The following is a 56072-nucleotide window of genomic DNA, read 5'->3' as shown; positions in this document are numbered from 1 at the left end:
CTTAAACAGGAAACCAGCGCTTATGTTTCGCGGCTTCACTTTCGATCCCCAGAACTATCGGCGATTCTACACCTGAAACGCACGAACGATTGTATCGAGCCGAAATCGTCGCCTCCCTGACCCCCATCGTGTTGGTAACGTGTGTAGGCAGCATTCTAAAGCCTAAGCGTTAGCGCGAAGATCGCAGAGGCCGCGCCTTACGGCTCCAAGCCTAAATGAAGCGCTTTAGACCTGCTAGGTCTTCACATAGACCCAGACGGCGCTGTGAAGGTAAGGAGAATGCACTTAGTATTTACCCATTAAGCCGGATTCCCTCCACCATCTTTCCATGACAACGACTAACGGTCAGACGAGTCTAATCATTCGCATTCGAGCGTCCGGCGACGTCTTTTCTAGCGGTGGTTGGCAGCGTAATCATCCTAATCATGACTAACGCTAAGAAGCGCTTACTACAGTGGAAATGATTGTTTCAGGCCACACCCCGTTTTGTGTCGCGCATCGAGCTCATTGTGATCGAATATTCTGAATCAGCGAAAGTGAAGACGTCGGAGGGTGCCTATAGTTGGGTTGTCGCTTGCCTTTCATTGTTGATGACATCCCTGAGCTTCGGCGCGGTGACTTCAGTTCCTATCTTAATGAAACCCATGTCGGACGAGCTCTTTTGGTCTCGCGGCAAGCTTTCACTGGTTCATACGGCAGCCTTAGTTGGCGCAGCTGTCGGAAGCTTGGTGATTGGATACGCATCCGACCGAATGAATTTCTTAAGGCTCGCCCTGTTGGCAGCAATCTCAATTGGTGCGGGATTGCTAATTGCCAGCCGCGCCGATGAATTCTGGCAAATCGCGCTTGCGTACGGAATTCTAGTTGGCGGAATTGGGCAAGGTACGTTTTTTAGCCCAATCACCGCTGCGGCCAGCCGGTGGTTTGACCATAACCGAACTTATGCGATCGCTATCGTTACCTGCGGCCAAGGTGTGGGCGGGATAGTAGTCCCGCTAATCTTGCGCGATATGGCGTTGCATAATGGCTGGCGTAGCGCATTGCTAAATTATGGGATTGCATCTACTGCAGTAATCGGGCTCGCGAGTCTCGTGTTTATCCGTGAGCCGCCGATAACTTCGGCGTCCATAGAACCAGAGACTGAACAGCAACCGAGCACAAATTGGTTTACTTATTATTTTGCGATGGCACATTTCGCTGTCTGTAGCATTGGTAGTTTTCTGTTCATTGGCCACTTCATGATCTTCTGCGAAGAGAGCGCAATTGATCCATTTACGTCGTCCGCGTTGATGAGTTCAACACTAGGCGCCACTATCGTGTCCCGATTGGCAGCGGGATATCTGTTAAAATCGATAGATTCCTCAAGAGTCATCCTCGCTAGCAATTTAATTATTGCAATTGGAATTATGGTTGTCGCGTTTTCGGAACAATCTGTATTCTTGATTTCCACAGGAGCGGCTATCTTTGGCATCGGCTTCGGGGCAGCCTTCCCGGCTTACGGAACCTCAGCGCGTGCTAACTTTCCAGCTCGACAGTTCGGATTTTGGTTGGCCACGATGTGGTGCTTATCGTTCATCTGCGCCGGATTTGGTAGTTGGGCGGGCGGATTATTCAGAGACGCACTCGGTAATTACAAAACCGGGTTTGCGTTTGCGAGCGGACTTATTCTTGCCGGAAGTTTGGTTGCGCAGCCGCTCCTGTATGCAACTCGCAAGCAGCAATTTAAAGGGTAAGCGGTGTCCCGCGGCCGCCTTCCGGATGATGTCGTGATCTGCGAGTCTGCGGTCTGGTTTTGACCGTTAGGCTTAGAATGGACACTGAACATATTGCTCTCACAGAGCCGGTCCGCCGGCTGGAAGTGTTCACCGGTGCCGGGCGCGGCGGACATGGCGTGAAGACAAGGCCGGGATTGTCGCTGAGATCGCGACCAGCGGAGACTCGGTCTGTGCCGTGGCTCGATGCCATGGATTATCACCGCAGCAGTTGTTTGGCTGGCGACGTCAATTGCGAGATTCCGAGGCTGAACGTTCTGAGGCTGACGGGCTGCAGTTCGTGCCGGCAGTTGTGAATGCGGGACCGTCTCCTGTTCCGCAACGGAGGGCGCCGCGGTGCAAGGCCGAGGCCCGTGCCGGAACGATCGAGGTCAAGATCCGCGGCGTGACGGTCCGGGTCGGCCGGACGCAAAGACTTTGTGCATTGAAAGCCGGCGCGTGATCGGCCCAGCGGCCGAGGTGACCTTCGGCCTTGAGGTGGCCGATCACCGGCTCGATTGCGGATCGGCGTCGAACATTTGGGGCTCCCACATCTCCATCGCGTACCGAGCGAGTTTGATAGCATTATAGCCGGCCGGTCGCATTGCCCATCGACAGCAACTTTCAGAAGGCGGCCGTCGGTAGGTCGAACGAGGCTGATCTATTTCCAGCGCAGAAATCGCGCTTCGACACGGTTCATAGCGGCTAGGATGCAACTTCCGATCAAAGCGAGAAGAAACAAAACTGCAAACACTCCGTTGGTCTGGAAACTCCCTGCAAATAGGCTCAATGCTTGTCCGAGGCCCGCCCTTGCAGCGAGAAGTTCGCCGGCGACGACTCCAAGGAGAGCATAAATCAGCCCAAGACGTAAGCTGGAGAAAAGCGTTGGCACCGCACCTGGAAGCGTGATCTGGGTAAAAATCTGAGTGGACGTTGCCCCTAGCATTCGCGACAGCGTTAAATGATCAGAATCAACGCTTCGCGCACCCGCGACCGTACCGCTCAAGACGATGAAGAACGTTAGACTCGCACCCAGCGCAATCTTTGACGATATTCCAAGTCCAAACCACAGGAGGAAGAGCGGCGCAAGCGCTACGCGCGGCAAAGCATTCAGCCCGGCAAATATCGGTTCCAAGAATTTTTCGAGCCCGGGATAGGCGACAAAGAGCGAGCCGACGCCGATCCCAAGAATGCTCCCGATCAAAAATGCGGAGACTGTCGCCCAAAGCGTCCAAAGAAGGTGGGGAACAAGAGTGTAATTAGTGAAAAGCCCATTATAGAGAAATAGCAGGATTCCAACCGGATCGCCGATTAAAATCGGGTTTATGAAACCGTAATTGGCCAAGGCCTGCCAGAGGGCACCAAGCGCAAACAGAAAGATTACTTGCCCGATCCAAAGGGGTGGGCGGATAAGTTGGCTCATATCGATCCTCCCAGAGCAATCTCAAGCTTGCTCCACAATTCTGCATAGAGTTCGTGGAAGCGATGGTCTTTTTGCAACGCACGAGCAGAACGGGGCCTGGGAAGATCGATCGCAACATCAGCAAGAATTTTGCCGGGACGTGCGCTCACAACAATAACACGGTCCGAAAGGGAAATTGCTTCACCGAGGTCATGCGTGACAAGCACGACCGTGCGCTGCTCCTTGTTCCAAAGCGATAAAAGTATCTCCCCGAGTTGAAGTTTGGTCTGCGCGTCCAGCGCGCCAAAGGGCTCGTCCATCAGCAAAATTGGGGCGTCTAGGCAAAACGTTCGCGCAAGAGCAACGCGTTGCCGCATTCCGTGCGACAACATTTTTGGGAAAGAGTCTTCGAACCCTTTAAGACCGACTTGCTCGAGCAATTTCTCCGCCTTTAGTCGACGGATCTCTTTCTCAACGCCCCTGATTTCGCAACCGAACTCTGCGTTTTGCTGCGCGGTTCTCCAAGGGAGTAACGAGTCCCTGGCGAGCATGTAAGCCACATCGCGACGCCCGGCATTCGGCGAGGTACCCGACACTCCAATGGAGCCGCTTGCTAGAGGTATTAGCCCTGCTATTAAGTTTAATAGCGTGGTCTTTCCGCATCCGCTCGGTCCGATAAGTGAGATAAACTGCCTCGGCTCGACCGCGAGTGATACATCGTCTAAAACGACCACCCCTCCGAACTTTTGGCTTACGTTATCTACCTGGATACGGCCGTTCATCTCCAATGCCGCGTTTCGCGGGGCTGACATGGATTGCTGCCGAAGCTGAGTGACATTAGCTTTATGGGGCATCGGCATAGACAATCGCATCCACGGTTACTGGCTTGTCAGTTACTTTGTACTTCAGAAGAAGATCTGAATATGCAGCCACTGATTTGCGATCGACACGCACACCCAGTGTTGGAATCTCGGCTTTAACAAGTTCTTCAAGAAGCGTTTCAGGATCAGGGAGATTACCGAGCGACATGTGCGATTTAGCAATCTTAAGAACTTTTGCAAAATTTTCGGGCTTTTGAGTCCAATCGATTGCGTCGGCCATGCCTTCGACAAATGCTTTAACTACGTGCGGATTCGCGGCGATGTAACTGTCCGTGGCAAGCAAGGGTAGAAACGCTCCGTTAAGAGCTTTAACATCCGCAGGTCCATCGCCATTAGCTAAGCTGACTGCCGTCACGCATGATTTCTGCGTTCTGCATAGCGTAGCGAAAGGCTCAAACATCATTGCTGCGTCGAGCTGCTTTGCTACAAGCATGGGATAAGAGGTGGCGGGTGAGCCCACCGCAACGTAAGTGACACTATCCGGGTCTACACCGGCTCCAGCGAAAAGGGCGCGCGTCATAATTTCAGTTGCTGCGCCCCGGGCCGTTACTCCGATTCTCTTACCCTTTAGGTCTTGCATTACAGCTGGATAGCCTGCCTTTAGGTTTGGGAGCGGGACTTCGTTGCCAACGTTCAACGTAAAGATGTTATTCGGCGCAAGCGCTCCGACGATCTTAATTTTGTTTCCGCGAGACACTGATTGAAGCGCCACATCGGTCGCCGAAAAATTGAGGTCTAAACTACCTCCAACAAGTGCCTGCAACGCTAGCGGCGCTGAAGGAATATCTGTGGGGTCGCATTTTAAGTTTCTCTCTCGGCAAAAGCCCTGGTCATTCATAACCCAAATCGGCAGATTAATGATCGAACCAGGAAAAGTGTTTATTCGAACCGTTTCCCCACGACCCATAGCTTTTTTATCTTGAGCATCGGCTGATTCGATCATCGCTACTAGTAGACCGCCGATCAACACACCAACAATAGCTATAGTCTTGGATTGCTTGATAAGCACTCTCGATCCTCCCGTTTGATGGTTCGCTTTTGATTCAATCGTACTCGTATGAGAATTCTTCTTCTATGAAAGCGAACACTTTCCCGTTTTCTACTTTAGACTCATACATATGAAGTGGCTTATCGGCGCTTTCGAGAACAGAGCCATCGTTCGCATTCCACTCCCAAAAGTGCTTACTGCAGGTAACGGTGTTTCCCTCGCAGAAACCATGCCGAAGTGGCTCTTCCATATGCGGACACAGCGGGGGAATGACTCTCACGAAGTCATCCGTCCGAAGGGCAACAACCGAAATTTTGCTATCCAAGGAAACTTCCTTGACCTCACCAATTTCAAGCTCATCGAGATCAATAACAAACTGCCAGGTCACTAGTTGCTCCTACATTGGAATGTGTGACCCAAACGGAAGTCGACGAGTATCAAGAGTAACTTTGCGAGCAGCCAGAGCAAATCGTGACTCCTCGGTGAGCACAAAGGTATCTTCATAGGTGCCAACGCAAAATAACGCTGATACGCCAGCTACATTGGTATGATAGACTGAGATTGCCGTCACCGCGCTGCATCCGTTATCAAACATTCCGCTGAGAAAGCTTCCTCCGACGATTCTACGAAACTTATCCGGATATCGTTCATGCATCGTCAGTTGATCAAAGAGCAACTTCAGACCTGCTCGATCCTTTTCCATCAAAACCACCTCACCCTGAATTTCTGGGCTAAAGGCGTAGATTCCATAAGTGAAAGTCGAATGAGTGAGAGCCAACCAATCTACGAACTTTTCTGCGTCCATCAGATAATTCGCGTGGGCGATAGTGCTCTGTATTTCTCCGACAACCTCGGGGCGAGAGAGTTTATTTCGGATATGTTCCGCTTCCAGTGGCGCATTTTTTTGCATTTAAGCACCTGTCGCGGCAGGCCGTGGATCGGCTGGATTTAAGCCAGTCAGAGCAGACCATTCCCGATAATATTCTCGAATTGGAAAATCATCTTGCGTCATGTTGTCTTCTTCCCTCGCCATGAGGGAAATCGGAGTCGCCTCGCCTTTCATCGTCTCTGTTTGGCGCTCGGCCGCAAACTGATCTTCCGGCAAGTTGCGTCCAAATGGACCCCAAAATTCTGCATGGTCGCGTAGCCGCGCTTTTCGCACGTCTGCCGGTTCGCCCTTAACGCCAAGGCCACGAAATTGCACGAGGGTTTCGCTGGGACTGATAGGCATTTGCGTATCAATTCGCATAACAGTAGCGCGGCAATTCAACATCACGTCGGGGAATATGTCGACCAAACGAAACTCGTTCGGCTGCAATCCAGGAAGCTCATAACCTCCGCGCGATTTCATCCCCTTCATTTTGCTGTAATCCACGACCAGAGGATCGAGTGTTGCGTGTCCGCCAGAGTATCCCCGCCATTTACGTTTGAAGTACGCTGGTTCGCGCATGCTCGTTTGGCGATTCAAGACATGTAGATACTCGTGATAGAGCTCCATGTTTGTTTCCTGCCAATGCTTCCAGTTGGACTTCACTACTTGCTCATGAAAATGAAAAACCTCCAGTTCCGCCTTCCCGAAGAGATCATCAAAGATTTCCAAGCATCCACCAAGCCACTCGACTAAGGGCTTCGCTTCTTGATCCAGGTTTACGAACACCAGCCCGTGTAGTGACTCGCACCGAACTTCCGGCAGCCCACATTTGCTCTTGTCGATCCCAGCAGAAGCAAATGCCTCTTCTCTCGGAATTGTCGTGCACTCACCGTAGGTGTTGTATGTCCAACGATGGAAAGGACACTCCAACTCGCGGGCGTTCCCGCGAGGAACATCAACAATTTTTGCCCCCCTATGAGAACACGAATTTACGAATGCCCGCAGCTTACCGTCAGGACTTCTGGCGACGAATAATGGAACACCGGCAACACTCAACGAGCGGTAGTCGTTCTTGTTCGGGACTTCCGATTCGCAGCAAGCAAACTTCCAAACTTTCTTAAAGATCTTCTCCTGCTCAATCTTAAAGATGGCCGGATCAGAGTAGATCTTATTGTCCACATAGTGATCAGAACGAAGGCTATGAGAAACTTGGATCGATGTTGATTGCATTGGTTACTCCGAATTCATTCCCTAGCGCGGCCGGAAGAATGGTCTAAACCGACGCCCGTTCTCTATGGACGATGGTGTCGACGAGGCCTTTCGTCTCCTTGGCGATTGCGAAGTCAAAATTAATCTTCGCAAATGGTCGGTTTAGTTCTTTACTTTTGAATTCTGCTGAGTCGCTCACACGTTCGATTTCTGGGATAAGTCCCTCGCGCGTGCCGAAAGCAAAGTCCTCGTGTAGGTATTTGTCATCGGCAATATTGATTTGCGTTGTCAACTGTCGGTAGCCGGGAGCAGTGATAAAGAAATGGATGTGCGCCGGCCGTTGCCCATGCCGTCCAAGCAAACACATAAGTTTGTCAGTGTTACCTCCTGGAGGAACGCCATACCCGCTTGGCATAATAGAACGGAAGCTATACTTACCGTCGGCTCCCGTCTTGATGCGCCGCCTCAGGTTGTATGGCGTTTGCTCAGGGCCAAAGTGCGAGTAGAAACCCATAGTATTACAGTGCCAGACATCGACGACAGCGCCGCCCACTGGTTTTCCTGAAACGTCCTTTACTTGACCCTCCATGAAAAGGACTTCTCCATCGTCTAACCCGTCGTCAAGCCGGGCATATCCGTCCGACATAGGTGCGCCGGCAATGTATAGCGGGCCCTCAATTGTTCTTGTCGTCGTGCCGATGACCCCTGCTCGGCGCTCAGCCTCATCTAGGCGAAGGTCTAAAAAGTGCTCCAAGGCGATGCCGGGAACGATCAAACCGAGCTCGTTGCTTTTGGCGGCTTCGCCGATGTATGCAACTGCTGCCCAAACTTCATCCATTTGAATATCTAGATCGTCGATCGCGCGAAACAGATCGGCTAGAAGGCGATTGACGATCTTCTTGACACGAAGATTTCCTCCGGAAGCGTTCAATCCTGATGCTTCGGAGGCCAGTTTGGTAATTACTTCATCCGATACGAACCTATCGCTCATTGTCTCTTCCCTTTACTTTTTTGGTAAGCGCTCAACCGCTAGCCCCGCGCTTCGATCGATGATGGATGCCGACACAAAGGTGTCACTTCTAAGTTCATGTAAGGAAACAGCGGCAGCGTTGAGAGAATTTCATGAAGTTCCTCGCCGTTCGTAACTTCAAAAACGCTAATATTGGCGTAGTTTCCAACAATCCGCCAAAGATGACGCCAAACGCCCGCAATCTGAAGTTCCTGAGCGCGGGCCTTTTCTAGCTTCTTAAGTGAATCAAACTCGCCACTGGCCAAATGCGCCGGAATCGTCACTGTCATTTTCACCTGAAACAGCATTTCAACCTCGCGCGGCTAGGGACGTTACCAGCACAACCACTCGTCTTGCTGCATCCCGTCGAAAAAATGATAGGCGATCTTCGTCGATCTCGACGCCCAACCCGGGACCCGTAGGAATTCCTAAGCTAAACTCGGAATAGTCTAGCGGCGTAGTGAGAATCTCTTCCGTCAAAAGAAGGGGGCCGAACAACTCTGTTCCCCAATCAAGCTTTCGAAAGGTGGAGAAGAGGTGCGCTGACGCAATAGAGCCAATCGCGCCCTCCAGCATGGTTCCACCGTACAATCCTATGCCGGCAGCCTCCGCGATTGCAGCGACCTTTGATGCAGCTACCAGCCCGCCTGATTGAGAAATTTTGACCGCAAACGCATTCGCAGCTTCTCGTTTGGCGAGGTCAAATGCGCTTTCTGGACCACACAAAGCTTCGTCAGCCATAATCGGTACAACGGATTGGCGAGACAGCCTAGCCAACCCATCGCGATTCCAACCGGCGATCGGCTGTTCAATGAGGTCGACGCCCGCATCTCGCAGGCTGATCAAGGCCGAAGCAGTTTCAGTTTCTGACCAAGCTTGGTTGATGTCTACGCGCACGCTTGCTGAACTTCCCAAAGCTCGTTTGATTTGCGCTACATGCTCAACATCTTCTTGGACGCTGCGACGGCCAATTTTAAGTTTGAAGGTGTTGTGCCTGCGGGAAGCGAGCATATTTTCCGCCTCTTTGATGTCCGCGTGCGTGTCACCGCTTGCGAGAGTCCAGGCAATCGGTAACCGCTCCCGGTATCGACCACCGAAAATATCGGAGAGAGAGCGATCTGATCGTCTTCCAATGCCATCCCAGAGCGCAGTTTCAACAGCGTTCTTCGCAAATCGATTATCGCGCACGTGCGCGTCGATCGCATTCATCGTTGCCAATACATTTTCCGGGTCGCAGGTCTTCAGGACAGGAGTTACGTACGTATCTATGGCCAGCTTTATCCCCTCTGGGCTTTCAGGGCCGTAGCTAAGACCGCCAATTGTCGCTGCTTCACCTATGCCGATCACGCCGTCAGATGTTCGGATTCGAACGATCAAGCTACTCTGAACGTTCATCGTCGTCATAGATAGCTTATGGGGGCGGATAGTCGGGATATCGACCAGAACGGTCTCAATCTCGTCAATTGATAGTTTGCTTGCCATGACTGACCAATCAAGTTATTTCGAGTTTTTTAGGGGGCAGCGCCCCTTTAGGATAGCTCCATTTTGGTCTACTTTCAGACCTTTCGGGTCTAGGAACGCAAAGATGGAACTTCGGCACCTTCGGTATTTCGTTACAGTCGCAGCTGAAGCTAATTTCACCCGCGCGGCGGAGAAGTTGCACATTGCCCAGTCGCCGCTAGGCCGTCAGATCAAGCAGATCGAGGAGGAGTTGGGCGTAAAGCTGTTGGAACGCCAACGGCCAATCAAGCTCACTGAGGCTGGTCGTTTCTTTTACGAACAATCCCGTCAGTTGCTGCAACGCGCTGATGAAATTGAATCGATGACGAAACGTATTGGCAAAGGCTGGAACGTCCACTTGAACATCGGGTTCGTGGGTTCAGTTCTGTACGACGCTTTACCTAAGCTTATTGGGCAGTTCAGAACAGCTGCCCCTGCTGTCGAGGTTTCGCTTTTCGAAATGACTACGCTCGAACAAGTGTCGGCCCTCAAAGATGGGCGAATTGATATTGGATTTGGACGGATCCGATTTGATGACCCTACAATCACTCGAGAGGTGCTACACGAAGAACGATTATCCGCGGCAATACCTCGAGGCCACCGGTTGAGTGATCCCTCAAAAGAACTGAAGCTGATTGATACAGCTCGCGAACCCTTGATTATCTATCCAAAGATGCCGAGGCCGAGTTACGCAGACCAAGTCCTTTCGTTTTATCGCGATCGAAGCGTTGAGCCGCCCGTCGCTTTCGAAGTGCGCGAGCTCCAAACAGCGTTAGGATTAGTTGCTGCCGGTGCAGGAATTTGTATCGTGCCGAACTCTGTAAGTCGCTTTGGTCGAGACGACGTAGTATATATTCCGCTTGCTGATACAGATATCGTTTCGCCTATCATCATGAGCTATCGGTCAAATGACCGATCAACGTCACTAGCAATGTTTAGACGGCTGACGAGTCAGATTCGCCGTGATGAGAGCTGAGGTAGAGTCCTAGGCCGCCAGTTCACTTATGCTTTTGACCGACGCCAGCTTGTCGGGCTCAATGGTTATACCTTTCAGCATTAGCTTCTTGATCATAGCTAATTCCTTTGGACGATTCACGGTGCAGACGTAGGTGATTTTTCCGTCCTTTAGGTAGATCCGCGAAAACTCAGAAGCTTGAATTGATCCGCGACTAACGGTTGAGTCGAACTCTCCAGGTAATCCTAGCATCTGTATGCTGAGATCATACTGGTCTGACCAAAACCATGGAATGTTCGCAGCTGTGTCGGCCATACCTAGTATGGTCTTAGCAACTTTCATCGCTTGGAGCTGCGCGTTTTCCCATGACTCGAGGCGCAATGGTCGACGGGCAAACGCGTTGAACTGACAGGCGACATCACCCACGGCAAAAATTGATGCGTCAGACGTTCTGCAGTATTCATCGATGACAATTCCGTTTTCTACAATCAATCCGCTTTGAAGAGCAATTTCTGCATTTGGAATTGCCCCTATCCCGACAACGACAGTAGAGACGGGTATCCGCCTTCCGGATGAAAGGGCTGCCACTTCCACTCGATCCTGGCCGTCAATCGTAGACACCGTGGTATCAAGTTCGATTTCCACACCTTTGCTCTGATGAACTGCACAGAGATAGTCGCTCAACTCGGAAGGCAACGCTCTGGAGCACAGCTTGCTGCCGGCCTCGACAACCGTCACTTGCAAACCCTTCGACCTTGCTGATGCAGCGACCTCTAGACCAATCCAGCCACCTCCAACGATCAGAACTCCGCCGCCACCATCGAGGGACCTTTTCAATTCGTTTGCGTCGTCTAGAGTTCTAAGAGTGTGAATTCCGGGTAGTTCGCCACCCTGTATACTGAAGGGCCTTGGGCGAGAGCCGGTTGCTAAGATCAAATAGTCATAATGCTCCTGGCTACCATTCGAAAGCTCTATCGTTTTTTCGTTTCGAGAGACGCTCAAAGCACAAAGATTCAGCTTGAGCTGAATTGTCTGCGATTCAAATTTTGATTTCGAGCCAACGTAAACAGGTACAACTCCTGCTCCTAACAGAGCAGCCTTAGAAAGCGGCGGTCTTTCGTACGGATAATGCTTTTCATCGCCAATCAGGACAATCTCACCTTCAAAGCCGTGCCGTCTCAGGTTCAACGCACAAAGTGCACCTGCCTGTCCTGCACCTACAATCACCACTTTGATCATATGAAAACCTCGGAGGTACCGACCCTGCTTCAGGACCGTACAAACTTTATCAGCATCAAACTAAAGCTTGCGATGAAAACCCAAGATGCAATGGCCAGGAGGAATGGTTTAGCGCCTCTTGCCTTGAGTTTCGAAAAGTCGGTCTCTAATCCCATCGCAGCCAGTGACGCAGTTAGCATAACCGCCGTTAATAGAACTATGACTGTGCGACTTTCCTCTGGAATATGTACTACGCTGTTTAATCCCACCATCGCGATAAAACCGACCACGAACCACGGCACACCGGGCGCACTGCTCGGACCGTTTATCGAGCTCCTCCGCGTCGACATCTTGACCAACCCGAAAAACATCACAAGCGGCGCCAAAAGAACCACACGGCTCAGTTTAGAAATCGTAGCTGCTTCCCCGGCCGTCTCCCCGTTTTGGAAGGCAGCTGCAACCACCTGAGCGATCTCGTGAATAGAAGAACCACACCATAACCCAAAGTCTTTCGGTCCGAGCCCGATGAGCGAAGATACAACGGGGTATAGTGCTATTGAGAAAGAACCCAATATTGTCACGCAGGCAACAGCATAGATCGCGTCTTCTTCCGGTGCGCGCGTGATGTTATTAGTGGCCAGAACAGCCGACGCGCCGCATATCGCAGTGCCTGCGGCAATTAATTCAGTCAGGCCGCGGTCAACTCCGATCTTTCGACCAAGCCACAACGTGAATGCTACAGAGCCGATTAAAGACACGGTTATAATGCCGAACGCGGACAGGCCGAGATCGAAAATCTGAGGAAAAGTCAGCTGCAGGCCCAGCATAGCGATGCCCAGTCTTAAGACGTGCCTCATGCAAAACTTTACTCCGGGCTTCGCGATTGTCGGAGTTCCCACGGTGTTGTTCGCGATGACACCTATCGTGATAGCGAATGCCATCGGACTTACGATAGTTAGTTGTGGCACCGCCTTGCGAAAAACGAACGCTATCAACGCGATCGTAAAGCAAAGAAAAGCACCAATCAGAACTTGGAAGTATTTTCCGAGAAATGACTGCGACGTTTTTATAGGCTGGGCTCTCATGTAACGATCTGGCTCTTTGCCTCGTTTCGCAAAAATCCACCTGAAAGATTGAGCCGGGAAGCATGTCGCGTCCGCTGGCTTTGCGTTTGTGCCGCGACAATTTTCCGCAGGACGTTTTGAAAAATCCGCGGGATACAACTCGATCCTCGATCAGAAAGGTCTTCTTGAAATTGGTTTCCGAGCATGTGCTTCCCATCGCTTCGTACTTGGGCTTGTAGTGCTTGTTCGCACCGCTAAACAGCTCGGTTTGGGTCTGATTTGAGACCTGCGAAGTCTAAGAAGCCGATGACCGCTATTGAAATCTCACCCGTCGTCTCTTAACGCCCGGACAGCAACATTCGATCTTTCGAGGCCTGCCAGAAGTCCGCCTCGGCGCCGTTGAGGTGCTACTCAGGAACAAGAAACAGCGCTAGGCGAGTGTCTTCGCCCGCGGCATGTACATCGTGATGAATGATTGGACGGAGGTCACAAGCCGGCTTCGGTCGTCGCCGTCTTTGCGGCTGCCGGGAGCATACAGCAAAATCGTCTGCGTAACTCTTCTGCCTGCCTTATGTTGCGCAAGTAGTGTATCGACTAGCAGAAGTGATGCTGGCTATCCGTGATCGCATTTGGAAACCCTTGCGCTGACGATTGCTACAAGAGCCGCAGGCATCGGGCGCGATTGCTAACCGTTTGCACTACCGTGTTGGCGTCGATCGCGGATGCGGAATGTACTTATAGAGCGTAGCATCGGACACGCCGAGCTGTACGGCTATTTCCGCGATCGTCAATGAACCATCTTTTATAAGGGCTTTCGCTGCGCCGATGCTTTGATCCGATAACGCGCGAGGACGGCCACCGCGCCGGCCACGAGCCTTAGCCGCCGCAAGTCCAGCCAGAGTTCGTTCACGAATGATACTGCGTTCAAACTCCGTGAGCGCTCCAAAGATATGAAATACGAGCTTCCCCGTTGGCGTCGTGGTATCTATCGCCTCCGTCAACGATGTGAAACCACAGCCGGCTTCGTTGAGTTGCTCGATGGTTCCGATCAACTTGGTGATCGAACGCGCTAACCTATCCAATTTCCAAACAACAAGCGTATCGCCTGGACGAATGTAGTTGAGCGCAGCCGCTAATTCCACTCGCGCGGCATCTGCACCCGACGCGGTTTCAAGGAATATGCGTGAGCATCCAGCCAATGTCAGTGCGTTAATTTGTAGGTCGGGCGTTTGATCTGCTGTCGAAACGCGGGCGTATCCAATGAGGCTCATAGTGGGCTCCATAAAACCCTCTGAGCCTAACATGAAATAGGAATAATTTCCAGATAGGGTTTTCGGAGCAATTTCACCGGGGAAATTTAACGCTTATCACCAACTGCACCTTTCTCTGACAACCGAACGTATTTCTGAGTTGGCGCGATGGCCTATTCTTCACTTCCGCGAAGCAAAACCGAGGCCCGGATTCGGCTAAGCCCTTACCTCATCACCATGGCGCACGAGTCGCTTGCGTCGCAACTCATCTGGAACTGCCTTACTGCAAAGGGCATCACGTATGCGGAAGAGCGCAAGGTCCGCGACATCATCATGAACCTCACGAGCAAATTCGATCCGTGGCAACGCGAATTCAATCACCGTCCCTATATCGAGCAAGAGCTCGATCCTCCCAGGCGCGATTTCGGAGATGATCCAATACCGAAGCCGGGACCAAAGATATGGTTAGGGCCCTGCTGCGCGCGGAAGGCTATCCAGATATTCCAGTGGTTCGCTCGGCTTGTGTGCTGTGACGTCCGAAATGCACGCGTCGCACGGTAACAGCCTAGAATTTTTGCGGCATAAGATCGTGATTGCGAAACGCGTCAAACAAATCCGCGATTTCGGGGTAGGCGTCCCCGAGTAGCGGCATGTCGGCAGAAAAATTCGGCTGGTTATATCCGGTAAATGCGGTTTCCAACCCGATGTAGAATTCGTCTAGCGGCAAGTGATTGGATGGCATATTCGTAAAGATAACGAAACCGGTCGCATCACGAGGCACGTTGCCCGGCTGCTCCTCCACCGCCCGCTTGGATGCGACAGCATCACCCTGCCACCACACCCCCTCCCCCTGCCAGTCGTGAGGCGGCGGGGGCAAATTCATGTCAATAAAGATGAGGCGTTCGGCATCAGCGGGCTTCGCAAGAGCCTCTCGTAATTGACGGCTGACATTGCCTTTCATGGTTTCAACGGGCGGCCTCTCCCCGGATTTTCCAAGGACGCCGGGCCAGCTCTTTGTCTTCATCTCGACGGCATAGCGCTTGCCCGTCCGGCGGTGAGTGGCAAGCCCGTCGGAATGGCCTGAGCTTAGATCCTCTTCATCAGAAAACGCGAAGCTAAAGCCGGCCCGTACAAGGCAGGCGGCGATCATCAGCTCATAGCGCGCGCCATGAAATTGATCGGCGACCCGCAGGGATTTGAGAAGCCTCTCGCGCGGCTCCGAATTATCGGCGATGACAAAGAGGTCATGAGCTACGGTAAAGAAGCTGAGCACAGGAACCGTCGACATGAGACCGCGTTCAGGCCCAAGGTGATGCCGCGATTTCGCCTGCGCACGCATTGCCTGCCACCAGATATGAAGTGGATGGCTGATGTTCCGACGGAACGGCTCGCCCAGTTCCCGCAGCAGATCACTTTCAAGAAAATTCATGAAATTGTCGCCGCCACCCCAGTGAATCACCTTCCCGCCCCGAACGATGAAACGATCTTGGTCATTGCCTGCGACAAGGGGCGGCCGGTGAAAACCGTGATTGGAATAGTGGTTTACGCGATCTATCTGCCGACGATTAAACGCATCCCGCACGCGCTCTGGCGTGGTGTGCCAGTTTTCGATCGGAGCATCCGGCGTATTCACGGACCACGCGCCATGGCAATGCTTGTAGCGCTTCCCGCTTCCGCAAAAACATCTTTCGTTGCGCCTTGGCATGTATGAAATTTCTGCCGATGCGGTTGCTTCGCATGGATATGAGTCGCCAGAAACGAGCATAGCCCGTAGCCGCAGGGGCGGTAAATGTTGCGCTTGTTGCCCGGCAATAACACCGACTCATGATATGGTTCGATCCGCGATACCATTCATTTGAGCATCGAATGCCCGATATTCCAACCTTGCCGCTTCCATCCGTTTTGCCTCATTCCGATGCGATCAAATCATCGAAGCAAACGAAAACCGACTATGAATCCGACTGTTGGGAATTCCAGTACGAGATTCACAGGTACCTGGGGCGGATAACCGATGACGCTCTGCGGGCGCGCTATGACAATATCGTCCGCAACATGCATGCAATCATAAGCGACGACCGGAATGTCATTCCGATCCATAGCTTTTTGAGCTCATGGTATTGGTACCGCAAGGAGCATCAAACACGGTATGAGTTTGCGCTCCGAAACGTGCCACTCCATCGGCCGCTCCCCATAGTCGCGCAGCGCGATTCAAGCGCAGCGCCGGCCCGGCCACGCGGCCCAAATGCCGGAGATGTCCTATTTCGATATGGCGAGCGGAAATGGTTGCAGAACCTCATGGATTTCGGGCGGTTGCGCATGAAATCCGCGCAAGAATATGCTTTGATGGAGAAGGATCCAGCGCGGCAGGACGACGAGCGAGTCAAGCATTCCTATTCACCTGGGGAGTATATCAGCTTGACCATGCCGGACGGCCTGCAGGTGCGTCCGATCGGTGACCTCAAATACAGCACTTCCGGAACCGATTATTTCCTCTACTGCGTCTCGATGGATTGGGACTCGGTTCTCTTTGACCAATTTTCCGGGACTGACTGCTGCGTCGTCATCAAAGAGCCGGATGAATTCGCCCGGCGTCTTGAGCACGCCGCCAAGAACTTGCTCCCGGGCTGGTATTTTCATCATTGCCCCATCGAGTATTTCGATACATATGAGCGCAGGTCCAAGGAGCGTATCGACAACGCCATGTCGAAGGATTTTCGCTTCGCTTACCAAAAGGAATATCGTTTCCTCTTTGCAGGTTTCGGTCGGCCCGCGACCGGCTTCATCGACCTCGAGCTTGGACCGTTGCACGACATTGCCGAGTTGCATATGCGGCCTGAACCGCCTCGCGTCGAATAAGATGACGGTTCGTCGAACCACCCCGTGACGGCCGATAAGAATTCAAGAGCGCGGTGAAGGCAAGCTTCTGGAAAAGATACATCCGGGGCGTTAAAGCTCTGGGGCCGGACCGGACGCGTTACCCTCGCTATCCGTGGCCGCTTGAGAGAACTTAAATTTGAGCAACGTCATCTCCCGATGCTCGATGAAGCCCTTTTCCTGCGCATAGTAGGCTTGATAGAACTTGAAATCGGTTCGGTTTGCAGCGCGGCACTTGTCTTCAATGATCTTGCAGATCGCGATCTTCTTGTCGATCGGCGTCTTAATGCCGAAGATAATTCCTTCCAGGTTGTTAAAGTCATAGTGCGTGACGCGGCTTTTAGGCTCCACAAAGTCGTGAAGCATTCCGGTCAGGATCAGGCGCTGCTCTTTCTCGTAGTGCCAGGCTTCGAGTTTTCGCGTTACACCGTGATTGAACGTATCCCAGTAGCGCTTCCGCCACGCGTCTTCATTGTTGAAAATATCGTCGGCGCAGGCACTGCGCTGTCCGGTCCGGTCCGTGTACCATGCGCGCGATAAATCGGGGATCGGCAATCGGCCGAGTGAACGAAAAAAGTCGACCGGAAGATGCTTGTTTTCGTAAACAACCTCCTGAAACGTGTGCGGTACGAAATCAACGACCGGGCCGCCACTGCTGTAACCGGCGACGCGCTTCAGCCGCAGCGATGGGGACTTCTCTCCATCACTGACCTTGAAAACAAGGCAAGCCGCAGTGTGATTATCGCCATAACTTCCCCATACGGAGGAATCGCGGCATTCCTTCATGAAGCAGGCGGTATACCAATCGGGATAAGCCAGCGTTTCAAGCTTTGTGACGTACTCGTTCGGAAATTCGAACAGAACAAACGCGCGATTTGCTTCAATTGGCTTGTCGGCATTGTTATATCGGTGAAGAAGCTTGATCTCCTCGATCATATGGCGGTGTGCCATAAAGAGTGCAGCAGCTGCGCGTTCGGGGTCGGTAATCTCCGCACTGAGGCGTCCTACATGGTCAAGCATCTGCTTCGCCTGATCCATGGTCCGTTTCAGATAGGCTTCCGTGTCTGGATCCGGATTTGTTTGTTTGGCAAGCCCGTGGTCCCGGTAATTTTGCTGGATGATCGACAAGGCCAGGGTGTGCACCGGCTGAAGATAGGCGGCGAGTTCCTCGCGGCGGACTGAGTAGGTTCGCGCTGCAAGCGACTGAACCAGAACCTTGATGGAGTCATTTCCGAGGAATGCTGCAACGAGCTTATCAATTCTGTCTTTGTATTGCGGAGTAAACGCCATCGCATCGACGTTGAAAATCGGAATGTTCTTCCACGAGAGCGGCTCGTCTTCGCCGCCCAACGATACAAGCGAATAGCCCCATTCAAGGCAAAGCAGGTAGTGCCGAAGCAGATTCTGCCATACGATCGCGTCACCCTGCCAAAAGATGTCCCGAAACCCCTCCATGGGATCGTTCAGGCTGTCGGGACTGGCGAAGAAGACTTCCTGATTGAGCAACTCGCCTTTATCAAGCAGACGCCACAGCGGCCGGAAACGGTAGAGACGGGTTGTCATACTAACCTCAGGACCTTTGCATTTCACAGATTTGCCGAGATCATCCGGAGCGTTGTCGAACTTTCTCAACACAACACCCTCAGCAACACATCCTATCTGTATAGCGAGAGTCGCCAATGACGACCACATATCGCTTTTATTCCTCACCGTCATAAGGTGCATGCGACTACTTGATATCGACGTGATCGGATATATCAGCCCGGGATGTCCGCTTTGGTTCGGGACCGATTCTGTTCGGAGCAAAGTCTTCGGTATGTAATTGAGCTAATCGGCATTATACTTGGTCGTCCTCAGCAACCATATGTTGGAGGACCAAATGACTTCCCTGAAATCGCTGAACTTCACGACGCTCCCCAAGACGGAAACGGATCCGAAGTTGGAGCGACGCGCTCGCACGATTGTGAGACTGGAAGAACAGAAGGTACTACTGGCCAATCCGAACTTCGTGCGCAAAGTACGCTCGTTCAAGCAGGTCGACGGCGTTCGCAAATCCGTCGAAAGCGATCAGCGCGTGAACCCATGGTGGCGCAAGCACATCGACGGCTCGTATCTCTTCACGATCAAGTCGGGATCGAAGTCCCTGGAGTTCGAAAAAGGAAAAGCGGCCATTGCAGTGCCGTCTCTCGATAAACTTCCCACTGTGATCGATACACTGATCGCTGCTACTCGTACCGGTGAACTCGATACGCAATTAGCTCAGGCGTCAAGAACACCACCGACCCGTAAGAAAACAAGCTGATTGATTAAGATTGGGGGGCGAGCAACCAGTTCGCCCCCGAACTTACTCTCGCGGACGACAAGATGCTTTTTCGCAACTTTTATGAATGCCCGTGCGGCTCGAAATGGGCCGATGAATGGTCCGCAACCTGCGACGATCGATGCCCGAATTGCGATACCAGTTGCTCACCGGTGAGCAGTGAAGACATCGCGGAGATCCACGAACCTGCGGCCCGAACACATGCTACAAAAAATTAGAAGCCGCCAGCCCGGCAAGACCGCTCTATCGCTCGATGCTGCCGAAACGCGAAGCGCGCATATGGGCTAACCGCCACTTTGACTACGTTCCGCACGCGAAGGACATCTTCCCGCGGAAGCTCACGCCCTCGCATGATGAAGTCAAGCTGCCAGTCCGATTGTCGCGGGACGCTACGGGCGCAAAGGCCAAGCCATTTTTAACCCCACAGAACCAGCTACATTTGAGAAAATAGCCTAGTCTTTTCAAGACCCCTTACTTTATCCCCAACCAGTTACGACCATCGCGTTGCCAGCCCTTCCTTGGCCGTAAGCGATCCAAATCAATTCATGGAAAAAGGGGGATATGCGGGCGTTGGTACGCTGGCGCGTGAGTCTGCCGTGATATTATTCCGTTCTGGCGCAAAGGAGTCGTTCCTGAGCGTCTTTTTTACGGAATTGACGATGAAGCTATTTTTGAAGTCTTTGCTTCTGGGATTTCGGCGACGCTGGTGGACGGGTATCACCCGCGCATTCGCCATGGCGGGCGCCATCTGGCTGGTCACCGAAATCACCATGAAGTCTTTTACATCCGTTGACCAGTTCATCACGGCTCACGGTACGGAATACGCTGTCGGCGTCGTGACCGCGTGCGTCGTGACCTTTTTCTATCACATATACGAGACTCGCTCTGTTTCGTTCCGGGTGCCGACGACTGATAGCTGGATCAACATCTATTACGACGATTTGCTAGGCACCGATACCGATTGGTTGATCGGAGTCGGCGAGTTTTTTGATAGCGACCTAGGCCACGTCGTTTCAAGCCAATCGCTGCATGGCAAGCTGATCGAAAAGGTTTGGAATAGCGATACGGGCCGCTTTCGTAAAGACGTAGACGATGCTCTGAAAGGGAACCCTTCCGAAGTCACGGAACGCTCAATCAAGCCAAACAAGAAATACGCAATCGGCACGACAGCCGTTCTTCCCCGGGCAGCGCGCAAGATCTTCTTGGTCGCAATGGCAAAGACCGACTTGCAAAGCTCCAAGGCGTCTTCGACTGTACCGATGCTATGGGATGCACTTCTCGGCGCACTTCATTCTATTCATAACTTTGGGAACGGTGGGACCATTTCTTTGCCCCTTATCGGGAATGGCCGTTCAAGCGTAAACATTGAGCCGCAGCATTTGCTTCGGCTCATCGTACTCTCGCTTATCGATTTCGGTCGCAAGACGGGTTTGCCTAAACAGGTCAACATCGTACTGCCCGAAGATTGCTTTGAGAGACTAGATATACGGGAAATCAAGCGGGACTGGAGTCACAAGTAAATGGCCTACAGAAACGGCACATACATCGCCTTTCATGCTGAAGGCAAAACAGACCCAACAGCATCCGACATCAAGTATTATCGAATGATCAAGGCCTGGCACGCACATGACAAAACCGACTTTCGGTTCGTAAACAGCCACGAAAAGACTTCTGCTGTTCGCGACAGCAGCCTGAAGTCTACCCTGAGAAGAAGCTTGATGGAGCGTCTCAATCACTCGCGCAACATGCTGCTGATCATCGGGAACACTACGCGTTTTGATACTGACTGGGTGCCCTTCGAAATTGCATATGCGGTAGATAGCTGCAAGATCCCGATCATTGCCGTCTATACACAGTATGATTGGATCTTAGCTCCCAGTGCGTTGAGCAACTTGTGGCCACCCACTTTTGCATCGAGGATTGCTAACAACAGTGTACGTTCAATTCACATCCCGTTTAAGCAAGCGGCCATTGACGACGCGATGAAGCAATTCGATCACAGCACCCCGCCCACGGGAGCGCTCAATTACTATACCAAAGAAGCCCACAACACCTTTGGCATCTACTGGTGATTACTTCGCTGTCGGACAGGTCGTCATCCGCATGAGTCGCAAGTGACGTAATATTCGCTGTTCTCGCGAAGAGACTCGAACCCTCGACTCCAAGATTAGAAGTCAGAGTGCTTCTGTTCGCCAACCCATCATCGCGGCTTCGATTGCTTCAAGCTCGGTTTCCAGTAGTAGCCACGCAGACGATCGCGGCAACTCAACACTACGCTCCACTCGTCGTTGCTCGCGCAAACGACCAACAAGCTTTTCAAGCCGACACACGAAAAATCTCTCGCCTTCATTGCAAGTCTTCGATGCCCGATCGGCTTTCCGAAGTTCGAAGATTTCACGGATCGAGGGTCGAACGAGAAAAGTACCAGTGTCTAGCTTGATCGAATCCAGGCCTGCATCCGGCCACCCGACCCTTCCACCAAACATCCTCCCATCCTGATCTCGATACTTCGGTCCGGGTCGACACCAAGGCGGCAGCTTCGCGTAGGCCAAAGCCCATTTCTGATCGAGCTTCGCAATTTCTGATTGAAGGTATTCGCGACGTTGAATCAGGCGAAGTCGTTCGTGATCATCTATCGCAAGGACAGCGTTTACTGGCAGTGCGGCTGGCGCAACCAGCGAAGCCGCAATGAAACTTCTGCGCGTCGGGTTAGATGGCATCTACGTCTCCTGATCAGACGCCAATCCCTATCCGTATTTTTTCGGCAGAATGTCAACGTAAGATTGCGAGCCTTCCGCTGAACAGATTTACCGACAAGATCGAGCCGCCTTTCCAGAGCCTACCGGCTAAATAAAGCCCTTTTAAAGGATGCGATTTCGCCGGGTAAATTGGGCGCCAAAATTTTCAGTATGTGATCACCCAAAATCATCATACGTAACGCGCGAGACCGTGCACCGAATTATTTTTGCAATGCGGGTCGAGTCACAGCGACGCGCTTATATATACGATTGAACCACCGTCATATCGACGCTTCAAACTCATCATGTTTCGCACTCTGGACGATGATTGTGCTCGCCAGATGCGCTGAGAAGCGCCACCGACCTTCACAACGCCAGCGATGCTGACGTTTGATGGCTGGTGACTGCTTATACGATGTAACGGTTCAAAGCGTTCGCACGAGCTTATCGTGATGCGCTTCTTATCATGACCCAAAACAACCAATAACAAAGAGGTCATAACCTTGAGCAACTTCATCAATTCAGATGCTATCGCCTACGTCATCAAGTCGATCTATCGTGATCATGTCGGTTCGAACGAAGCAGTCTTGAATCAAGCTATCGTCGATAACGTGTTCGCGGTCACGATGAAGTTTGATTCTGCACACTTTGACTTTAACGAGTCAAAAAGAGATCCTGCGAACTACCTGACCAAGTATCGCGATTGGTTCACGCGATTGGTTGTTGAAGCATGCGGCAACAACATGGGCCGTAAGCGCTATCAGCAGCCATTGAGTGTTTCGTACATCGACTTTCCAGGCTCAAAGGGAACGATGTCGGCGAAGGAAGCGGCAAACTTTCTGAACTTCGGTCTGCTTCACGTTCACGCGGTTGTCGCTTTACGTCCAGAGGGGCAGGCTTTCAGAAGGCCCCTGCTCGTCGCCGGTTCAGCACATCAGCTTCGTCGTTTCGGGGAGGTCAAAGTCGAGCCGTATGATCCAGAAAAAGGCTCGCTGGAGAAGATGATTCAGTACTGCAGCAAGGGTGCAGAACTTATCGGACCACGACATCGAAGTGATTGCTACGAACTGCTGCCGCGATGAATGGGCAGTGTCCATAGTTGACTGAGACTGACCATCGATGTCCACCGCGATCCACAAAAATCATTGGGGCAGATACCGGGGCAAGAAATATGATGTAGGATTTTCAGTAGTTAAATCAGGATGTTACCGGATGAGTTGGCGGAGAGGGAGGGATTCGAACCCCCGATAGGCTTGCACCTATGCCGCATTTCGAGTGCGGTGCATTCGACCACTCTGCCACCTCTCCAGGTACCAAAACGGCGGCTTCCGCCGGGTCGCGGGGCGAGTTCTATGCGAGGATGCCGGTCCAGACAAGGCGCTGTCTGCTTTTTCAAGCGTGAGAATGGGAGACGGCCATACCGAAAGTCCGGTTTCCGGTCATCCTGCTCACGCCATCCGGATTTCGACGCGCCGCCACGATGGCCGTGTCAGCCTGCTCCAAATCCGGGCCGAGCGAGCCTCACCCTTTCTTCTTGTCCTTCGGATTTCGCATGGTGAAGCGCGCGTTGCCGAGGCCCGTGCCGATAGTGAGGATTCCCCATCGCTTGTAGTCCTGCATGAAAGGAATTTCGCTCAGGCCCTGCACCACGCCGTCGTTATGCATCAGAATTGCGGTGTCGTGATCGCCGATACTGGGGATGGCCTCGATCAGGCTGGCTGGCAGGTTGAACTTGCTGCTCTCCCAATTGCCCGGCAGGTTTTGCGCGCCCTTCTCGATGGACCCGCCCGCATTGATCGCACCGGGACACGAGACGCCGATAAAGGGCGCCAGTTTCAGGCCCTCATTCTCGGCCTCTTTCAGCAATTCCTTCAGCATTCCGGCCAACTTTTTCACCGCTCCCTCACGGGTCGGCTCATCATCGGCGTGACGCCAGAGTTCGGACTTCCAGACCGACGCCTTCGACAGATCCGGCGTTTTCTTCTGGCGGGTTTCGACCACGCCGCACCGGATGTTGGTACCGCCGATATCAACCGCAAGAAGGCTATCGTGGCCCTCGAAAATCCATGACGGAGCAAGGTGCGCGCAGCCGATCAACGCCGCTTCATCTGGATGAAAGCGGATCGGGATCAGGCTCACCTTCGCGCCCTCCGCCTTGAGAATGATGTCGGCCCGCGCGATCGACAGTTCGCCGATCCGGCTTTGCCGGAAGCCGCCGCCAACGATGATCGCCTCAGTCTTGTCCCAGGCTTTGGTTTTTAGGAAGCGCCCCGTGACGTAAGCCAGTTCCTGCGCAAATTCCTCGATGGCGCTATGCACCAGCGCGGCCGCCTCGGCGTCATCGCCGCCAAGAATCTCGTCGAGTTGCTTTTTGCTGATATCTTCGGAGGCCTTGCCGCCGAACGGATCGCCGCCGTTCTTCTTCAAGGGCTTACGCCATTTGTCGAGGATGTCCTGAAACGCCCCCTTGCTGGCGCGGTCACCCAGAAATCCATCCTCGTCCTTGAGTTCGATATTGTAGCTGTCGATGTCCACGGACGGCAGGCGCGCCGCCCCATGTTTACCAATGCCGGCGGTCGTCAGCGTGTCTTCAGCCATATCCGGAAGCCCCTTAACTGTTGCGAGGTATAACCACCGGGGAACCGGATTGTTTCGGGGTCGGGTGGCCGCAGCGCTCGCGGAGGCTCAAAACACCGGAAAATCGAGCCAAATAGCTCAGAAAAGGCCCATTTTCGGGCTGCTTTTTCTTGACTCGTGGTCTTCTGCGGCTATAACACCCGCAACCCGGCGCGGGATTTCTCGCGCCGTTTGTTTTTGTGCGACCGGCCGGACCGCTCCGACGAGAGCAGCCCCGATCGCGCAGAGATTTCGCGATGATCACATGATGATCGCGGTGAACCCATAGCGACTGAATAAGAAGCCGGGCCGGATTTCATCCGAGCATCGGAATCGAACACGAAGGAAAAAAACGATGTTCGCAGTCATCAAAACCGGCGGCCGGCAGTTCCGTGTCGTTCCGGATGATGTGCTCGAGATTGGCAAGATCGCCGGCGATGTCGGAACGATCGTGCAACTTGGCGAAGTAATGGTGGTGGGCGGCGATACGCCGGTTCTCGGAGCTCCGTTCGTTAGCGGCGCATCCGTGGCGGCCGAAGTGCTCGACCACAAGCGCGGCCCGAAGGTGATTTCCTTCAAGAAGCGCCGCCGCAAGAATTCGAAGCGCAAGCGCGGCTATCGCGATGAAATCACGGTGATCCGCGTCACCGAGATTCTGACCGACGGCAAGGCCCCGAGCGTCGGCCCGCGCCCGAAGAAGGAAAAGAAGGTCGAAGCACCATCCGACGAGGGTGATGCTCCCGCCAAGGCTGCGAAGAAGGCTCCGGCCAAAAAGGCAGCTCCGAAAGCTGCCGCAAAGGCCCCCGCCAAGAAGGCAGCACCGAAGGCAAAGAGCGACAAAGAGTGAAATGATTCCGTCAAGGAATCGGTCTATACACTAGACGCAAGTTTGGAGACGGAGCGATGGCTCACAAAAAAGCAGGCGGTTCTTCGCGCAACGGACGTGACTCAGCTGGCAAGCGCCTTGGCGTCAAGGCGTTCGGCGGCGAGCACGTGATTCCGGGCAACATCATTGCCCGTCAGCGCGGCACGACCTGGCATCCCGGCCTTAACGTCGGCATGGGCACGGACCATACCCTTTTCGCCAAGATCGAAGGCAAGGTCGAATTCCGCGCCAAAGCCAACGGCCGCACTTTCGTCTCGGTTATTCCGATGGCGGAAGCGGCTGAATAAACGGTAGACACATCGCGTCTGCCGGGTCTCGTTGAACCGGCAGAGCGCCAGAAGGCTCGAAAGGGGAGACGGGTAAACCGGCCTCCCCTTTTCGTTTGCGCCCGTTGGGGACGGGCACATGAAGGAGCCTTGTCATGTTGCTGGAAAAGCCAACGCCCATCTTGCTGGAATCAAGAGCCGTCGTCCTCGAGACCGATCGGCTGGTGTTGCGTCAGCCGACGCTCGCGGACGTAAAAGCCATTGCGCATGTCGTCGGTGACAAGCGTGTGGCCGTTAATTTGCGCCGCGTGCCGCATCCCTACTCGCTGGACGATGCCATCAGCTTCGTGAACACCGTCGCAGGCACTGTCGATACCGTTTTCCTTGTCGAGCGCGAGCGTACCGCGGTCGGGCTTGTCGGCGTGAGTTGGGAAGACGAGAACGCGCCGGAACTGGGTTACTGTTTTGGCGTCGATCACTGGGGCAAGGGCTTTGCCACGGAAGCCGCGCGCGCCGTGATCGATTACGCCTTCGAGGAATTTGCCATCGACGAACTGCTGGCTGGCGCGCGCGTGCTGAACCCGGCCTCGCGTCACGTGCTGGAGAAGTGCGGCTTCCAGTGGACCGGCGTCGAACTGCACCGCTTCCTGGCGCTCGGATCGTCGACACCGGTCGATCGCTTCAAGCTCGAGCGCGGCGTGTGGTCGTCGATCAAGAACTGGCACAACTCAACGCGGCGGTGAGCCGACAAGGCATGATCCTCTCCGGAGCGCCGGGAGGATCATGCACTAAACCGCCGTGGGCGGATTGGGCTCAGGCTCGCGATGCATGACCGCGCGCTCGCGCAGGAAGATATAGATCCCTGCACAGGCGACGATGGTCGCCCCTATTATGGTGTTCAGCGACGGCACGTCACCGAACACCAGAAATCCAAGCACAACCGCCCATACGATCATCGTGTACTGAAACGGCGCCACAACACTGGCCGGCGCCAGGATCAGCGACCGATTGAGGCAGAGCACGGCAACAACATTCACTGTGCCACTGATCAATAGCAGGACAACGATCAGCCATGTCGGCGGAAGGAAGATGAACGCCGATACGATTCCGCCAAAGACAAACGAGCCCACAACCTGGGTCACGGCGAGAAAGAAGCTCGACGTACCGCGCACGTAACGCGTGACGATCATGAATACCGACTGGCACAGACAGCCGGCCAGCGCGATCAAGGCCGGCCAGGAAATGGCTGCGCCAGTGGGGCGCACCGCGATGATGACCCCCACAAATCCCACGACAACGGCGGTCCAGCGCCGCCAGCCGACCTGCTCGCGCAGAAAAATCGCGGAGAAGGCCGTGACGAAAATCGGCGCGGCCAGATAGCAGGTGGTGGCATCCGCCAGCGGGATATACTTGATCGCCGTGAAGAACAGCATGCCGTCGGCGACGGACATCGCCATGCGCAGCACCTGCAAGCCGGGCCGCGGCACGTGGCGTACGGCCGCGAAATTGTCGCGCGCGAGAAATGGCATCAGCGTCGCGATGGCGGCAAATCCGCGTATGAAGAAGAGCTGCGCCGGCGGATAGGTCGCAACCATCACCTTGCTGAAGACATTCACCAGCGAGAATATCGTGATGGCCGCGAGCATGAACAAAATGCCCGCCAGCGTGGATGATCGCGGCGCGGCCCCTCGCAGGCTTTGCAATGAAAAGCTCATCCGGGCGGAGGCACCACGACCGGCTCCTCGCGAACGAGGTCGCGTTCGCGCAGGAAAATATAGAGCCCGGCCAGGATGATGACCGCAGCACCCACCAGCATCGCGATGGAGGGCACATCGCCGAACACGACGTAGCCGAAGATCACGGCCCAAATGATCATCGTGTACTGGTAGGGGACGACCACGCTTGCGGGAGCGAGCTTGAGCGAGCGGTTGACGCCGAGCGCGGCCACAATGGAAATGCAGCCCGCCAGCGCAAAAAGCCCAAGATCCGGCAGGGTCGGCGTGATCCAGCCGAACGGCGCCACGATCACGCCGAACAGAAGCGTTCCGCAGAACTGCGCCGTTGTCAGCACGACATCGGGCGTGCCGCGCAGCGAACGCGTGATGATCATGAGCGCTGCGAAGGATGAACTGCCCGCCAGCGCAATCATCGCCGGCCAGCTAAACGCCTGCGTGGACGGACGCAGCGCGATGACGACGCCAATGAAGCCAACGACGATGGCGCTCCAGCGCCGCCAGCCGACCTTCTCGCCGAGGAAGATCGCGGAGGCAGCGGTCACAAAGATCGGCGCCGCAAGATAGTAGGTGATGACATCGGCGAGAGGCAGATAGACTGAGGCGGCAAAGAACGCAGCCACCTCCAGCGTCGAAAGCGCCACCCGGATGACTTGCAGTCCGGGCCTCTGAATGGTCCGGAAGTCGTCGCGGTGGCGCCAGATCACCGGCGACAGCAGCACGAGACTCGCTACCGCACGCAGCAGCAAAAGCTGGCCGACCGAATAGGTCGCGACAATGAACTTGCCGATGGCGTCGCCGAACGAAAACATCCAGACCGCCAGCAGCATCAGCGCGATGCCCGCGAGCGCGGCCGAGCGGTTGCCGGCGTCTGCCGAGATTTTTGCGAACATGCTGCGTCGCCGGGCGTGATTGGGACCAAAATGCGGCTGGACGGGTTGTTTAGGAGGCCGGGACGTTTACCGCAACCGCCGCAAATGCAGCCTTTGGTGCGATATTACGCATGAATCGGTTGCCGCTCGCGCACCCATGGCGCATACATTGCCGCATATCCCCGGGACGCGATTGGACGCGGCAAACCGGGCCTTTTGCCGATTACGGCGCAATGGAAAAACGATGAAATTTCTCGACGAAGCCAAGGTCTACATCCGCTCCGGCGACGGCGGAAACGGCTGCGTGGCATTTCGTCGCGAGAAGTTCATCGAGTTCGGCGGCCCATCGGGCGGAAACGGCGGACGCGGCGGCGACGTCATCGTCGAGGTCGCCGACGGCCTCAATACGCTGATCGACTATCGTTACCAGCAGCACTTCAAGGCACCGAAGGGCGTGAACGGCATGGGCTCGGACCGCCATGGCGCCAACGGCAAGAACATCGTGATGAAGGTGCCGCTCGGCACACAGATCTTCGACGAGGACCGCGAGACGCTGATCCATGACTTCACCGAGGTCGGCGAGACGTTCGTACTGGCGAAGGGCGGCAATGGCGGTTTCGGCAACGCGCATTTCAAGACCTCGACGAACCGTGCGCCGCGCAATGCCAATCCCGGCCTGCCGGGCGAGGAGCGCTGGATCTGGCTGCGGCTGAAACTGATCGCGGACGCTGGTCTGGTCGGATTGCCCAACGCCGGTAAATCCACGTTTCTCTCCGTCGTCAGCGCGGCGAAGCCGAAGATCGCAGACTATCCGTTCACCACCCTGCATCCGCAGCTGGGCGTCGTCGGCATCGACGGGCGCGAATTCGTGCTGGCCGACATTCCGGGACTGATCGAGGGCGCGCATGAAGGTGCGGGCCTCGGCGACAGATTCCTCGGTCACGTCGAGCGCTGCCGTGTGCTGCTGCATCTGGTGGATGCGACATCGGAGCATGCGGGCAAAGAGTACAAGACCGTGCGCACAGAACTGGAAGCGTATGACGCGAATCTCGCCGACAAGATCGAGATCGTTGCGCTGAGCAAGATTGATGCGGTCACGCCTGAGCATCTCAAGGACCAGAAGGCGCGGCTGAAGCGGGCGGCTAAGAAGACACCGCTGCTGCTCTCGAGCGTGTCGCGCGAAGGCGTGCCGGAAGCATTGCGCGCGCTGTTGTCCGTGATCGGCGAAGCGCCGGTATCGGCGAAAGCGAAGAAGGCGACTGAGAGCCCGGCGGACCCGGAGCCGGAGCAGCCGTCAGGCTGGACACCGCTCGGCCGCTGACGCTCTCATTCGCAATTCAACTTAAGCCCATCACACGCTGATTTTCCGATGTCGAATCCCGAACTCAAGAATTTTCGCCGCATCGTCGTCAAGGTCGGATCGTCGCTGCTGATCGATTCCAGCGCCGGCGAAGTCCGCGCGTCATGGCTGGCCGCGCTCGCCGCCGACATCTCCAAGCTGCATCAGGCCGGCAAGGATGTGCTGGTCGTCTCGTCGGGGTCGATCGCGCTCGGGCGGAGCCGCCTGAAGCTGCCGAGCGGCCTGCTCAAGCTTGAGGAAAGCCAGGCCGCCGCGGCCGTCGGCCAGATCGAACTCGCCCGCATCTGGTCCGGCGTGCTCGGCCATTACGGCATTGGCGCCGGACAGATTCTGGTCACGTTGCAGGACACCGAGGAGCGGCGGCGTTATCTCAATGCGCGCTCGACCATCTCGAAACTTCTCGAGTGGCGCGCGGTGCCTGTGATCAACGAGAACGACACCGTCGCCACCAACGAAATCCGTTATGGCGACAACGACCGTCTCGCCGCACGCGTCGCCACCATGACCAGCGCAGATCTTCTCATCCTGCTCTCGGACATCGACGGTCTCTACACTGCGCCGCCGTCAGCTAATCCGAACGCGAAACTGATTCCTGTCGTCGAATCCGTCACTGCCGATATCGAGGCGATGGCCGGCGCGGCCGAGTCCGAACTGTCACGCGGCGGCATGCGCACCAAGATCGAGGCCGCGAAGATCGCAACCTCCGCCGGCACGCACATGCTGATCGCATCGGGCAAGATCGAGCATCCGTTGCAGGCCATCGCCGACGGCGGGCCATGCACGTGGTTTCTCACCCCGGCCAATCCCGTCACCGCGCGCAAGCGCTGGATCGCCGGTTCGCTCGAGCCAAAGGGAACGCTCACCATCGACGCTGGGGCCGTCGCGGCACTCCGCGCCGGCAAGAGCCTGCTGCCGGCCGGCGTGATCCGGGTCGAAGGGCAGTTCGCACGCGGCGACGCCGTGGTGGTGCGCGGCCCCGATACCCATGAGATCGGCCGCGGCCTGATCGCCTACGACGCTGAGGATGCAGACAGGATCAAGGGCCGCTCGTCCTCGGACGCAGCACAAATCCTCGGCATCAGCGGGCGTGCGGAAATGATCCATCGCGACGACCTCGTGGTCGGCGGCCCGCGCGGCACCGACAGCGCCAAGTAACGACGCTCGGGTAAAGCCCCAGCACGGCCAATGGCCTAGCGTGCTGTCCCTCGGCCATTGGCCTATCCCGCCGGGCAGCCATGTTCCCGGCGGCTCGCCGGGTCCGAATTTCTGTGCTAGGGCATAGCCTTAACCCGCATTCAACCCCACATAGACCACCATGTCCGCTCCGCTCAAAGCTCTTGATGGCGCACCTGACCTGACCGCGCTGATGGCCGATCTCGGCGCCGGTGCCTCCCGCGCCGCGCGCACGCTGGCGCTTGCCCCAGGCGAGCAGAAGGACGCTGCGCTGGCTGCCATGGCCGCAGCCATTCGCGCCAATGCCAAAGAGATTCTGGCCGCCAACGCTGAAGACGTCGCCGAGGCGAAAGCCGGTGGAATGAGCAGCGCGTTCGTGGATCGTCTCGCGCTCAATGAGGCGCGCATCAAGGCGATGGCCGACGGCATCGATGTGGTGCGGGCGATTCCCGATCCCGTCGGCATTGTCACCGAAAGCTGGACACGGCCCAACGGGATGACCATCGAACGCGTGCGCGTGCCGCTCGGGGTCGTCGGCGTGATCTTCGAGAGCCGCCCCAATGTCGCGGCCGATGCCGGCGCGTTGTGCCTCAAGTCCGGCAACGCCGTCATTCTGCGCGGCGGCTCGGACAGTTTCCGGTCGTGCCGTGCAATCCATCAATGCCTCGTGGAGGGCCTGCGCAAGGCCGAACTTCCCGAACAATCAATTTCGCTGGTGCCGACCCGCGACCGTGCGGCAGTCGGCCTGATGCTCGGCGGCCTCAATGGCGCGATTGATGTGATCGTGCCGCGCGGCGGCAAGAATCTCGTCGCCCGCGTGCAGGACGAAGCACGCGTGCCCGTATTCGCCCATCTCGAAGGCGTCAATCACGTCTATGTCGACAAGGCGGCATCGCCCGACATGGCGAAGACCGTTGTGCTCAATGCCAAGATGCGCCGTCCCGGTGTCTGCGGCGCAGCCGAAACACTGTTGATCGACAAGGCCGCTGCGAACACGCAGCTCAAGCCGCTGGTGACGATGCTGCTCGACGCCGGTTGCGAGGTGCGCGGCGACGCAGACATTCAGCGCGCCGATGCACGCGTGAAACCTGTGTCCGACGAAGACTGGGCCACCGAATACGAAGACGCCATCATTTCGGCGAAACTCGTGAACGGCCTCGACGACGCCATCGCACATATCGAGCGCTACGGCTCGCATCACACCGACGCCATTGTCACCGAAGACGCGAAGGCCGCCGAGAAATTCCTCAACGAGGTCGATTCCGCCATCGTGCTGCATAATGCCTCGACGCAGTTCGCCGACGGCGGCGAGTTTGGATTCGGCGCGGAGATCGGAATCGCCACCGGCAAATTCCACGCACGCGGCCCGGTCGGCGCCGAGCAACTGACCAGCTTCAAGTATCGCGTTCACGGCACGGGACAGACACGTCCGTGACTTGCGCGCCCGTGAGCGACGTGCCCGAGAACGCTGCAATCTCTTTGCCCCGCGCCCTTCCGCCTCATGCCGACGGCATGCGGATCGGCCTGCTCGGCGGATCGTTTAATCCGCCGCACGAGGCGCATCGCGCCATCAGCCTGTTCGCGATGAAACGGCTGCGGCTCGACCGCATCTGGTGGCTGGTGTCGCCCGGCAATCCGCTCAAGAACAACGGCTCGCTGCACGCGCTGCGCGAACGCATGATCGCCGCGCAGAAGGTCGCGAACCATCCGCGCATCGCCGTCAGTTGTCTCGAAACCGTCATCGGCACCCGCTACACTGCTGACACGATTTCGTATCTGCGGCGCCGCTGCTCCGGTGTACGCTTTGTATGGATCATGGGCGCTGACAATCTCGCGCAGTTCAACCGCTGGGAAAACTGGCAGCACATTGCCAGCATGGTTCCAATCGCCGTGGTCGACCGCCCGCCTGACAGCTTCCGCGCCCTTTCATCCACTGCCGCACAGACGCTGATGCCGTATCGCATCGACGAGCGAAGCGCGGGAACACTGGCGAGCCGACGGGCGCCGGCCTGGACATTCCTCACCGGCCTGAAATCCAGCCTGTCCTCGACCCGGCTGCGGAACCCGGACGGAAGCTGGAAGGACGCCAGCTCGCAATGACGTTTTCCGGCAACAGCAAAGCGCAAATTATCGGCTCGATATCTGGAAGATTGAAACCATTAACCCCACATGCGTATGATGAAGGTGGGCGCCGGGATTCGGCGCTCGCGATACAGTGAAAGGAATGGTCCCTGACCACATCTGTATTGTCCAAGGCAGCCTTGTCGAAGCCTCTTGCTGAAGCGACGCCTGCCCCCGTCTTGAAGGCGCGACCTGACGCCGACGAGACGTTGAGCCTGATCCTCTCCCGCCTTGACGACATGAAGGCGGAAGAAACGATCACCATCGACCTCCGCGGCAAATCCTCCATTACCGACTACATGATCGTGACCTCCGGGCGGGCCAACCGCCATGTCGGCGCGATCGCGGAGAATGTCGCGAAAGGCCTCAAGGAAAGCGGAATCGCAGCCCCTCATATCGAGGGATTGCCCAACTGCGACTGGGTGCTAATCGATTCCGGCGATGTGATCGTTCATGTGTTCAGGCCGGAAGTCCGCGAGTTCTACAATCTCGAAAAGATGTGGACTTCGGACAAACCGGCGGCAAGGGCCCGCTGAGACGCGGTGAGCCTGTGCGTGTTCATGCGCTTGCGCGCATGTTAGTTTGCGCGCCATGCGCGTCGTCGTGATCGCCATTGGCCGCCTGAAGCAAGGCCCGGAACGGGAGCTCGCCGAACGCTACCGCGAGCGGTTCGACGACATCGGCCGCAAACTCGGATTTCGCAGCCTTGAGATCCATGAAATTCCGGAAAGCCGCGCGCGTGACGCCGCCGCTCGCATGGCGGATGAGGCGGCGGCGATCTCGGCACTGATTCCTGACAAATCGTCCATCATTGCGCTCGACGAACGCGGCGAAACCATCGACAGCGCAACATTCGCGCGCCATCTTGGCCGCTGGCGCGACGAATCGGTTCCAACCGCTGTTTTTTTAATTGGCGGGGCGGACGGACTTTCGCCCGAATTGCGGCGCAAGGTGAAACTGAGCGTTGCGTTTGGCAAGGCGACCTGGCCGCACCAGATGGTGCGCGTCATGCTGCTGGAACAGATTTACCGGGCCGCGACGATTTTATCCGGCCACCCATATCATCGCGCATAGTATAACCTCGCGTGTATTCTGTTCGCAAAACCGGTGCCGACTTTTGCGAAATACGCGCATGAAAGACCCAACCGCACGTGACTGACGCGACAGGTTATGCAAGCTCGCCAACACTGCGCCGGCTGACGCGCGGAGCGGTTTTGCCGTTGTCGCTGGTGGCTTCCACTTTGCATATCGCAGGCATCGCGCCGGCCTTCGCGCAGGGCGCAACCAAACAGGTTGCCGCGCCCGACCCCGAAGCGATCAAGCAGCGTACCCAGGAGCTGGAAGCTGCGCGCGATCAGCAGAGGAAGGCCGCCGAACTTGAGAAGAAGCTCAAGGCCGACATTGCCGCCATCGGTCAGGACCGCTCCAAACTCAACCAGCAACTGATCGGCATTGCCTCGCAGGTGCGCGACGTTGAAGGCAAGATGGCCGACACCGAAGGCCGGCTGCGCCCGCTCGATGCGCGCGAGCTTCAGATTCGCGCCTCACTCGAATCGCGCCGCGATGAAATTTCCGAGGTGCTCGCCGCCCTCCAGCGCGCCGGACGCCGCGCACCGCCGGCGCTGTTTGTAAGACCCGAAGACGCGCTGCAGTCGCTGCGCACCGCGATGTTGCTCGGCGCTGTGGTCCCGGAGATGCGCGCACGCGCGGCCAAGCTTGCCAGCGATCTGGGCGAACTGGTCAGCTTGCGCAAAAACATTTCGGAAGAGCGCGACCGGCTCGCCAGCGATCGTGACAAGCTGAATGACGATCGCACACGGCTCGCGGCGCTGGTGCAGGAACGGCAAAAGACACAGACCGAGGCCGAAAAGGATATGGAAGCTGAGCGGCAGCGCGCGATCGCGCTGTCCAGGCAAACCGAAAACCTTCAGGACCTGATCGCCAAGATGGAGCAGGAGGTCAAAGCGGCCGCAAAGGCCGCCGCGACAGCCGAATTGAAAGGCACGCCGGCCTCTCTCAACGGCAAGCCCGATCTCGGGGCCTTGAAGGACCCGGGGCGGCTGAGCCCGGCCATAGCTTTCGGTTCCGCAAAGGGCTTATTGCGAATTCCGGTTAACGGCACCCGGATCCGCAATTTTGGCGGTTCTGACGGCACCGGAGGCCAGGAAAAGGGCATTTCCATCGCCACGCGGCCCGGCGCGCAGGTGACAACACCTTGTGATGGCTGGGTTGTTTACTCCGGCCCGTTCCGGAGCTACGGACAACTCTTGATCCTCAATGCGGGCGGCGGGTATCATGTGCTTATCGCCGGTATGGAACGTATTTCGGTCACGATCGGGCAGTTTGTTCTAACTGGAGAACCGGTCGCGACGATGGGGACCACGTCTCAGGTCGCGTCAATTCTGGCGGCTGCGTCCAGCCAGCCTGTGCTCTACATCGAGTTCCGTAAAGACGGCGCTCCAATCGATTCTGGTCCATGGTGGGCCGCAAGTGAAGGCCAAAAGGTTCGCGGATGATGCGCAAGACTTCCCTGGTTCTCCTCAGCGTCGCAGCAGGCGCAGCGGCAACACTCCTTCTCACCCAGCCCCGCTCGGCTCTGGTGGGATCGACGGCGCGCGCCGCGTCGTCAGACACATACCGTCAGCTCAATCTGTTCGGCGATGTATTCGAGCGCGTCCGCAGCGACTATGTCGAGAAGCCGGACGACAGCAAGCTGGTCGAGACCGCGATCAGCGGCATGCTCACCGGCCTTGATCCGCACTCGAGCTACATGGACGCGAAGAGCTTCCGCGACATGCAGGTGCAGACGCGCGGCGAATTCGGCGGCCTCGGCATCGAAGTCACGATGGAAGATGGCCTTATCAAGGTTGTGTCGCCGATCGACGAGACGCCGGCCTCCAAGGCTGGCATCATGGCCAACGACATCATTTCTCAACTCGACGATGAAGCGGTGCAGGGCCTGACCCTGAACCAGGCCGTCGAGAAGATGCGCGGTCCGGTCAACACCAAGATCAAGCTCAAGATCATTCGCAAGGGCCAGGACAAGCCGCTTGATATCACGCTGACGCGCGACAACATTCGCGTGCGTTCGGTGCGCGCGCGCGTCGAGAGCGACGATATCGCCTATATTCGCATCACGACCTTCAACGAGCAGACTACCGAAGGCCTGAAGCGCGAGATGGCGAACCTGACCACGCAGATCGGTTCAGACAAGCTCAAGGGCTACATTCTCGACCTGCGCAACAATCCGGGCGGCCTGCTTGAAGAAGCCGTGTCGGTGTCCGACGCATTCCTCGATCGCGGCGAAATCGTCTCGACCCGGGGCCGCAACGCCGAGGAAACCCAGCGCCGCACCGCCAAGCCCGGCGATCTCGCCAAGGGCAAGCCTGTGATCGTGCTGATCAACGGCGGCTCAGCATCGGCGTCGGAAATCGTTGCCGGTGCGTTGCAGGACCACAAGCGCGCGACCCTGCTCGGCACCCGCTCGTTCGGCAAGGGATCGGTGCAGACCATCATTCCGCTCGGCTCCGGTAACGGCGCGCTGCGGCTGACCACTGCGCGTTACTTCACGCCGTCGGGCAAGTCGATTCAGGCCAAGGGTATCATCCCGGATATCGAAGTCCTGCAGGATGTGCCGGAGGATCTGAAGTCGAAGACCGACACCAAGGGCGAAGCCTCGCTGCGCGGCCATCTCAAGGCCGAAGGTCAGGAAGAGACCGGATCGCAATCCTACGTGCCGCCGGATGCGAAGGACGACAAGGCGCTGAAGATGGCTGCGGACCTCCTGCACGGCATCAAGCAGACCACCTCGGCTCCTGCTCCGACCGACAAGGCCACCAACAAGGCCGCGAACTAAAGCGCAGGCGAACATCTCAATTCGATCAGGGCGGCCTTCCGGGCCGCCCTTTTTGCTGGCTGTCCGCCGTCTGATCGCTGCGGAACCCAAGCCTTTGCGGCCCACCGTACCGGGGCCGTGATAGGATTCGGCGATTGATTCGCGAGGGTTGAGGGCAGTGACCACCGACGATCTGAGCGCCCCGCTCGGACAGGACCGGCCGCGCAAGCGGCGATACCGGCTTCCGTTCACGGCACCGCAGGCGATCGCGGGGCTGTTCGGGCTGTTTCTCGTGGTCTTTCTCGGCTTCGCAATTTTCAACCAGAATCCGATGGGCGGCGAGCCGCTGGCGAAGGTGTCCTACGATCCCGCCAAGCTTCCCGCGGAGACCGCCGCGAAACCCGCCAGCGCTAACCCCATAGCACCCAAGGAAGCCGCTAAGGAACCCGCCGCAGGACAGCAGACCGTGACCATCATCGACGGCTCCAGCGGCGCCCGGCAAAGCGTGATTGTGGGGGGCGGCACGGAGACCGCAGCGGCGGCAGATGCGCCGCCGGCCATGATCGCGGGCGTCAATCCGAAGCTGCTGGAAAGCTCGCGCTACGGCATGATCCCGGTCGCCGCCGATGGGCTGAAATCCTTCCGCGCCTATGCGGCAGGCGGCGACGCCGAGCGCGCCGTCGCCGCGAAGAAGCCCGTGGTCGCAATCGTTATCTCCGGCCTTGGCGTCGGCGCCGCGAAAACCGCCGATGCCATCACCAAGCTTCCCGGTGCCGTGACGCTCGCTTTCACACCCTACGGCTCAGACCCCGGCAAGCTGGTGGAACGCGCCCGCGCACAGAAGCACGAGGTTCTGTTGCAGGTTCCGATGGAGCCGTTCGATTATCCGGATAACGATCCCGGCCCGCAGACGCTGCTGACGACATTGTCCGCCGAGCAGAACGTTGACCGCCTCGCCTGGCATATGAGCCGGTTTCAGGGCTACGTCGGCATCGCCAATTTCATGGGATCGCGTTTTGTCGCAACCGATACGGCGATGCAGCCGATCGTCAAGGAAGCCGCAAAGCGCGGCCTCGCCTGGCTCGACGACGGCAGCGCGCCGCGCAGCGTCGCTGGCGTGATCGCGGAAGGCCAGTCGATGCCCTTCGCGAAAGCCGATGTCGGCATCGACACCGTGCCGACGCCGGCGGAGATTGACCGCGCGCTGGCGCGGCTGGAAACACTGGCGAAAGAACGTGGAACAGCCGTGGGCGTCGCATCGGCGCTGCCGATTTCAATCGAGCGCATCGGAACCTGGGCCAAACAACTGGAGGGCCGCGGTATCGCGCTGGTGCCGTTGACAACGGCCATGCTGAAACCAAAATCAGGCTAAGTGGCCGCCGTGATCGGAACTGATCGCCCGGCATGGTCACGCAAACGAGAGAACAAGGCGCGATTGGTGCTGATACCGGTCGGGGATCAAAGGCTTTAGCAGTATGGCGCGTTACGACGATCTGCCCTACCGGACCTGCGTCGGGATTACCCTGATCAACCCAGAAGGGCTTGTATTCATCGGCCGCCGCATCGGCGGCCCGGAACATGTCGACCAGACTCATGTCTGGCAGATGCCGCAAGGCGGCGTCGACAGTGGTGAAGATACCTGGGCCGCCGCCAAGCGCGAGCTCTACGAAGAGACCAACGCCCAATCGGTCGAAAAGCTTGGCGAAGTTTCCGAATGGCTCACTTACGACATTCCGCGCACGGTGGCCGGACGGGCCTGGAAGGGCCGCTTCCGCGGTCAGAAGCAGAAGTGGTACGCGATGCGTTTCACCGGCAAGGACAGCGAGATCAATGTCGCATCACCCGCCGGTCACAAGGCGGAGTTCATCGACTGGCGCTGGGAGCCGATGAAGAATCTTCCCGAGCTGATCGTGCCGTTCAAGCGCCCGGTTTATGAGCGTGTGGTTCAGGAATTCACGAAATTCGCGGGAAAATAATCTGTCGCCTGAATCAAAAAAGCCCTGCGTTGCAGGGCTTTTTACGTTTCCGATCAACCTGTCGTTCAATGCATCGCGGTTGAATTGACGACCTGCCGCTGAATGGTCTTGAAGTGGTCGAGTCGCTCGATCGCCTGATCGAGGACCGTGCCTTCCTTCTCCTTCAGATCCTCTTCCATCTGAGCGATGCTGTCGGCGAAAGCCGCCAGGTCCAGCTCAGCCACCGCCGTCGCGGTGTCCGCAAGAACCGTGAGGCCCTTGTCGGAGATTTCCGCAAGGCCGCCGAGCACGATGACCTTCTCGTGCTTGCCGCCAGCGGTAATCGTCATGACGCCAGGACGGATCGTCGTGACCAGCGGCGAATGCCCGGCCATCACGCCGAGATCGCCCTCGACGCCGGGAATATCGACCTGCTCGACTTCGCCCGAGAAGGCGATTCGTTCAGGCGATACGAGATTGAAGTGGAAGGTCGCCATCGTGATTACGCCGCTTCCGCTGCGAGCTTCTTGCCCTTCTCAACGGCTTCTTCGATGGTGCCGACCATGTAGAACGCGGCTTCCGGCAGGTGATCGTACTTGCCGTTGCAGAGATCCTTGAAGCCCTTGATGGTATCGGCGAGATCGACGAACTTGCCCGGCGAGCCGGTGAAGATTTCAGCGACGTGGAACGGCTGCGAAAGGAAGCGCTCGACCTTGCGGGCGCGAGCCACGGTCAGCTTGTCCTCTTCCGACAGTTCATCCATGCCCAGAATGGCGATGATGTCCTGCAGCGACTTGTAGCGCTGCAGCACCTGCTGGACGAGACGCGCGGTCTGGTAGTGATCTTCGCCGACGATCAGCGGCGAGAGCATGCGCGAGGTCGAGTCGAGCGGGTCAACCGCCGGATAAATACCCTTTTCAGAGATCGCACGGTTCAACACGGTCGTTGCGTCCAAGTGGGCGAACGAGGTTGCCGGCGCCGGGTCGGTCAAGTCGTCGGCCGGAACGTAAATGGCCTGCACCGAGGTGATCGAACCCTTGTTGGTGGTGGTGATGCGCTCCTGCAGCGCGCCCATGTCGGTGGCGAGCGTCGGCTGATAACCCACCGCCGAAGGAATACGGCCGAGCAGAGCGGACACTTCCGAGCCTGCCTGGGTGAAGCGGAAGATGTTGTCGACGAAGAACAGCACGTCCTGGCCCTGATCGCGGAAGTGTTCTGCGACGGTCAGGCCGGTGAGGCCGACGCGGGCGCGGGCGCCCGGAGGCTCGTTCATCTGGCCGTACACGAGGGCGCACTTCGAGCCTTCGCCGCCACCCTTCTTGTTGACGCCCGATTCGATGAACTCGTGATAGAGGTCGTTGCCTTCACGGGTACGCTCGCCGACGCCTGCGAACACCGAGTAACCGCCGTGCGCCTTCGCGACGTTGTTGATCAGCTCCTGAATCAGCACGGTCTTGCCGACGCCGGCGCCGCCGAACAGGCCGATCTTGCCGCCCTTGGCGTAAGGCGCCAGCAGATCGACAACCTTGATGCCGGTGACGAGAATTTCAGCTTCGGTCGACTGGTCGGTGTAGAGCGGCGCTTCCTGATGGATGGCGCGGTCGCCTTCGGCCTTGATCGGGCCCTGCTCGTCGACCGGCTCGCCGACGACGTTCATGATGCGGCCCAGCGTGCCGGCACCCACCGGCACCTTGATCGGCGCGCCGGTGTCTTTCACTTCCTGGCCGCGGACCAGACCTTCGGTGGTGTCCATCGCGATCGCGCGCACGGTGGATTCACCGAGATGCTGCGCGACCTCGAGCACCAGACGGTTGCCCTGGTTGGTGGTTTCGATGGCGTTGAGAATGGCCGGCAGATAGCCGTCGAACTTCACGTCGACGACGGCGCCGATAACCTGCGAAATGCGTCCGGTCTGATTGGCGGGTGATGCCATGGGATAGTCTCCTTAAAACTCGGTCTGTGCGGCGGTCGGCTCAGATGGCTTCGGCGCCGGAGATGATTTCGATCAGTTCCTTGGTAATCATCGCCTGGCGGGTGCGGTTATAGATCAGCGTCTGCTTGCGGATCATGTCGCCGGCGTTGCGGGTCGCGTTGTCCATCGCGCTCATCTGCGCGCCGTAGAACGACGCGTTGTTTTCGAGCAGCGCGCGGAAAATCTGCACCGCGAGATTGCGCGGCAGCAGGCTCGAAAGAATTTCGTCTTCGGCAGGCTCGTAGTCGTAGATCGCGGCCGCGCCGGATGTTTCCTTTTCCTCGAGCACCAGCGGAATGATCTGCTGCGCGGTCGGGACCTGAGCGATCACCGACTTGAAGCGCGAATAGAACAGCGTGCAGACATCGAAGTCGCCCGCCTCGAACATCGCGATCACCTGCTTGGCGATGTCCTCGGCATTCTTGAAGCCGAGCACCTTCACCGAGCGCAGCTCGACATGCTCGACGATCTGCTTGTCGAACTGACGGCGGAGCTGCTCATAGCCCTTGCGGCCGACGCAGAAGAACTTGACGTCCTTGCCCTGGTTCATCAGCGACAGCGCCCGTTCACGCGCCAGGCGCACGATGGACGAGTTGAACGCGCCGGAGAGACCGCGCTCGCCGGTGCAAACCAGCAGCAGGTGGACCTTGTCGTTACCGGTGCCGGTCAGCAGCGCCGGTGCAGAGCCCGAGCCGGAAGCTGCGCCCGCGATATTGCTGATCACGGCGTCCATGCGCTCGGCATAGGGACGCGCCGCTTCGGCCGCGGTCTGGGCACGGCGCAATTTCGACGCCGCGACCATCTGCATGGCCTTGGTGATCTTCTGCGTCGCCTTGGTGGAGGCGATGCGGACACGCATGTCCTTGAGAGACGCCATTCTTTATCTCACCCTGACGATCCAGCCGAACGCCGGATCGCAACCCCGAATTCGCCGCGCACGATAAGGATCGGCGCGGCGATGATTTCTTAAGCGAACGTCTTGGCGAAGCCTTCGACCGCGGCCTTGAGCTTGCCGGCGCTATCGTCGGACAGGTCCTTCGAGTCGCGAATCGCGTTGAGAAGATCGACGTGCTTGCCGCGGAGCAGCGAGAGCAGGCCTTCTTCGAACTCACGCACCTTGGCGACCGGAATAGCGTCGAGGTAACCGTTGACGCCGGCGTAGATCACCACGACCTGCTCTTCCATCTTCAGCGGCGAGAACTGCGGCTGCTTCAGAAGTTCGGTCAGGCGCGAACCGCGCGCCAGCAGGCGCTGGGTCGACGCGTCGAGGTCGGAGCCGAACTGCGCGAACGCCGCCATTTCGCGGTACTGCGCAAGCTCGCCCTTGATCTTGCCGGCGACCTTCTTCATCGCCTTGGTCTGGGCCGAGGATCCGACGCGCGACACCGACAGACCGACGTTCACCGCGGGACGGATGCCCTGAAAGAACAGATCGGTTTCAAGGAAGATCTGGCCATCGGTGATCGAAATCACGTTGGTCGGAATGTAGGCCGACACGTCGTTGGCCTGGGTCTCGATGACCGGCAGCGCGGTCAGCGAGCCGTTGCCGTGGTCGTCGTTGAGCTTCGCGGCGCGCTCGAGCAGGCGGGAGTGCAGGTAGAACACGTCGCCCGGATATGCTTCGCGGCCCGGCGGACGGCGCAGCAGCAGCGACATCTGGCGGTAGGCGACGGCCTGCTTGGACAAGTCGTCATAGATGATAACGGCGTGCATGCCGTTGTCGCGGAAGTACTCGCCCATGGTGCAGCCGGTGAACGGCGCGAGGTACTGCATCGGCGCGGGGTCCGACGCGGTCGCTGCGACGACGATGGAATATTCCAGCGCGCCCTGCTCTTCGAGCACCTTCACGAACTGTGCGACGGTGGAGCGCTTCTGGCCGATCGCGACGTACACGCAATACAGCTTCTGGCCTTCCGGAGCGCCGGCAACGTTGAGCGGCTTCTGGTTGAGAATGGTGTCGAGCGCGATCGCGGTCTTGCCGGTCTGACGGTCGCCGATGATCAGCTCGCGCTGGCCGCGGCCGACGGGGATCAGGGCGTCGATCGCCTTGAGGCCGGTGGCCATCGGCTCGTGCACCGACTTGCGTGGAATGATGCCGGGCGCCTTGACGTCAACGCGCTTGCGCTCCGTCGCCTGGATCGGGCCCTTGCCGTCGATCGGGTTGCCGAGCGCGTCGACGACGCGGCCGAGAAGCCCCTTGCCGACAGGCGCGTCCACGATGGCGCGGGTGCGCTTGACGGTCTGACCTTCCTTGATCTCGCGGTCGGCACCGAAAATAACGATACCGACGTTGTCGCTTTCAAGGTTCAGCGCCATGCCGCGCGTGCCGTTCTCGAACTCGACCATTTCACCGGCCTGGACGTTGTCCAGACCATAGACGCGGGCAATGCCGTCGCCGACCGAGAGAACCTGACCGACTTCAGAGACTTCGGCTTCCTGGCCGAAATTCTTGATCTGGTCCTTGAGGATTGCGGAAATTTCCGCGGCGCGGATGTCCATCAGCCTGCCTCTTTCATCGCGTGCTTGATCGAATTGAGTTTGGTGCGAAGCGAGCTATCGACCATGCGGCTGCCGAGCTTAACGACAAGCCCGCCGATGATTGACGGATCGATCTTCACGTTGAGATCGACGTCCTTGCCCGACACTGATTTCAGTGCGGCCTTGAGAGCGTCGAGATTGGTATCGCTGAGCGGCTCGGCGACGGTGACTTCCGCGGTGGCCTCGCCCTTGAATTTGGCGACCAGCGCGCGGAAAGCCCTGATGACATCGGCCACGGCGAACAGCCGGCGATTGGCAGTCAGGACTTTCAGGAAATTCGCGGCGACGCCGCTGATGCCGGCCTTGTCCAGCACGGCGCCAAGCGCTTTGGCCTGCGCATCGGCGGTAAACACCGGGCTGCGCACAAGCCGCAGAAGATCAGGGCTGTCGGCAAGCAGGGCGGAGAACTTGTCGAGGTCAGCCTTCACGGCATCGACCGACTTCTGGTCGCGCGCCAGTTCAAACAAGGCCGTCGCATAACGGCCGGACACGCCAGATACTGAGGGATCTTCAGCTGCCACAAAAATCTCTTCTAGCTATCGAATGACCAAGGAAACGACCATCGCTGGAGAACGGCGTCAGGCACGACACCAAGCGATCCAAGTCCTTGGAATTCAAGCGGGACTTCGATTTCTGGCCGGAGCGATCTACCCAGCAGCCCAAAATCGCGGTTTTGCTAACATAGGGCGCGCGCAGGTGCAACATGACGGCGATTGCGAACGCATTTTTGGTGGTGCCGGTTTGTCGCACGCCTCGCGTCACACTCGTTGCTGCGCGCGGACAGAATTCCTGAGCGTTTGTGCTTGCTACACAGCGCTCCACCCGGCCGCCGCAACGCCTGTGCCTCGTCCTCAGATATTGACGCTCTCATTGCGCCCGAGCCCCGTGCATCCGGGATTGCCGCCGGTTGCCCAATTTTGAGTCCTAAAGCATAGAAAAGCAGCACAAACCGCAGCTAACCATTTGGAATTAATGAATAATTTATTGAATGCGCGATTGTACTTATATGACGATCCGTCATCATTGCGCATCGCACAACAGCGATTCGGACCGGCAATGGCGCCGGCCCGTCACGGCTTCGGCTCGTGAAGCAATACGTGGTGAGCAATGCCGCTTCCAAAAACAATATCAGCCGGCCCGCGCGCCGGCGAAAACCCCGTTTCCATTTCCGAACTCATTGAACTGACCAACGACCTGCGAACCAGCGCGGCCGACAAGATCAGCGGCATCCAGCGCGTCACCGGTTCGCTTCGCATGCTCGCATTGAATGCGATGATCGAAAGTGCCCGCGCCGGCACTCATGGCCGCGGATTCTCCGTGGTCGCAGCCGAGGTGCGCGAAATCGCCGCCAATGTCGGGCTGATTTCCGAGCAATTGCAAAAAGAGCTTACGGCGCAGATCGATTCATTGAGCGCTCACACTCAGTCCATGGCCAATGCAGCGATGGGAACGCGCATGGTCGATCTTGCGCTGAATGCCATCGAGATTATCGATCGCAATCTTTATGAGCGAACCTGCGATGTGCGGTGGTGGGCCACCGACAGCGCCGTCGTCGATTGCGCGGCGAACGTAACGCCGCAATCGGCCGCCTATGCGTCCAAGCGGCTCGGCGTGATCCTCAATGCCTATACCGTTTATCTTGATCTCTGGCTCTGCGATCTGCACGGCAAGGTGCTCGCGAATGGACGGCCGGATCGCTATTCGGTCGCGGGGCTCGATGTCTCGCAGGAGCCATGGTTCGTGCAGGCCTCTCGGCTGACGTCTGGCGACGATTATGCTGTCGGCGACATCAGCGTCGCCCCCGGCCTGAAAGGCGCGCAGGTCGCAACCTATGCGGCATCCGTGCGGACCGGAGGGGAAAGCCATGGCGCTCCCCTCGGCGTTCTGGCGATTCACTTCGACTGGGCGCCTCAGGCTGAGACCATTGTCCGCGGCGTCCGCATCGAACCGGAAGAGAAGACCAGGACCGCTGTGCTGCTGGTGGACGCACATCGCAGGGTCATCGCATCATCGGAGGGGACAAGCACCCTGGACCAGCATTTTCAGATCGAAACCGGGAACCAGTCGCACGGGTTTTACACCCGGTCCGATGGCACGACCGTCGCGTTCCACGCCACCCCCGGCTACGAGACCTATCGCGGCCTCGGCTGGCACGGCGTGATTGTGCGACGGCCTGACTGATTCGCCGAAAAGCCAGCTCACCGGCGATGAAGCTCCAAAATTAACAAGCCGCCCGTTTTACGCATGCAGCATTGCAAAATGTGCATGCGGGAAACCATTTGGGCAATTTTGCGTTTACTTCGGCTAGCCTACAATTTTGTGAACTCTACAGTATTGAAAAGTATATTTCAGTTGTATGCTCCTACATGTTCAGTAATGGAATAGTGACGAAGGCTATTTCTACGTATCAGACAAATACGTGATGATCTAAGGAACAAAATTCCTCGCCGCGCTTATGCCTCATTATGGGATGATCCATCCGGCCACGTAAACGCTGGCTCGATTTAGCCAGACGTCGGATGGATATACCAGAACGAGGGACAACTATATGATCGACGCTATCAAGCGCGTGCCGGGGCAACCCGTGAAAAATCGGAATGCCTCCATCGCTTTGATCGCCGTCGGCATGCTGGCGCTCACAGCCTCAGCCAGCGAAGCCGGCCATCGCAAATCTTCTCATGAAAAGTCTTGGCGCGACGCCAACGCCTCAATCAGTTCCGGCCGCAGCTTTTCCGGCAAGGCCTCCTATTACGGCAACGAGTCCGGCAGCAAGACCGCCTCGGGCCAGCGATTCAACCAGAACGCCATGACCGCCGCCCATCGCACCTTGCCGTTCGGGACCAAGCTCAAGGTCACCCATGGCGGCCGCAGTGTGGTCGTCACGGTCAATGACCGTGGCCCGTTCATCAAGGGCCGGGTGCTCGATCTGTCGAAGGGCGCGGCTCAGGCCGTGGGTCTCACCGGTCGCGGTGTCGGACACGTGGTCGCAGAAGTTCAGTAAGCGTTGCGTTGAGTACAGTGTTGCGTTGAGTAGCGTGACTTTGAGTTGAAAAGGCCGGCGCCAGTTGCGCCGGCCTTTTTCATGGGGGTTACAAGAAGCTCTGCGGATCGATGTCGATCTCGAGCTTCAGATTGCCCTTCGTCTTCGGACCTGCCGCCAGCCATTCCCGCATATAGGCGGAGAGATCGATGCTGCGCACCGACTTCACCAGAATCCGAAACCGGTAACGGCCCTTGATGACGGCGAGCGGAGCTTCGGCGGGGCCAAGCACCTGGACGCGCTCGTCAAGCGGCGCAGCTGATGCAAGTTTGCGCGCGAAACCTTCCGCGGTCGGACGATCACCTGCTGAAATGATCAGCGACGCCAATCGCCCAAACGGCGGATACAGCGCACGCTCGCGCGCGTCGATCTCGCTGGCATAAAATGCCTCGCGATCCGACGCGACCAGCGCCTTCATCACCGGATGTTCCGGCTGATGGGTCTGCAAATACCCAACACCCCGGCCTTGCTCCCGCCCGGCGCGGCCGATCACCTGATTGAGCAGTTGAAACGTGCGCTCGGCGGCGCGCGGATCGCCGTTGCCAAGACCCAGATCCGCATCGACGACGCCAACGAGATTGAGACGCGGGAAGTTATGTCCCTTCGCCACCAGTTGCGTGCCGATAATAATATCGACACGCCCTTCCGCGATCTCGTTCAGTTCCGAGCGCATGGTCTCGATGTCTGTGATGAGATCGCTCGACAGCACCATGGTGCGCGCGTCCGGAAAAAGATTCGCAGCTTCCTCCTGCAAACGCTCGACGCCGGGACCGATGGCGGCGAGGGATTCCTCGGCGCCGCAGTGCGGGCACTGATGCGGCCGCGGCATCGAGAAGCCGCAGTGATGGCAGACCAGTCGTTGGCGAAACCGGTGATCCACCAGCCAGGCATCGCAGATGGTGCAGGCAAAGCGATGTCCGCAGGCGCGGCACAACGTCAGCGGTGCATAGCCGCGGCGGTTCAGGAACAGCAGCGCCTGTTCCCTACGCTCGATTGCGATTTTTACTTCTTCTGCCAAACGCGGTGAAATGAACCGCCCGCGCGCAGGCCCCTCGCGTTTAAGATCGATGGCCTCGATCTGCGGCATGTGCTGACCACCGAACCGCGATGGCAACGCAACGCGGCGATAGCGGCCCTTGCGTGCGTTGACTTCGGACTCAACCGAGGGCGTCGCCGAACACAGCACGACCGGAATCTTCGCGATGGAGCCACGCACCACCGCCATGTCGCGTGCGTGATAGTGAGCGCCTTCGTCCTGTTTGTAGGCCTGGTCGTGCTCTTCGTCGACGATAATGAGCCCGAGATCGGCGTAAGGCAGAAACAGCGCGGACCGCGCACCCACCACCACCGGCGCATCGCCCGCCGCGACCGCAGCCCAGTTGCGCGCGCGGGTGCGCGGCGTCAGTTCCGAATGCCATTCGATCGGCCGCACCCCGAAGCGCGCGCTGAACCGATCGAGGAATTGGCCGGTCAGTGCGATCTCCGGCATCAGGATCATCGTCTGCCGGCCACGCCTGATATTTTCGGCGACCGCCTCGAAATAGACTTCGGTCTTGCCCGAACCCGTCACGCCGTCAAGCAACGCGACCTGAAACTCGTCCTTCGACACGAGGTCTTTCATCGCGTCCGCCGCGATGCGTTGCTCCGGCGAAAAATCCGGCTCAGCGAACGAGGGGTCCGGAGATGGCGGCGCCAGATCGCGCGGCAGCGGCTCGATAACCAGCGTTCCTTCGTCGACAAGGCCGTCGACCACGCCGGCGCTCACGCCGGCTTCCCTGACCGCATCGGATTTCGAATGCAGCAATCCGTCCGACAGCACGTCGATCAGACGGCGCCGCGCGACCGTCATACGTTGCGGTGGCGCGCCAACCAGCCGCACGCCCATGCGCACGCGCTCGGGCCCGAGATGCTCGCCCATGCGCAGCGTCATCCGCAGCACCATGCCGCGCGCGGACTGCGTGTAGTTGGCGACCCAGTCGACAAAGCTGCGCAGCTCGGGCTTGAGCGGCGGCACGTCGAGCTTTTCGCCGGTCTCCTTCAGGCGATTGTGCAGCCGGGGATCGGGGTTCGGATTGTCCGCCCAGACCACCGCCGTGACATCGCGCGCCCCCAGCGGAACACTCACCACGTCGCCGGGATTCAGCTCGACGCCGTCGGGAACGCGATAGGAATAGGTCTGGTTCAGGGCCACGGGGACGAGGACGTCGACAACTCGTCTTGCCATGGCCAAAGGGGTCCGGATTAAGGGGTGAATAAGGAAAAGGGTGCGATAAACCGATTCCTGTCAAGCGCAGGTATCTCAGACATGGGTATCGCGAGACATATGATGGTCAAAGCCGTCCCCGCAACCGAAGCCAGCCCGCAAGGCGCGCAGCTCACCTGCGCCGCTCCCGATCTGCTGGCCGAAATCACGCGCTGGCTGTCCCATTTGCGTGCCGAACGGCGGCTGTCGCCCAAAACGCTGGAAGCCTATGCGCGCGACCTGCGCCAGTGCCTCACCTTTCTGAGCGAGCACTGGGGCGGCCTTGTCACGCTCAAGCAATTTGCGGGAATCGAAGCCACAGATGTCCGCGCCTTCATGTCATCACGGCGGGCCGACGATATCGGCGGACGATCCTTAATGCGCGCACTGGCCGGCCTGCGCTCATTCGGACGGTTTCTCGAACGCGAAGGCAAGGGCAAGGTCGGCGCGTTGTCCGCGATCCGCGCGCCGAAGATCGGCAAGAGCTTGCCGAAACCAATCCAGATGACATCGGCGCGGCAGATGACCAACGCGGACATCCGCGCCGGCGAAAACCGTGAACCATGGATCTGGGCGCGTGACGCTGCGGTAATGGCGCTGCTCTACGGATCGGGCCTGCGCATCTCCGAAGCGCTCGGGCTCAAGCGGCGCGACGTGCCGTTGCCGGGCAAGGGCGATGTGATCGTCGTCACCGGCAAGGGCAACAAGACCCGCATGGTGCCCGTGCTGCAAAATGTACTCGCCTTGATTCAGGACTATGTCGCGATGTGCCCGCACATGATTGCACAGGATGGCGCGATCTTCGTCGGCGCACGCGGCGGCCCTCTCTCACCACGCATCATCCAGTTGACGATGGAGCGGCTGCGCGGCGCACTCGGACTGCCCGACAGCGCGACACCCCATGCGCTGCGGCACTCCTTCGCTACCCATCTGCTGACACGCGGCGGCGACCTGCGCGCGATCCAGGAATTGCTCGGCCACTCGTCGCTCTCGACCACGCAGATCTACACCGGCGTCGATGCCGACAGGCTGCTCGACGTCTACAAGACGGCTCACCCAAGAGCCTAGGTGATGACCTGACACAAATTTGTCGCGCCAGATTTGTCCTGCCAGCTCATAACGATCCCCTTGCGCGCGGACCGCAGTTCGGTCAATCGTTGCGCTCGTTTTGACCGGGAGGGATACCGAATATGGGCGCACATGAAAGCATGGAGCACGCGGAGCACGCCGAGCACGCCTCCGGCTCCAACAAGAAGATCGCATTGCTGATCGCGGTGATCGCGCTTTTCCTCGCGCTGTCCGAAACCCTCGGCAAGGGCGCCCAGACCGAATCCATCAGCAAGAACGTCGAAGCCTCGAACCTGTGGGCCTTTTTCCAGGCAAAAAGCATCCGCCGCACGGTGGTGCAGTCGGTGTCAGAGCATGCCAAGCTGAGCCTCGGCCTGTCCGGCGACGAAGCCCAGAAGGCCGCGCTGGCCAAGCAGATCGACGATTGGACCAAGACCGCCGCGCGCTATCGTTCCGAGCCGGAAACCGGCGAGGGATCCGAACAGCTCGCCGCTCGCGCCAAGGAGGCCGAGCATGCCCGCGATCTCGCCATGGCGCGTTATCACCACTACGAGGTGGCTTCCGCTGCATTCCAGATCGGAATTGTGCTCGCTTCGGCGACCATCATCACCGGCATGGTCGCACTGGCGTGGGTTTCAGGTCTGCTTGCAATCGCCGGACTTGCCTTCACCGCAATCGGCCTGTTCGCACCCCATGCCGTACACCTGATGTAGCACCGATGCAGTGCCTGGTTCTCGGTGCGACGGGACGTGTGGGCCGTCACATTGCGAATCGCCTCACGACGACGAACGCGACGCCTGTATCCGCCGGCGCAGACGTGCGATGAAGCCGGGCGAAACGCGGCGGCGAACGTGCCTTATCCAGTGCTGAATGGCGAGCTTGAACGGCGCGACGATAGCCAGCGCCCGCAAGCGCAGATCGAGCACAAGCTCATAGAGCCTGTGGAACCAGGCCATCTGCAACAGTTTCTCGCGCGTCACATCGAACACGAACGCGACGATGCCGACGCCAAGAACCTTCTGAAAAACAATCAGCGTGGTCGCACAAACAAAGTATTTGTGCGCCAGCAGCCATGCCGCGACGAAATTGAGCGGGAACAGAACGATGACCGGCACCGCGAACACGATCAGCGTCAGGCCCGGCGACAAATGCTCGATAAGATCGGCAAGCCATGCCTTGAGCCGAGGCAGCGGAATCAGCGCGACAACGCGCGCAATAACCGGCTCGACGCGATCCCACAGCCACGCTTCGACCAGGAAGATCAGCGCGAGCAGAACCCAGAGCGGACGAAGCAGCCGGCGCATGATGGATTCTCATCCCTCATGACCGGCTGAATGCCGGTCCACTATCACATATGGATAGCGCGCTTCCCGACCGCAAGCGCGGCTTCCTTGACCGCTTCCGAGCGCGTCGGATGCGCGTGGCAGGTGCGCGCGAGATCTTCCGCGGAACCGCCGAACTCCATCAACACCGCGGCTTCGTGAATCATTTCACCGGCTTCGGCGCCGACGATGTGGCAGCCGTAAACGCGATCGGTCTTCGCGTCCGCGAGGATTTTCACGAAGCCGTCCGTGGTCTGGTTAACCTTGGTGCGGGCGTTCGCGGTGAACGGAAACTTGCCGACATTGTAGGCGATGCCGGCCTGCTTCAACTCTTCTTCCGTCTTGCCGACGGACGCGACCTCCGGGAACGTGTAGATCACGCTCGGGATGACATCGTAATTGGTGTGACCGGCCTGCCCCGCGAGAATTTCAGCGATGGCAATGCCCTCGTCTTCAGCCTTGTGCGCCAGCATCGGTCCGGCGATCACGTCGCCGATGGCATAGATGCCCTTCACGTTGGTCTGGAAGTGACCGTCGGTCTGCACGCGGCCGCGCTGATCGAGCTCGACGCCCGCTTCCTTCAAACCAAGGCCTTCGGTGTAAGGCGTGCGTCCGATCGACAGCAGCACGACATCGGCATCGATCACTTCCGCCGCGCCGCCCGCGGCCGGCTCAACGCTGACCTTGAGCACCTTGCCGGACGTATCGACACCGGTGACCTTGGCGCCGAGCTTGAACGCAACGCCCTGCTTTTCCAGAATGCGCTGGAACGACTTGGCGACCTCGCCGTCCATGCCGGGAAGAATCCGGTCGAGGAATTCGACGACGGTGACCTGCGCGCCAAGGCGACGCCACACCGAGCCGAGTTCGAGCCCGATCACGCCGGCGCCGATCACCAGCAGCTTCTCCGGCACCTTCTCAAGCACCAGAGCGCCGGTGGAAGATACGATGCGCTTTTCGTCGATCTCGACGCCCTTGAGCTTCGCGACATCGGAGCCGGTGGCGATGACGATGTTCTTCGTCTCCAGCACCTGCGTCTTGCCGTCGTTGCCGGTTACTTCGACCTTGCCAGCGCCCAGAATCTTGCCGGTGCCTTCATAGGGGTCGATCTTGTTCTTCTTGAACAGGAAGGCGACACCCTTGGTATTGCCGTCGACGCCGTCTGTCTTAAACTTCATCATGGTCGGCAAATCGAGCTTCGGCTTGCCGACATTGACGCCCATCTTCGGCAGCATGTGCGTGACTTCTTCGAAACGCTCCGAGGCCTGCAGCAGCGCCTTGGACGGAATGCAGCCGATGTTGAGGCAGGTGCCGCCGAAGGTCGCGCGCTTCTCGATCACCGCGACCTTCATGCCGAGCTGCGCCGCGCGGATCGCACAGACGTAACCGCCGGGACCGGTGCCGATAACGATGAGATCATAAGAAGCCATGAGAATTGTCCTGTACTCGGAAGTGAAAATTATCGGCCGCCGGAAACATCGACGATTGTGCCTGTGACATATGACGCCTCGTCCGACATCAGCCAGACAACGGCATTGGCGATTTCGTCCGCGGTACCGACGCGCTTCATCGGTATCGTATGGGCCAGCCGGTGCGCGCGATCCGGCTCGCCGCCGCTGGCGTGGATTTCGGTATCGATCAGCCCCGGGCGGATGCCGTTGACGCGAATGCCCTCGGCGCTGACTTCACGCGCGAGTCCGACCGTGAACGTATCGATCGCGCCCTTCGAGGCGGCGTAGTCGACATACTGCGCCGGAGAGCCCAGCGTCGCGGCCACGGACGAGAGATTGACGATCACGCCGCCGCTGCCGCCGTGCTTGCTGGACATCCGCTTCACCGCCTCGCGCGCGCACAGAATGCTGCCGACGACATTGACATTCATCATGCGGGTGAGACGTGCAGCGGACATTTCATCGACGCGCGCCGTCGCATCGACCACGCCGGCATTGTTCACCAGGGCGCCGAGCTTGCCGAACGCGTCCGCCTGCCTGAAGAGATAGAGAATGTCGGCCTCATTGCCGACGTCGCATTTCACCGCGATGGCCTTGCCGTTGCTGGCTTCAATCTTCCCGACGACCTCGTCAGCAGCGGCCTTGTTGCTGGCATAGCCGACCACGACCTTGTAGCCGCGCTTCGCCGCAGCCAGCGAAGTCGCGCGGCCGATGCCGCGGCTTCCTCCGGTGACGATGGCGACGCTATCCATTAGAACCAATCCCTCGCACGAACGTCAGTTTGCTTTTTGAAGAGCGATTCGAACACCCAGTCCGATCAGAACGAGCCCCGTCGCACGGTCGATCCAGTGTCCGATCCGCTCATAACCCGCGCGCATCGAGCGCGTCGTTAAGAACACCGCGACAAAGCTGAACCACACCGCAAGAAATACGGCCAGTGCGGCTCCGTACGCGAACTGCGTCATCACAGGCGTCTCGTGCGAAACGATCGTGGCAAAAAGCGAGACGAAAAACAGCGTCGCCTTGGGGTTCAGAAGATTGGTGAGGAAGCCCACGCCGTACGACGTGGCGATATTGCGCGCGCTGCCTGTGGGAGCGGTGGCAGTCCTGTCGAGGGTTTGAGGTGAGCGGCGGCTCACCGTCAACGACCGGACGCCGAGATAAGCCAGATAAGCCGCCCCGCACCACTTCACGATGGTGAAGATCAGGACCGACTGCGCAACGATCAGGCCCACACCGGTCACGGTATAGGCGACATGGACCATGATCGCTGACCCGACACCGATGGCCGACGCGATTCCCGCCCGCCGCCCAAAACTCACGCTCTCGCGAAGGACGCAGGCGAAGTCCGCGCCCGGCGCGATTGCCGCCAACACGAAGACACCGAACAACGCAAGGAATTCGGGCGGCAGATGCATCGGCTTACAGATCCAGCACGAGGCGCGCCGGATCCTCGAGGTTTTCCTTGACGCGAACGAGGAAGGTCACGGCTTCCTTGCCGTCGATGACGCGGTGGTCGTAGGAGACCGCGAGATACATCATCGGGCGGATTTCGACCTTTCCGCCGATGGCGACGGGCCGCTCCTGAATCTTGTGCATGCCGAGAATGCCGGACTGCGGCGCGTTCAGGATCGGCGTCGACATCAGCGAACCATAGATGCCGCCATTGGTGATCGTGAAAGTGCCGCCTTGCATCTCTTCGATCTTGAGCTGACCGTCGCGGGCGCGCCGGCCGTAGTCAGCAATGCTCTTTTCGATCTCAGCGATCGACTTGTGGTCGCAATCGCGCACCACCGGCACGACGAGGCCCTTGTCGGTGCCGACCGCGACGCCGATGTGATAGTAGTTCTTGTAGATCAGGTCGGAGCCGTCGATCTCGGCGTTGACGGCGGGCACGTCCTTGAGCGCCTGCACGACAGCCTTGGTGAAGAAGCCCATGAAGCCGAGCTTGGCGCCATGCTTCTTTTCGAACGCATCCTTGTAATGAGCGCGCAGGGCCATGACGTTGGTCATGTCGACCTCATTGAAGGTCGTGAGCATGGCCGCGGTGTTCTGCACCTCCTTGAGGCGGCGCGCGATGGTCTGGCGCAGACGCGTCATCTTCACGCGCTCTTCACGCGCGGCATCGTCGGCAGGCGACGGCGCGCGCACCTGCACGGCGGCGGCGGGCTGATTGAGCGGCGTCGCCAGTGAGGCGGCCTTTTCGATCGCGGCCAGCATGTCGCCCTTGGTAACGCGGCCATCCTTGCCGGAGCCCGGAACGGTCGAGGCATCGATCCCGGATTCAGCGGAGAGCTTGCGCACCGACGGCGCCTGCGGCGCGTCGGCGGGTGGGGATTTCTGTGCGGGCGCAGGCGCGGCGGCGGCGGGCGCGGCAGACTTCGGCGGCTCAGCAGCCTTGGCCGGAGCCGCGGCGGGCTTGGCGCCGCCTGCGCCTGCCGTGATCTGTCCAAGCAGCGCGCCGACTGCGACGGTCTCACCGTCCTTGGCGATAATTTCATCGAGGGTGCCCGCGAACGGCGCGGGCACTTCGATGGTCACCTTGTCGGTTTCGAGTTCGACCAAGGGTTCGTCGACAGCGACGGCATCGCCGGCCTTCTTGAACCAGCGGCCGATAGTGGCCTCGGTGACGGACTCGCCCAATGTCGGAACGCGAATTTCAGCCATTTCTCTTTCCCCTTGCGTCGTGAACGGCTTCCTGTGCCGTCAGCGCCTCAAATCAAATCGTACTGGATGGAAATGCCCGCGATATGCGGGCATCCAATGGATCAACCGAGAGCTTCCTCGAGCAATGCTTTCAATTGCTGGAGATGCTTCGACATCAAACCGGTAGCAGTTGCGGCTGCGGCTGCGCGCCCGGCATAGCGCGGACGCTTGTGCGCCGAGCCGACCTGGTTGAGCACCCACTCGAGATACGGCTCGATGAAATGCCAGCCGCCCATGTTGCGGGGTTCTTCCTGGCACCAGACCACTTCGGCCTTCTTGAAACGTTCGAGCACCTGCACCAGCGCCTTGAGCGGCACGGGATAGAGCTGCTCGATGCGCAGCAGATAGATGTCGTCGGTGCCGCGCTTCTCACGCTCTTCGAGCAGATCGTAATAGACCTTGCCCGAGCAGATGACGACGCGGCGGATCTTGCCGTCTTCGGCGAGCTTGAATTCGCCGCCGGCCTCTGCATCGTCCAGCAGGATGCGATGGAACGAAGTGTTCGTCGCGAACTCCTCGAGCTTCGACACCGCGCGCTTGTTACGCAGCAGCGACTTCGGGGTCATGATGATCAGCGGCTTGCGGATCTCACGCTTGAGCTGACGGCGCAAGGCGTGGAAGTAGTTCGCAGGCGTCGTGAGGTTGGTGACCTGCATGTTGTCCTCGGCGCACATCTGCAGGAAGCGCTCCAGACGTGCCGAAGAGTGCTCCGGTCCCTGGCCCTCGTAGCCGTGAGGCAGGAGGCAGACGAGACCCGACATACGAAGCCACTTGCGTTCGGCCGACGAGATAAACTGGTCGAACACGACCTGCGCACCGTTGGCGAAGTCGCCGAACTGGGCCTCCCAGATCGTGAGCGCATTCGGCTCGGCGAGCGAGTAACCGT

At 58.1% G+C, this 56072-nt stretch carries 55 protein-coding genes, 1 tRNA gene and 1 pseudogene (1 of these 57 cut by a window edge); 25 read left to right on the top strand and 32 right to left on the bottom strand.

Annotated features, from left to right (window positions below):
- Positions 1-464 precede the first annotated feature (464 nt).
- A complete protein-coding gene (locus AC1RM7_RS14975) occupies positions 465-1733 on the top strand; it encodes an MFS transporter (protein ID WP_492233921.1) in 1269 nt (422 codons plus the stop codon).
- Between the two features lie 175 nt (positions 1734-1908).
- Positions 1909-2214, top strand: coding sequence for a transposase (locus AC1RM7_RS14970; RefSeq protein ID WP_492238154.1), 306 nt, complete (start codon positions 1909-1911; stop codon positions 2212-2214).
- Positions 2215-2412: 198 nt separating this feature from the next.
- Here the strand turns inward: AC1RM7_RS14970 and AC1RM7_RS14965 are convergent, their stop codons facing one another.
- From AC1RM7_RS14965 to AC1RM7_RS14925, 9 genes are all read right to left on the bottom strand, one after another.
- Entirely contained in the window at positions 2413-3174 is a 762-nt protein-coding gene (locus tag AC1RM7_RS14965; protein WP_492233922.1) for an ABC transporter permease, read from the bottom strand.
- The gene (locus AC1RM7_RS14960) at positions 3171-3935 is read right to left on the bottom strand and encodes an ABC transporter ATP-binding protein (protein ID WP_492233923.1); all 765 of its coding nucleotides are present in this window, start codon (positions 3933-3935) and stop codon (positions 3171-3173) included. Before AC1RM7_RS14960 ends, AC1RM7_RS14965 begins: the two co-directional genes overlap by 4 nt.
- Before the next feature lie 61 nt (positions 3936-3996).
- Positions 3997-5043: an ABC transporter substrate-binding protein gene (locus AC1RM7_RS14955; RefSeq protein WP_111835217.1), complete on the bottom strand. Its 1047-nt coding sequence runs from the start codon at positions 5041-5043 to the stop codon at positions 3997-3999.
- A gap of 34 nt (positions 5044-5077) precedes the next feature.
- Positions 5078-5410 carry a Rieske 2Fe-2S domain-containing protein gene (locus AC1RM7_RS14950; RefSeq protein WP_111835218.1) on the bottom strand — a complete coding sequence of 111 codons (333 nt, stop codon included), beginning with the start codon at positions 5408-5410 and terminating at the stop codon, positions 5078-5080.
- A gap of 9 nt (positions 5411-5419) precedes the next feature.
- On the bottom strand, positions 5420-5932 hold the full coding sequence (locus tag AC1RM7_RS14945; RefSeq protein ID WP_492233924.1) for a nuclear transport factor 2 family protein: 513 nt from the start codon (positions 5930-5932) through the stop codon (positions 5420-5422).
- Entirely contained in the window at positions 5933-7123 is a 1191-nt protein-coding gene (locus AC1RM7_RS14940; RefSeq protein ID WP_492233925.1) for an aromatic ring-hydroxylating oxygenase subunit alpha, read from the bottom strand.
- Positions 7124-7166: 43 nt separating this feature from the next.
- Positions 7167-8093: a catechol 1,2-dioxygenase gene (gene catA, locus AC1RM7_RS14935; RefSeq protein WP_492233926.1), complete on the bottom strand. Its 927-nt coding sequence runs from the start codon at positions 8091-8093 to the stop codon at positions 7167-7169.
- A gap of 38 nt (positions 8094-8131) precedes the next feature.
- Positions 8132-8419, bottom strand: a complete 288-nt coding sequence (gene catC / locus AC1RM7_RS14930; RefSeq protein ID WP_492233927.1) for a muconolactone Delta-isomerase — start codon at positions 8417-8419, stop codon at positions 8132-8134.
- A 1-nt stretch (position 8420) separates the two neighbouring features.
- A complete protein-coding gene (locus AC1RM7_RS14925; protein ID WP_492837521.1) occupies positions 8421-9593 on the bottom strand; it encodes a muconate/chloromuconate family cycloisomerase in 1173 nt (390 codons plus the stop codon).
- 103 nt (positions 9594-9696) lie between these two features.
- Between AC1RM7_RS14925 and AC1RM7_RS14920 the strand changes: the two genes are divergently transcribed.
- Positions 9697-10587: a LysR family transcriptional regulator gene (locus AC1RM7_RS14920; protein ID WP_492233929.1), complete on the top strand. Its 891-nt coding sequence runs from the start codon at positions 9697-9699 to the stop codon at positions 10585-10587.
- 9 nt (positions 10588-10596) lie between these two features.
- Here the strand turns inward: AC1RM7_RS14920 and AC1RM7_RS14915 are convergent, their stop codons facing one another.
- From AC1RM7_RS14915 to AC1RM7_RS14895, 5 genes and pseudogenes are all read right to left on the bottom strand, one after another.
- Positions 10597-11805, bottom strand: coding sequence for an NAD(P)/FAD-dependent oxidoreductase (locus AC1RM7_RS14915; RefSeq protein WP_492233930.1), 1209 nt, complete (start codon positions 11803-11805; stop codon positions 10597-10599).
- Between the two features lie 29 nt (positions 11806-11834).
- Complete coding sequence (locus AC1RM7_RS14910) at positions 11835-12869, bottom strand: YeiH family protein (RefSeq protein ID WP_332925590.1); 1035 nt, start codon at positions 12867-12869, stop codon at positions 11835-11837.
- Positions 12870-13546: 677 nt separating this feature from the next.
- Positions 13547-14119, bottom strand: a complete 573-nt coding sequence (locus AC1RM7_RS14905) for a recombinase family protein (RefSeq protein WP_492233931.1) — start codon at positions 14117-14119, stop codon at positions 13547-13549.
- Positions 14120-14663: 544 nt separating this feature from the next.
- On the bottom strand, positions 14664-15731 hold the full coding sequence (locus AC1RM7_RS14900) for a hypothetical protein (protein ID WP_492235726.1): 1068 nt from the start codon (positions 15729-15731) through the stop codon (positions 14664-14666).
- Between the two features lie 9 nt (positions 15732-15740).
- Positions 15741-15803 (bottom strand): annotated as a pseudogene (locus AC1RM7_RS14895) (SEC-C metal-binding domain-containing protein); the annotation flags it as partial.
- Positions 15804-15964: 161 nt separating this feature from the next.
- On the opposite strand from AC1RM7_RS14895, the gene AC1RM7_RS14890 reads away from it, so the two are divergent.
- The gene (locus tag AC1RM7_RS14890) at positions 15965-16954 is read left to right on the top strand and encodes a hypothetical protein (protein ID WP_492233932.1); all 990 of its coding nucleotides are present in this window, start codon (positions 15965-15967) and stop codon (positions 16952-16954) included.
- 90 nt (positions 16955-17044) lie between these two features.
- Here the strand turns inward: AC1RM7_RS14890 and AC1RM7_RS14885 are convergent, their stop codons facing one another.
- Entirely contained in the window at positions 17045-18535 is a 1491-nt protein-coding gene (locus tag AC1RM7_RS14885; RefSeq protein WP_492233933.1) for a hypothetical protein, read from the bottom strand.
- A 316-nt stretch (positions 18536-18851) separates the two neighbouring features.
- Here AC1RM7_RS14885 and AC1RM7_RS14880 point away from each other — a divergent pair, with 316 nt between their 5' ends.
- The 3 genes from AC1RM7_RS14880 to AC1RM7_RS14870 all read left to right on the top strand — a co-directional run bounded on the left by AC1RM7_RS14880 (position 18852) and on the right by AC1RM7_RS14870 (position 21364).
- A complete protein-coding gene (locus AC1RM7_RS14880; protein ID WP_492233934.1) occupies positions 18852-19274 on the top strand; it encodes a DUF6641 family protein in 423 nt (140 codons plus the stop codon).
- A 536-nt stretch (positions 19275-19810) separates the two neighbouring features.
- Entirely contained in the window at positions 19811-20812 is a 1002-nt protein-coding gene (locus AC1RM7_RS14875) for a macro domain-containing protein (protein WP_492233935.1), read from the top strand.
- The gene (locus AC1RM7_RS14870) at positions 20813-21364 is read left to right on the top strand and encodes a TIR domain-containing protein (protein WP_492233936.1); all 552 of its coding nucleotides are present in this window, start codon (positions 20813-20815) and stop codon (positions 21362-21364) included. It begins immediately after the preceding gene.
- Positions 21365-21466: 102 nt separating this feature from the next.
- Here the strand turns inward: AC1RM7_RS14870 and AC1RM7_RS14865 are convergent, their stop codons facing one another.
- Positions 21467-22012, bottom strand: a complete 546-nt coding sequence (locus AC1RM7_RS14865) for a hypothetical protein (RefSeq protein WP_492233937.1) — start codon at positions 22010-22012, stop codon at positions 21467-21469.
- A gap of 521 nt (positions 22013-22533) precedes the next feature.
- Here AC1RM7_RS14865 and AC1RM7_RS14860 point away from each other — a divergent pair.
- Positions 22534-23112, top strand: a complete 579-nt coding sequence (locus AC1RM7_RS14860) for a hypothetical protein (protein ID WP_492837526.1) — start codon at positions 22534-22536, stop codon at positions 23110-23112.
- A gap of 136 nt (positions 23113-23248) precedes the next feature.
- Here AC1RM7_RS14860 and AC1RM7_RS14855 read toward each other — a convergent pair.
- Positions 23249-23338: transfer RNA gene (locus AC1RM7_RS14855), tRNA-Ser, on the bottom strand.
- Between the two features lie 213 nt (positions 23339-23551).
- On the bottom strand, positions 23552-24628 hold the full coding sequence (locus AC1RM7_RS14850) for an ROK family protein (RefSeq protein WP_024920227.1): 1077 nt from the start codon (positions 24626-24628) through the stop codon (positions 23552-23554).
- Between the two features lie 373 nt (positions 24629-25001).
- Between AC1RM7_RS14850 and rplU the strand changes: the two genes are divergently transcribed.
- The 3 genes from rplU to AC1RM7_RS14835 all read left to right on the top strand — a co-directional run bounded on the left by rplU (position 25002) and on the right by AC1RM7_RS14835 (position 26541).
- A complete protein-coding gene (rplU, locus tag AC1RM7_RS14845; RefSeq protein WP_024920226.1) occupies positions 25002-25493 on the top strand; it encodes a 50S ribosomal protein L21 in 492 nt (163 codons plus the stop codon).
- A 56-nt stretch (positions 25494-25549) separates the two neighbouring features.
- Entirely contained in the window at positions 25550-25819 is a 270-nt protein-coding gene (gene rpmA, locus AC1RM7_RS14840) for a 50S ribosomal protein L27 (RefSeq protein WP_006023191.1), read from the top strand.
- A gap of 134 nt (positions 25820-25953) precedes the next feature.
- Positions 25954-26541 (top strand): GNAT family N-acetyltransferase, encoded by a 588-nt coding sequence (locus AC1RM7_RS14835; protein WP_024920225.1) that lies wholly within the window; start codon positions 25954-25956, stop codon positions 26539-26541.
- A gap of 45 nt (positions 26542-26586) precedes the next feature.
- On the opposite strand, the gene AC1RM7_RS14830 is transcribed toward AC1RM7_RS14835, so the two are convergent.
- Both AC1RM7_RS14830 and AC1RM7_RS14825 read right to left on the bottom strand, forming a co-directional pair.
- On the bottom strand, positions 26587-27513 hold the full coding sequence (locus tag AC1RM7_RS14830) for a DMT family transporter (RefSeq protein WP_024920224.1): 927 nt from the start codon (positions 27511-27513) through the stop codon (positions 26587-26589).
- Positions 27510-28424, bottom strand: a complete 915-nt coding sequence (locus AC1RM7_RS14825; protein WP_024920223.1) for a DMT family transporter — start codon at positions 28422-28424, stop codon at positions 27510-27512. Before AC1RM7_RS14825 ends, AC1RM7_RS14830 begins: the two co-directional genes overlap by 4 nt.
- 223 nt (positions 28425-28647) lie before the next feature.
- On the opposite strand from AC1RM7_RS14825, the gene obgE reads away from it, so the two are divergent.
- The 10 genes from obgE to AC1RM7_RS14775 all read left to right on the top strand — a co-directional run bounded on the left by obgE (position 28648) and on the right by AC1RM7_RS14775 (position 38868).
- Positions 28648-29724 (top strand): GTPase ObgE, encoded by a 1077-nt coding sequence (gene obgE / locus AC1RM7_RS14820; protein WP_006023195.1) that lies wholly within the window; start codon positions 28648-28650, stop codon positions 29722-29724.
- Positions 29725-29772: 48 nt separating this feature from the next.
- Positions 29773-30918: a glutamate 5-kinase gene (gene proB, locus AC1RM7_RS14815; protein WP_006023196.1), complete on the top strand. Its 1146-nt coding sequence runs from the start codon at positions 29773-29775 to the stop codon at positions 30916-30918.
- 160 nt (positions 30919-31078) lie between these two features.
- On the top strand, positions 31079-32371 hold the full coding sequence (locus AC1RM7_RS14810) for a glutamate-5-semialdehyde dehydrogenase (protein ID WP_006023197.1): 1293 nt from the start codon (positions 31079-31081) through the stop codon (positions 32369-32371).
- 44 nt (positions 32372-32415) lie between these two features.
- Positions 32416-33036 (top strand): nicotinate-nucleotide adenylyltransferase, encoded by a 621-nt coding sequence (locus AC1RM7_RS14805; protein ID WP_275451136.1) that lies wholly within the window; start codon positions 32416-32418, stop codon positions 33034-33036.
- Between the two features lie 200 nt (positions 33037-33236).
- Complete coding sequence (rsfS, locus tag AC1RM7_RS14800; protein WP_024920221.1) at positions 33237-33593, top strand: ribosome silencing factor; 357 nt, start codon at positions 33237-33239, stop codon at positions 33591-33593.
- 55 nt (positions 33594-33648) lie between these two features.
- The gene (gene rlmH, locus AC1RM7_RS14795; RefSeq protein WP_024920220.1) at positions 33649-34131 is read left to right on the top strand and encodes a 23S rRNA (pseudouridine(1915)-N(3))-methyltransferase RlmH; all 483 of its coding nucleotides are present in this window, start codon (positions 33649-33651) and stop codon (positions 34129-34131) included.
- Positions 34132-34208: 77 nt separating this feature from the next.
- A complete protein-coding gene (locus tag AC1RM7_RS14790) occupies positions 34209-35573 on the top strand; it encodes a murein hydrolase activator EnvC family protein (protein ID WP_034460562.1) in 1365 nt (454 codons plus the stop codon).
- The gene (locus AC1RM7_RS14785) at positions 35570-36913 is read left to right on the top strand and encodes a S41 family peptidase (RefSeq protein ID WP_024920219.1); all 1344 of its coding nucleotides are present in this window, start codon (positions 35570-35572) and stop codon (positions 36911-36913) included. The genes AC1RM7_RS14790 and AC1RM7_RS14785 overlap by 4 nt, the downstream gene beginning before the upstream one ends.
- A 157-nt stretch (positions 36914-37070) precedes the next feature.
- A complete protein-coding gene (locus AC1RM7_RS14780) occupies positions 37071-38264 on the top strand; it encodes a divergent polysaccharide deacetylase family protein (protein ID WP_024920218.1) in 1194 nt (397 codons plus the stop codon).
- Positions 38265-38367: 103 nt separating this feature from the next.
- Positions 38368-38868, top strand: coding sequence for an RNA pyrophosphohydrolase (locus AC1RM7_RS14775; RefSeq protein WP_024576667.1), 501 nt, complete (start codon positions 38368-38370; stop codon positions 38866-38868).
- Between the two features lie 65 nt (positions 38869-38933).
- Here AC1RM7_RS14775 and AC1RM7_RS14770 read toward each other — a convergent pair whose 3' ends face one another.
- The 5 genes from AC1RM7_RS14770 to AC1RM7_RS14750 all read right to left on the bottom strand — a co-directional run bounded on the left by AC1RM7_RS14770 (position 38934) and on the right by AC1RM7_RS14750 (position 43878).
- Positions 38934-39344 carry a F0F1 ATP synthase subunit epsilon gene (locus tag AC1RM7_RS14770; RefSeq protein WP_024920217.1) on the bottom strand — a complete coding sequence of 137 codons (411 nt, stop codon included), beginning with the start codon at positions 39342-39344 and terminating at the stop codon, positions 38934-38936.
- A gap of 5 nt (positions 39345-39349) precedes the next feature.
- Positions 39350-40780: a F0F1 ATP synthase subunit beta gene (gene atpD / locus AC1RM7_RS14765; RefSeq protein ID WP_006023207.1), complete on the bottom strand. Its 1431-nt coding sequence runs from the start codon at positions 40778-40780 to the stop codon at positions 39350-39352.
- A 40-nt stretch (positions 40781-40820) separates the two neighbouring features.
- The gene (locus AC1RM7_RS14760; protein ID WP_006023208.1) at positions 40821-41696 is read right to left on the bottom strand and encodes a F0F1 ATP synthase subunit gamma; all 876 of its coding nucleotides are present in this window, start codon (positions 41694-41696) and stop codon (positions 40821-40823) included.
- 89 nt (positions 41697-41785) lie between these two features.
- Positions 41786-43318, bottom strand: coding sequence for a F0F1 ATP synthase subunit alpha (gene atpA, locus AC1RM7_RS14755; RefSeq protein ID WP_024920216.1), 1533 nt, complete (start codon positions 43316-43318; stop codon positions 41786-41788).
- The gene (locus AC1RM7_RS14750) at positions 43318-43878 is read right to left on the bottom strand and encodes a F0F1 ATP synthase subunit delta (RefSeq protein WP_006023210.1); all 561 of its coding nucleotides are present in this window, start codon (positions 43876-43878) and stop codon (positions 43318-43320) included. The genes atpA and AC1RM7_RS14750 overlap by 1 nt, the downstream gene beginning before the upstream one ends.
- Positions 43879-44464: 586 nt before the next feature.
- Between AC1RM7_RS14750 and AC1RM7_RS14745 the strand changes: the two genes are divergently transcribed.
- On the top strand, positions 44465-45538 hold the full coding sequence (locus AC1RM7_RS14745; protein WP_024920215.1) for a methyl-accepting chemotaxis protein: 1074 nt from the start codon (positions 44465-44467) through the stop codon (positions 45536-45538).
- A gap of 367 nt (positions 45539-45905) precedes the next feature.
- Positions 45906-46358 (top strand): septal ring lytic transglycosylase RlpA family protein, encoded by a 453-nt coding sequence (locus AC1RM7_RS14740; protein ID WP_006023212.1) that lies wholly within the window; start codon positions 45906-45908, stop codon positions 46356-46358.
- A gap of 88 nt (positions 46359-46446) precedes the next feature.
- On the opposite strand, the gene AC1RM7_RS14735 is transcribed toward AC1RM7_RS14740, so the two are convergent.
- Entirely contained in the window at positions 46447-48621 is a 2175-nt protein-coding gene (locus tag AC1RM7_RS14735) for a primosomal protein N' (RefSeq protein ID WP_034460565.1), read from the bottom strand.
- A 99-nt stretch (positions 48622-48720) separates the two neighbouring features.
- On the opposite strand from AC1RM7_RS14735, the gene AC1RM7_RS14730 reads away from it, so the two are divergent.
- Together AC1RM7_RS14730 and AC1RM7_RS14725 are read left to right on the top strand one after the other, a co-directional pair.
- Positions 48721-49707: a tyrosine recombinase XerC gene (locus AC1RM7_RS14730; protein ID WP_034460567.1), complete on the top strand. Its 987-nt coding sequence runs from the start codon at positions 48721-48723 to the stop codon at positions 49705-49707.
- A gap of 122 nt (positions 49708-49829) precedes the next feature.
- A complete protein-coding gene (locus AC1RM7_RS14725; protein WP_006023215.1) occupies positions 49830-50420 on the top strand; it encodes a DUF4337 domain-containing protein in 591 nt (196 codons plus the stop codon).
- A gap of 63 nt (positions 50421-50483) precedes the next feature.
- On the opposite strand, the gene AC1RM7_RS14720 is transcribed toward AC1RM7_RS14725, so the two are convergent.
- The 6 genes from AC1RM7_RS14720 to AC1RM7_RS14695 form a co-directional block, all read right to left on the bottom strand.
- Positions 50484-51011, bottom strand: coding sequence for a hypothetical protein (locus AC1RM7_RS14720; RefSeq protein ID WP_006023216.1), 528 nt, complete (start codon positions 51009-51011; stop codon positions 50484-50486).
- A gap of 44 nt (positions 51012-51055) precedes the next feature.
- The gene (lpdA, locus tag AC1RM7_RS14715; RefSeq protein ID WP_024920211.1) at positions 51056-52459 is read right to left on the bottom strand and encodes a dihydrolipoyl dehydrogenase; all 1404 of its coding nucleotides are present in this window, start codon (positions 52457-52459) and stop codon (positions 51056-51058) included.
- A gap of 29 nt (positions 52460-52488) precedes the next feature.
- Positions 52489-53232, bottom strand: a complete 744-nt coding sequence (locus tag AC1RM7_RS14710) for an SDR family oxidoreductase (RefSeq protein ID WP_024920210.1) — start codon at positions 53230-53232, stop codon at positions 52489-52491.
- 24 nt (positions 53233-53256) lie between these two features.
- The gene (locus AC1RM7_RS14705) at positions 53257-53898 is read right to left on the bottom strand and encodes a LysE family translocator (protein WP_024920209.1); all 642 of its coding nucleotides are present in this window, start codon (positions 53896-53898) and stop codon (positions 53257-53259) included.
- Between the two features lie 4 nt (positions 53899-53902).
- Positions 53903-55147, bottom strand: coding sequence for a 2-oxoglutarate dehydrogenase complex dihydrolipoyllysine-residue succinyltransferase (gene odhB, locus AC1RM7_RS14700; protein WP_024920208.1), 1245 nt, complete (start codon positions 55145-55147; stop codon positions 53903-53905).
- Positions 55148-55248: 101 nt separating this feature from the next.
- Positions 55249-56072, bottom strand: the final stretch of a protein-coding gene (locus AC1RM7_RS14695) for a 2-oxoglutarate dehydrogenase E1 component (protein ID WP_006023223.1). Its footprint extends 2128 nt past the window's final position; 824 of the gene's 2952 nt are visible here — the last part of the coding sequence; its start codon lies off the right edge, out of view; it ends in the stop codon at positions 55249-55251.

The organism is Afipia sp. GW822-FHT03D08 (genome assembly GCF_058801645.1).
Note: the sequence above shows the minus strand (reverse complement) of the source record. Positions and strands in the feature narration are given on the sequence as shown.

Coding starts and splice junctions, on each gene's coding strand:
- AC1RM7_RS14965 (WP_492233922.1), bottom strand. CDS start 3,174: ATGAGCCAACTTATCCGCCCACCCCTTTGGATCGGGCAAGTAATCTTT.
- AC1RM7_RS14960 (WP_492233923.1), bottom strand. CDS start 3,935: ATGAACGGCCGTATCCAGGTAGATAACGTAAGCCAAAAGTTCGGAGGG.
- AC1RM7_RS14945 (WP_492233924.1), bottom strand. CDS start 5,932: ATGCAAAAAAATGCGCCACTGGAAGCGGAACATATCCGAAATAAACTC.
- AC1RM7_RS14940 (WP_492233925.1), bottom strand. CDS start 7,123: ATGCAATCAACATCGATCCAAGTTTCTCATAGCCTTCGTTCTGATCAC.
- catA (WP_492233926.1), bottom strand. CDS start 8,093: ATGAGCGATAGGTTCGTATCGGATGAAGTAATTACCAAACTGGCCTCC.
- catC (WP_492233927.1), bottom strand. CDS start 8,419: ATGCTGTTTCAGGTGAAAATGACAGTGACGATTCCGGCGCATTTGGCC.
- AC1RM7_RS14925 (WP_492837521.1), bottom strand. CDS start 9,593: ATGGCAAGCAAACTATCAATTGACGAGATTGAGACCGTTCTGGTCGAT.
- AC1RM7_RS14920 (WP_492233929.1), top strand. CDS start 9,697: ATGGAACTTCGGCACCTTCGGTATTTCGTTACAGTCGCAGCTGAAGCT.
- AC1RM7_RS14915 (WP_492233930.1), bottom strand. CDS start 11,805: ATGATCAAAGTGGTGATTGTAGGTGCAGGACAGGCAGGTGCACTTTGT.
- AC1RM7_RS14910 (WP_332925590.1), bottom strand. CDS start 12,869: ATGAGAGCCCAGCCTATAAAAACGTCGCAGTCATTTCTCGGAAAATAC.
- AC1RM7_RS14905 (WP_492233931.1), bottom strand. CDS start 14,119: ATGAGCCTCATTGGATACGCCCGCGTTTCGACAGCAGATCAAACGCCC.
- AC1RM7_RS14890 (WP_492233932.1), top strand. CDS start 15,965: ATGCCCGATATTCCAACCTTGCCGCTTCCATCCGTTTTGCCTCATTCC.
- AC1RM7_RS14885 (WP_492233933.1), bottom strand. CDS start 18,535: ATGACAACCCGTCTCTACCGTTTCCGGCCGCTGTGGCGTCTGCTTGAT.
- AC1RM7_RS14880 (WP_492233934.1), top strand. CDS start 18,852: ATGACTTCCCTGAAATCGCTGAACTTCACGACGCTCCCCAAGACGGAA.
- AC1RM7_RS14870 (WP_492233936.1), top strand. CDS start 20,813: ATGGCCTACAGAAACGGCACATACATCGCCTTTCATGCTGAAGGCAAA.
- AC1RM7_RS14865 (WP_492233937.1), bottom strand. CDS start 22,012: ATGCCATCTAACCCGACGCGCAGAAGTTTCATTGCGGCTTCGCTGGTT.
- AC1RM7_RS14850 (WP_024920227.1), bottom strand. CDS start 24,628: ATGGCTGAAGACACGCTGACGACCGCCGGCATTGGTAAACATGGGGCG.
- rplU (WP_024920226.1), top strand. CDS start 25,002: ATGTTCGCAGTCATCAAAACCGGCGGCCGGCAGTTCCGTGTCGTTCCG.
- rpmA (WP_006023191.1), top strand. CDS start 25,550: ATGGCTCACAAAAAAGCAGGCGGTTCTTCGCGCAACGGACGTGACTCA.
- AC1RM7_RS14835 (WP_024920225.1), top strand. CDS start 25,954: ATGTTGCTGGAAAAGCCAACGCCCATCTTGCTGGAATCAAGAGCCGTC.
- AC1RM7_RS14830 (WP_024920224.1), bottom strand. CDS start 27,513: ATGAGCTTTTCATTGCAAAGCCTGCGAGGGGCCGCGCCGCGATCATCC.
- AC1RM7_RS14825 (WP_024920223.1), bottom strand. CDS start 28,424: ATGTTCGCAAAAATCTCGGCAGACGCCGGCAACCGCTCGGCCGCGCTC.
- obgE (WP_006023195.1), top strand. CDS start 28,648: ATGAAATTTCTCGACGAAGCCAAGGTCTACATCCGCTCCGGCGACGGC.
- proB (WP_006023196.1), top strand. CDS start 29,773: ATGTCGAATCCCGAACTCAAGAATTTTCGCCGCATCGTCGTCAAGGTC.
- AC1RM7_RS14810 (WP_006023197.1), top strand. CDS start 31,079: ATGTCCGCTCCGCTCAAAGCTCTTGATGGCGCACCTGACCTGACCGCG.
- rlmH (WP_024920220.1), top strand. CDS start 33,649: ATGCGCGTCGTCGTGATCGCCATTGGCCGCCTGAAGCAAGGCCCGGAA.
- AC1RM7_RS14785 (WP_024920219.1), top strand. CDS start 35,570: ATGATGCGCAAGACTTCCCTGGTTCTCCTCAGCGTCGCAGCAGGCGCA.
- AC1RM7_RS14775 (WP_024576667.1), top strand. CDS start 38,368: ATGGCGCGTTACGACGATCTGCCCTACCGGACCTGCGTCGGGATTACC.
- AC1RM7_RS14770 (WP_024920217.1), bottom strand. CDS start 39,344: ATGGCGACCTTCCACTTCAATCTCGTATCGCCTGAACGAATCGCCTTC.
- atpD (WP_006023207.1), bottom strand. CDS start 40,780: ATGGCATCACCCGCCAATCAGACCGGACGCATTTCGCAGGTTATCGGC.
- AC1RM7_RS14760 (WP_006023208.1), bottom strand. CDS start 41,696: ATGGCGTCTCTCAAGGACATGCGTGTCCGCATCGCCTCCACCAAGGCG.
- atpA (WP_024920216.1), bottom strand. CDS start 43,318: ATGGACATCCGCGCCGCGGAAATTTCCGCAATCCTCAAGGACCAGATC.
- AC1RM7_RS14745 (WP_024920215.1), top strand. CDS start 44,465: ATGCCGCTTCCAAAAACAATATCAGCCGGCCCGCGCGCCGGCGAAAAC.
- AC1RM7_RS14740 (WP_006023212.1), top strand. CDS start 45,906: ATGATCGACGCTATCAAGCGCGTGCCGGGGCAACCCGTGAAAAATCGG.
- AC1RM7_RS14735 (WP_034460565.1), bottom strand. CDS start 48,621: ATGGCAAGACGAGTTGTCGACGTCCTCGTCCCCGTGGCCCTGAACCAG.
- AC1RM7_RS14730 (WP_034460567.1), top strand. CDS start 48,721: ATGATGGTCAAAGCCGTCCCCGCAACCGAAGCCAGCCCGCAAGGCGCG.
- AC1RM7_RS14725 (WP_006023215.1), top strand. CDS start 49,830: ATGGGCGCACATGAAAGCATGGAGCACGCGGAGCACGCCGAGCACGCC.
- AC1RM7_RS14720 (WP_006023216.1), bottom strand. CDS start 51,011: ATGCGCCGGCTGCTTCGTCCGCTCTGGGTTCTGCTCGCGCTGATCTTC.
- lpdA (WP_024920211.1), bottom strand. CDS start 52,459: ATGGCTTCTTATGATCTCATCGTTATCGGCACCGGTCCCGGCGGTTAC.
- AC1RM7_RS14710 (WP_024920210.1), bottom strand. CDS start 53,232: ATGGATAGCGTCGCCATCGTCACCGGAGGAAGCCGCGGCATCGGCCGC.
- AC1RM7_RS14705 (WP_024920209.1), bottom strand. CDS start 53,898: ATGCATCTGCCGCCCGAATTCCTTGCGTTGTTCGGTGTCTTCGTGTTG.
- odhB (WP_024920208.1), bottom strand. CDS start 55,147: ATGGCTGAAATTCGCGTTCCGACATTGGGCGAGTCCGTCACCGAGGCC.